The 57,671-nt window shown below is 28.8% G+C and carries 42 protein-coding genes; 31 read left to right on the top strand and 11 right to left on the bottom strand.

Features of this window, described 5'->3' with window-relative positions; all coding sequences use genetic code 11:
- Positions 1-384: 384 nt before the first annotated feature.
- The 6 genes from ACJDTP_RS01765 (at position 385) to ACJDTP_RS01740 (ending at position 5,912) form a co-directional block, all read left to right on the top strand.
- On the top strand, positions 385-1,401 hold the full coding sequence (locus tag ACJDTP_RS01765) for an ABC transporter substrate-binding protein (protein ID WP_406760298.1): 1,017 nt from the start codon (positions 385-387) through the stop codon (positions 1,399-1,401).
- Positions 1,402-1,435: 34 nt separating this feature from the next.
- Entirely contained in the window at positions 1,436-2,203 is a 768-nt protein-coding gene (locus tag ACJDTP_RS01760) for an ABC transporter ATP-binding protein (protein ID WP_406760297.1), read from the top strand.
- 31 nt (positions 2,204-2,234) lie between these two features.
- Positions 2,235-3,026, top strand: a complete 792-nt coding sequence (locus tag ACJDTP_RS01755; protein ID WP_031275933.1) for an ABC transporter permease — start codon at positions 2,235-2,237, stop codon at positions 3,024-3,026.
- A gap of 303 nt (positions 3,027-3,329) precedes the next feature.
- A complete protein-coding gene (locus tag ACJDTP_RS01750) occupies positions 3,330-3,686 on the top strand; it encodes a CidA/LrgA family protein (protein ID WP_406760296.1) in 357 nt (118 codons plus the stop codon).
- 39 nt (positions 3,687-3,725) lie between these two features.
- Positions 3,726-4,439 carry an LrgB family protein gene (locus ACJDTP_RS01745; RefSeq protein ID WP_406760295.1) on the top strand — a complete coding sequence of 238 codons (714 nt, stop codon included), beginning with the start codon at positions 3,726-3,728 and terminating at the stop codon, positions 4,437-4,439.
- Between the two features lie 336 nt (positions 4,440-4,775).
- Positions 4,776-5,912, top strand: coding sequence for a hypothetical protein (locus ACJDTP_RS01740; RefSeq protein ID WP_406760294.1), 1,137 nt, complete (start codon positions 4,776-4,778; stop codon positions 5,910-5,912).
- Between the two features lie 182 nt (positions 5,913-6,094).
- Here ACJDTP_RS01740 and ACJDTP_RS01735 read toward each other — a convergent pair whose 3' ends face one another.
- The 5 genes from ACJDTP_RS01735 to ACJDTP_RS01715 all read right to left on the bottom strand — a co-directional run bounded on the left by ACJDTP_RS01735 (position 6,095) and on the right by ACJDTP_RS01715 (position 11,682).
- A complete protein-coding gene (locus ACJDTP_RS01735; RefSeq protein ID WP_077843775.1) occupies positions 6,095-7,144 on the bottom strand; it encodes a galactose ABC transporter substrate-binding protein in 1,050 nt (349 codons plus the stop codon).
- A gap of 260 nt (positions 7,145-7,404) precedes the next feature.
- On the bottom strand, positions 7,405-7,989 hold the full coding sequence (locus ACJDTP_RS01730) for a flavin reductase family protein (RefSeq protein ID WP_171770704.1): 585 nt from the start codon (positions 7,987-7,989) through the stop codon (positions 7,405-7,407).
- 105 nt (positions 7,990-8,094) lie between these two features.
- The gene (locus ACJDTP_RS01725) at positions 8,095-9,417 is read right to left on the bottom strand and encodes a D-alanyl-D-alanine carboxypeptidase family protein (RefSeq protein WP_171770705.1); all 1,323 of its coding nucleotides are present in this window, start codon (positions 9,415-9,417) and stop codon (positions 8,095-8,097) included.
- A 165-nt stretch (positions 9,418-9,582) separates the two neighbouring features.
- Positions 9,583-10,305 (bottom strand): type 1 glutamine amidotransferase, encoded by a 723-nt coding sequence (locus ACJDTP_RS01720; protein ID WP_077838143.1) that lies wholly within the window; start codon positions 10,303-10,305, stop codon positions 9,583-9,585.
- An 18-nt stretch (positions 10,306-10,323) separates the two neighbouring features.
- Entirely contained in the window at positions 10,324-11,682 is a 1,359-nt protein-coding gene (locus tag ACJDTP_RS01715; RefSeq protein ID WP_103698161.1) for a Mur ligase family protein, read from the bottom strand.
- A 274-nt stretch (positions 11,683-11,956) separates the two neighbouring features.
- On the opposite strand from ACJDTP_RS01715, the gene zapA reads away from it, so the two are divergent.
- The 4 genes from zapA (at position 11,957) to ACJDTP_RS01695 (ending at position 19,718) form a co-directional block, all read left to right on the top strand.
- Positions 11,957-13,921, top strand: a complete 1,965-nt coding sequence (zapA, locus tag ACJDTP_RS01710; RefSeq protein WP_406760293.1) for a cell division protein ZapA — start codon at positions 11,957-11,959, stop codon at positions 13,919-13,921.
- A 16-nt stretch (positions 13,922-13,937) separates the two neighbouring features.
- Entirely contained in the window at positions 13,938-16,298 is a 2,361-nt protein-coding gene (locus ACJDTP_RS01705; RefSeq protein WP_406760292.1) for a U32 family peptidase, read from the top strand.
- Positions 16,299-16,454: 156 nt separating this feature from the next.
- The gene (locus ACJDTP_RS01700) at positions 16,455-18,815 is read left to right on the top strand and encodes an endonuclease MutS2 (protein ID WP_406760291.1); all 2,361 of its coding nucleotides are present in this window, start codon (positions 16,455-16,457) and stop codon (positions 18,813-18,815) included.
- A gap of 174 nt (positions 18,816-18,989) precedes the next feature.
- A complete protein-coding gene (locus tag ACJDTP_RS01695; RefSeq protein ID WP_077843782.1) occupies positions 18,990-19,718 on the top strand; it encodes a 2-thiouracil desulfurase family protein in 729 nt (242 codons plus the stop codon).
- Between the two features lie 287 nt (positions 19,719-20,005).
- Here the strand turns inward: ACJDTP_RS01695 and ACJDTP_RS01690 are convergent, their stop codons facing one another.
- A complete protein-coding gene (locus ACJDTP_RS01690) occupies positions 20,006-20,641 on the bottom strand; it encodes a hypothetical protein (protein WP_077843783.1) in 636 nt (211 codons plus the stop codon).
- Positions 20,642-21,100: 459 nt separating this feature from the next.
- Between ACJDTP_RS01690 and ACJDTP_RS01685 the strand changes: the two genes are divergently transcribed.
- The 6 genes from ACJDTP_RS01685 to ACJDTP_RS01660 all read left to right on the top strand — a co-directional run bounded on the left by ACJDTP_RS01685 (position 21,101) and on the right by ACJDTP_RS01660 (position 28,796).
- The gene (locus ACJDTP_RS01685) at positions 21,101-22,006 is read left to right on the top strand and encodes a chitosanase (protein WP_171770709.1); all 906 of its coding nucleotides are present in this window, start codon (positions 21,101-21,103) and stop codon (positions 22,004-22,006) included.
- 44 nt (positions 22,007-22,050) lie between these two features.
- Positions 22,051-22,851: a chitosanase gene (locus ACJDTP_RS01680; protein ID WP_077843785.1), complete on the top strand. Its 801-nt coding sequence runs from the start codon at positions 22,051-22,053 to the stop codon at positions 22,849-22,851.
- A 1,079-nt stretch (positions 22,852-23,930) separates the two neighbouring features.
- Entirely contained in the window at positions 23,931-25,187 is a 1,257-nt protein-coding gene (locus ACJDTP_RS01675; RefSeq protein ID WP_171770710.1) for a PTS sugar transporter subunit IIC, read from the top strand.
- Between the two features lie 49 nt (positions 25,188-25,236).
- On the top strand, positions 25,237-25,545 hold the full coding sequence (locus ACJDTP_RS01670; RefSeq protein WP_017209870.1) for a PTS sugar transporter subunit IIB: 309 nt from the start codon (positions 25,237-25,239) through the stop codon (positions 25,543-25,545).
- A gap of 13 nt (positions 25,546-25,558) precedes the next feature.
- Entirely contained in the window at positions 25,559-25,897 is a 339-nt protein-coding gene (locus ACJDTP_RS01665; protein ID WP_011968295.1) for a PTS lactose/cellobiose transporter subunit IIA, read from the top strand.
- A gap of 199 nt (positions 25,898-26,096) precedes the next feature.
- Positions 26,097-28,796: a sigma-54-dependent transcriptional regulator gene (locus ACJDTP_RS01660; protein ID WP_406760290.1), complete on the top strand. Its 2,700-nt coding sequence runs from the start codon at positions 26,097-26,099 to the stop codon at positions 28,794-28,796.
- 331 nt (positions 28,797-29,127) lie between these two features.
- On the opposite strand, the gene ACJDTP_RS01655 is transcribed toward ACJDTP_RS01660, so the two are convergent.
- Positions 29,128-29,997: a PHP domain-containing protein gene (locus ACJDTP_RS01655; protein ID WP_406760289.1), complete on the bottom strand. Its 870-nt coding sequence runs from the start codon at positions 29,995-29,997 to the stop codon at positions 29,128-29,130.
- A gap of 553 nt (positions 29,998-30,550) precedes the next feature.
- Here ACJDTP_RS01655 and ACJDTP_RS01650 point away from each other — a divergent pair.
- The 6 genes from ACJDTP_RS01650 (at position 30,551) to ACJDTP_RS01625 (ending at position 37,007) form a co-directional block, all read left to right on the top strand.
- Positions 30,551-33,310, top strand: a complete 2,760-nt coding sequence (locus tag ACJDTP_RS01650) for a sigma 54-interacting transcriptional regulator (protein ID WP_406760288.1) — start codon at positions 30,551-30,553, stop codon at positions 33,308-33,310.
- 112 nt (positions 33,311-33,422) lie between these two features.
- Entirely contained in the window at positions 33,423-33,863 is a 441-nt protein-coding gene (locus ACJDTP_RS01645) for a PTS sugar transporter subunit IIA (RefSeq protein WP_039769792.1), read from the top strand.
- On the top strand, positions 33,832-34,320 hold the full coding sequence (locus ACJDTP_RS01640; RefSeq protein WP_241394411.1) for a PTS sugar transporter subunit IIB: 489 nt from the start codon (positions 33,832-33,834) through the stop codon (positions 34,318-34,320). Before ACJDTP_RS01645 ends, ACJDTP_RS01640 begins: the two co-directional genes overlap by 32 nt.
- An 18-nt stretch (positions 34,321-34,338) precedes the next feature.
- The gene (locus tag ACJDTP_RS01635) at positions 34,339-35,130 is read left to right on the top strand and encodes a PTS mannose/fructose/sorbose/N-acetylgalactosamine transporter subunit IIC (protein ID WP_077842419.1); all 792 of its coding nucleotides are present in this window, start codon (positions 34,339-34,341) and stop codon (positions 35,128-35,130) included.
- Positions 35,123-35,923: a PTS system mannose/fructose/sorbose family transporter subunit IID gene (locus ACJDTP_RS01630; protein ID WP_077842420.1), complete on the top strand. Its 801-nt coding sequence runs from the start codon at positions 35,123-35,125 to the stop codon at positions 35,921-35,923. Before ACJDTP_RS01635 ends, ACJDTP_RS01630 begins: the two co-directional genes overlap by 8 nt.
- 28 nt (positions 35,924-35,951) lie before the next feature.
- A complete protein-coding gene (locus tag ACJDTP_RS01625) occupies positions 35,952-37,007 on the top strand; it encodes an SIS domain-containing protein (RefSeq protein ID WP_077853740.1) in 1,056 nt (351 codons plus the stop codon).
- A gap of 179 nt (positions 37,008-37,186) precedes the next feature.
- On the opposite strand, the gene ACJDTP_RS01620 is transcribed toward ACJDTP_RS01625, so the two are convergent.
- Entirely contained in the window at positions 37,187-38,686 is a 1,500-nt protein-coding gene (locus tag ACJDTP_RS01620) for an oligosaccharide flippase family protein (RefSeq protein WP_406760287.1), read from the bottom strand.
- Positions 38,687-38,866: 180 nt separating this feature from the next.
- Here ACJDTP_RS01620 and ACJDTP_RS01615 point away from each other — a divergent pair, with 180 nt between their 5' ends.
- Positions 38,867-39,742 carry a helix-turn-helix domain-containing protein gene (locus ACJDTP_RS01615; RefSeq protein ID WP_406760286.1) on the top strand — a complete coding sequence of 292 codons (876 nt, stop codon included), beginning with the start codon at positions 38,867-38,869 and terminating at the stop codon, positions 39,740-39,742.
- 404 nt (positions 39,743-40,146) lie between these two features.
- Positions 40,147-43,086, top strand: a complete 2,940-nt coding sequence (locus ACJDTP_RS01610; RefSeq protein ID WP_406760285.1) for a DEAD/DEAH box helicase — start codon at positions 40,147-40,149, stop codon at positions 43,084-43,086.
- A 286-nt stretch (positions 43,087-43,372) separates the two neighbouring features.
- On the opposite strand, the gene ACJDTP_RS01605 is transcribed toward ACJDTP_RS01610, so the two are convergent.
- Positions 43,373-44,239 (bottom strand): MurR/RpiR family transcriptional regulator, encoded by an 867-nt coding sequence (locus ACJDTP_RS01605; RefSeq protein WP_011968316.1) that lies wholly within the window; start codon positions 44,237-44,239, stop codon positions 43,373-43,375.
- Positions 44,240-44,810: 571 nt separating this feature from the next.
- On the opposite strand from ACJDTP_RS01605, the gene ACJDTP_RS01600 reads away from it, so the two are divergent.
- The 3 genes from ACJDTP_RS01600 to ACJDTP_RS01590 all read left to right on the top strand — a co-directional run bounded on the left by ACJDTP_RS01600 (position 44,811) and on the right by ACJDTP_RS01590 (position 47,390).
- The gene (locus ACJDTP_RS01600) at positions 44,811-45,638 is read left to right on the top strand and encodes a Cof-type HAD-IIB family hydrolase (RefSeq protein ID WP_406760284.1); all 828 of its coding nucleotides are present in this window, start codon (positions 44,811-44,813) and stop codon (positions 45,636-45,638) included.
- A gap of 213 nt (positions 45,639-45,851) precedes the next feature.
- Positions 45,852-46,637: a histidinol-phosphatase HisJ family protein gene (locus ACJDTP_RS01595; protein WP_406760283.1), complete on the top strand. Its 786-nt coding sequence runs from the start codon at positions 45,852-45,854 to the stop codon at positions 46,635-46,637.
- 240 nt (positions 46,638-46,877) lie between these two features.
- On the top strand, positions 46,878-47,390 hold the full coding sequence (locus tag ACJDTP_RS01590; protein WP_406760282.1) for a GNAT family N-acetyltransferase: 513 nt from the start codon (positions 46,878-46,880) through the stop codon (positions 47,388-47,390).
- A gap of 99 nt (positions 47,391-47,489) precedes the next feature.
- Here the strand turns inward: ACJDTP_RS01590 and ACJDTP_RS01585 are convergent, their stop codons facing one another.
- Complete coding sequence (locus tag ACJDTP_RS01585; protein WP_406760281.1) at positions 47,490-48,725, bottom strand: MFS transporter; 1,236 nt, start codon at positions 48,723-48,725, stop codon at positions 47,490-47,492.
- 170 nt (positions 48,726-48,895) lie between these two features.
- Here ACJDTP_RS01585 and ACJDTP_RS01580 point away from each other — a divergent pair, with 170 nt between their 5' ends.
- Positions 48,896-50,350, top strand: a complete 1,455-nt coding sequence (locus ACJDTP_RS01580; protein WP_078116456.1) for an MDR family MFS transporter — start codon at positions 48,896-48,898, stop codon at positions 50,348-50,350.
- 337 nt (positions 50,351-50,687) lie between these two features.
- On the opposite strand, the gene ACJDTP_RS01575 is transcribed toward ACJDTP_RS01580, so the two are convergent.
- Complete coding sequence (locus tag ACJDTP_RS01575; protein ID WP_077838175.1) at positions 50,688-51,236, bottom strand: ECF transporter S component; 549 nt, start codon at positions 51,234-51,236, stop codon at positions 50,688-50,690.
- A gap of 281 nt (positions 51,237-51,517) precedes the next feature.
- Between ACJDTP_RS01575 and ACJDTP_RS01570 the strand changes: the two genes are divergently transcribed.
- From ACJDTP_RS01570 to ACJDTP_RS01560, 3 genes are all read left to right on the top strand, one after another.
- Positions 51,518-52,747 (top strand): exonuclease SbcCD subunit D, encoded by a 1,230-nt coding sequence (locus ACJDTP_RS01570; RefSeq protein ID WP_078116455.1) that lies wholly within the window; start codon positions 51,518-51,520, stop codon positions 52,745-52,747.
- Positions 52,722-56,213 (top strand): AAA family ATPase, encoded by a 3,492-nt coding sequence (locus ACJDTP_RS01565; protein WP_406760280.1) that lies wholly within the window; start codon positions 52,722-52,724, stop codon positions 56,211-56,213. The genes ACJDTP_RS01570 and ACJDTP_RS01565 overlap by 26 nt, the downstream gene beginning before the upstream one ends.
- A 329-nt stretch (positions 56,214-56,542) precedes the next feature.
- A complete protein-coding gene (locus ACJDTP_RS01560) occupies positions 56,543-57,112 on the top strand; it encodes a 50S ribosomal protein L25 (protein WP_077843674.1) in 570 nt (189 codons plus the stop codon).
- Positions 57,113-57,671 lie beyond the last annotated feature (559 nt).

The following is a 57,671-nucleotide window of genomic DNA, read 5'->3' as shown; positions in this document are numbered from 1 at the left end:
AGTAGTGCTTTAAAAAAGTATAGAATCGTAAAAATATTTTTTTCACAATTCTAGATATGTTTAGAACTCTTATATAAATATAATTGTAGCAGTAAACTATATGTGAAAACTAATATATTATTGAAGCTGTCACAAAATAAATTCTTGATACAATATATTGATTTTATAATTATAAAATCAATATATTGTAGTGGTCTATTTATTTTGTAATAGCTTTTTTGTTATTTAATCATAATTTGAAAGATGAAAATAACTAAATAATGAAGGGTAAATAATAAAATTTTAACAGTTAATTATTCATGTGCTGCAAACAGATATTAGAACAATCTTTGATTAAATATCATATGATACATCATAAAACAGTATTAGGAGATGCTTTATTTAATGAAGAAAAAGTTAAAAGTGTTAACTGCTTTATTGATTTCGAGTGTAACTGCCATATCTATGTTTGGCTGTAGTAGTAATAATAAAACTAAGGAAGGTAAAGTAACTGTACGTTTAAATGAAGTTACACGTTCAGTTTTTTACGCTCCTATGTATGTTGCAATGAAAGAAGGATATTTTGCAGAGAATGGAATCGAAATTGATTTGCAAACAGGACAAGGTGCTGATAAAACTATGCAGGCTGTTTTAAGCAAATCGGCAGACATTGGTTTTTGTGGACCAGAACAAACTATTTACATTAATAATCAAGGAAGAGAAGATTACCCGATACTTTTTGGACAGCTTACCCAAAAAGATGGTTCCTTCGTGGTTGGACGAACTAAGGAAGACAATTTTAAGTGGCAAAATATTAAAGGGAAAAATATTATAGGAGGAAGACCGGGTGGTGTTCCTGAAATGGCTTTTGAGTATGCTATGAAACACAATAATATTAATCCTAAAACAGATGTCAATATGGTAAATAATATAGATTTTGCTGCAACTGCAGGTGCATTTAAAGGCGGTACAGGTGATTATGTGGCTCTCTTTGAACCTACAGCTTCTGCAATTCAGAAAGAAGGAACTGGATATATTCTTGCATCTGTTGGTGAAGAATCAGGATTAATTCCTTATACTTGTTATTTTACAACAAAATCTTATATGGATAAAAATCCACAAGTAATACAAGGGTTTACAAATGCTATCTATAAAGGTCAGCAGTGGTTTTTTAGTCATAGTACAGAGGAAGTTGCAGATAGCATAATTGACTATTTCCCAGGTACAGATAAAGATACAATTATGACAGTTGTAGATAACTATAAAAAGATTGATGCTATAGCTCATACACCTGAAATTAAAGAAGAAAATTTAAATAGACTTATGGATATAATTACTGATTATGATTCAAGCTTAATGCCGCAAAGACCTGAATTTAGCAAGATTGTAGATAATTCTTTTGCTGAAAAAGCAGCTAAATAAAGGTCACATAAAGATGAAAAGGTGGTGATTTTATTTGAGCTTGTTAGAAATATCAAATATATCAATGAATTATCATTCTATTAAAGGTGAAACACAAGCGTTAAATAATGTTAATTTTCAAGTAGATGATGGTAAGTTTATTTCTATTTTAGGTCCGTCAGGATGTGGAAAATCTACATTATTAAATATAATGAGCGGATTGTTAGAACCATCTAATGGTAGCGTTCTATACAAGGGTGAAGATGTAAAAAAGAACTTAGATAAAATAGGATATATGTTTCAAAAGGATCATTTATTTGAATGGAATACAGTTTGGGAAAATGTAATCTTAGGATTAAAGATAAAAAAGCAGCTAAACAATGAATCAAAGGAAAGAGTAAGTGGATTGCTAGATGCCTATGGGCTAACGAGATTTAAGAACCATCATCCTAGTGAACTTTCAGGTGGTATGAGGCAAAGAGTTGCGCTCATAAGGACTTTAGCGCTAAATCCAGAGATACTCTTTTTAGATGAACCATTTTCAGCACTAGATTATCAATCGAGACTTTTAGTATGTGACGATGTTTATAAGATAATAAAAACAGAAAAAAAGACAGCAATAATGGTGACACATGATATAGCAGAAGCGATTTCTTTGTCTGAAAAAGTAATAGTATTATCTAAGAGACCATCTAGTGTGAGGGCAGAAATTCCTATACATTTTAGCGATGAAGAATTAACTCCTTTCCAAAAGAGAAGAGCTCCAGAGTTTAGTGACTATTTTAACATGTTATGGAAGGAGTTGAATGATGGAAATGGCTAAGAAAAGTGTAAATGTTAGTGAAGCAAATAATATGTCTAAGGAACATGAAATATATTTGAATAAGGTAAAGAAAATAAAAAGAAAAATTTTAATTACTAGAATTCTTATTTTGGTTATTTTCATAGCCCTATGGCAAATAGCTGCAAATCTTAAGTGGATCGATCCGTTTCTTACTTCTAGTCCAACTAGAGTAATTGAATCATTTGTATCTTTATATGAAGGTGGAGGTTTAATTAAGCATATCGCAGTCACATGCTATGAAACTATCTTAGGATTTTCTTTAGGAACAATCCTAGGCTCACTGATTGCAGTGATCTTATGGTGGAGTCCTTTTGTATCAAAAATACTAGATCCATATTTAGTAGTTTTAAATGCACTTCCTAAAGTTGCTTTGGCTCCAATAATAATATTTTGGATTGGAAATGGTATTCCAGCAATAATAGTGATTGCTCTTTTAATATCAGTAATAACAACAATTATAAGTGTGTTGACTGGATTTAATGAAATAGATAAAGAGAAAATTATGCTTATGAATACTTTTAGAGCGACAAAAATACAGATATTAAGATATTTAATATTTCCATACTCTGTTCCTATCCTCATATCAGCTCTAAAGATAAATGTTGGTTTATCTTGGGTTGGAGTAATAATGGGAGAATTTTTAGTAGCGAAGAATGGTCTTGGATTTTTGATAGTATATGGAGGACAAGTGGCTCAGTTAGATATGGTAATGATGAGCATTGTAATATTATCAGCAATTGCATTTATCATGTATGAGGTGGTTGCAATAGTAGAAAATAAACTAGTAAAGGATAGAAGCTAAAAGTATACTATTAAACTCTACAAATACTCTCTTAAAACGACTTATTTATATAATAAATAAGTCGTTTTAATTTTTATAATGAATAAAATTAAACATATTTTTAGAAACTTATATTTAAAGTGCAATTAATATATAATACTGAAAATATAAGGATATTTAACAAAAAGGTAACCTTTACTTAAAGTGTAAAGGAATTTTACTTATCCATGTAATGATGGTAAATTAAATTGTAAAGGTCATATTAAGAATAGAGAGAAGTTGGTTTTTTAACAAATATGCTTAAATAATTGGAGTGTGATAAAATTGAAGTTATTTAGAGAAGCACTAATTATATTTGGAATTTATCTATTAGGAGAACTTATATCATCAATGTTTCATCTACCGATACCAGGAAATATATTAGGAATGATAATATTATTTATATTATTATGCACAAAGGTAATTAAAGTGGAGAGTATTTCAAATATAACAAATTTTTTACTAGACCATCTGGCGTTTTTCTTTATTCCAGCAGGAGTTGGTCTAATGACGTCGCTTGGAATAATAAAAGCGACATGGTGGCAATTATTATTAGTATGTATATTGACGACTATAATAGTAATTGGAGTGACTGGTATTGTCGTGCAGGCTGTTTCAAGAAAGCCAAGGAAAAACATTTAGTTTACGTACAGATAAAGTGATAAGAAAAGAGGAGAATATATGCAAATATTAACAAACAATGTTTTATTTGGACTAGTACTTTCACTTGCGGCTTTTGAAGTTGGTATATTCATTAACAGAAATACAAGAATACCAATTTTAAATCCACTACTAATTGCAATAGGAATTATAATATGTTTTTTGTTTGCATTTAATATTGATTTTGATACATATAATAAAGGTGGTCAATTTATAAATATGTTTCTTGGACCATCAACTGTTGTACTTGCAGTACCTTTATATAAACAGCTGGATCTTTTGAAAAAGAATGCTAAGGCTATTTTAACAGGGATATTTGTTGGTAGCGCTATGGGGATAATTTCCATAATAGGAATATCGTATCTAGTTGGACTTAATGCAAGTGTAATAAAATCATTAGTTCCAAAATCAGTAACAACCCCTATAGGAATATCAATAAGCAGTCAATTAGGAGGAGTTGTTCCAATAACAGTCCTTGCAATTATAATTACAGGTATAATTGGTGCTGTATTTGGGCCGACTATATGTAAAATTTTTAAGATAAAAGATAAGGTTGCAGTTGGTGTATCCATAGGAACTGCATCTCATGCAGTTGGCACTAGTAAGGCTTTAGAGCTTGGAGAAGTAGAAGGGGCAATGAGCAGTCTGTCAATTGGCATTGCAGGAATAATGACAGTGATAATTGCTCCGTTAGTATATAATTTAGCATTATACATATATCATATAATAAAATAAAAGCTTAAAAATACCATTAAAGGTGAACATTAAAAATAACGGGTTATTCTAAAGAAATTATTTAGAAATAATCCGTTATTTTCTTATAAGTGGCAATATATGAAGTGGAATAGGCAGATTATAAGGTAAATATAAGTATTAGAATTTACAAAAAATATATTTATACATGTATATTATAAATAATGGGACTATAAAAGAGGTTTAGTAATATTTACTTGTTGATTATAGGAAGAAAAGCAAATTATAATTATTTAAGATAGAGTAATTATGAATAATTTAAAAAAATGATAGTTTATGATATTAAAAAATTAATACTGGTGTAGGAGAAGATTAAATATGGCTCACGATGATGAAGTTCTTATAACTTATGGACTAGGGTATGCTTTTGAAAGAAGTAAATTGCTTATTATATCTGAAGTTGAGGAAAAAGTTGTATCCAAAAAAGAAGTGGATATCATGGAGGAAATAAATATAGTTAACAAATTTAAAGAAAAGTTAGATAGTAAATGTGCTTTAAAATTTCCCAAAAGCTACTTAACTAATGTGGAAGAAGTTTTAGAAGAAAAAGTATCAAAGACTATACCTATAATTACATCAATAAAAGCCAAAGATGTGGACAAGCAGGATCACCTTATGGATGAGTATGTAAAAAAGGATCTAAGCCAGATGAGGCTGAGAAAAGAAGGGTATATTCAAAAAGATTCAACTTTGATTAAAGAATATTTAGATAGTTGTAGTGAAAATACATACGCTAAGAATATTAAAGAAAAATCCTTGAAGTATAACAAAATGATTCTTAAGATAATTTTAACAAGTAGTTTTGGAGATGAATTTGGAGATTTTTTGAGTAAGCAAGGACAAGCTACTATTTTAGAAGAAATAGATAAAAATGTAGGAGAGCAGTTAGAGAATTTACTTAAGAATGACTATTTAATAAAAAAGAAGTACAGTGAATTAGATTTCTTGAACATGTTATTGTTCCTTGAGGAATGGCAAAGGAAATATTTTAAATGGGATGGGAAGTATACGGATTTAATGTTCTCAATCAACAAGGATGGAAGAAAATACAAGGGGAGAAAAGACGAAATAAAAGATTCTGTTATTTCTTTCATTAAAGAGAAGAGGTATTTGTATCTTCCATTTGGGAAATATAATGATGATAATATTTTTATAAATTTAAGTGATGAAAGATATTGTAGTATCAATGAAAATGATGAGAACAGATCACAATATGTTATTTTAGAAAAAAAGGAAAATAATTTATATCAAATAGTATCCAATGAGTATAAAAAAATAGATTTAGAAGAAAATTCAGAACTAGGATATTTACTTTCTTATGACAATGATACTGTTTATATTTCCCTAGTTGTATATGACAAGAAGCATGAAAAAGTAATTTGTAAATATAATAATAAATTTATTGATTTTAAATCTAAAATGATTGAAGAATTAGAAAAACATTTTATACTATAAGTAAAGTAAGTTCATAAAATTACATTAATTATTTACTTGGCGGGCATAGATGAGCTGGGTTATTTTAATTTGTAGATTTCGGCTTTTGGCTACATACAATAAGGCTGTTTTAAATTAATTAGGTATGTATATATCTTAATTATTTTAAAACAGCCTTATTAATTAATAGAATGTGTATAGTGTTATTTTTGAGGAGTATATTCCTGATAGGGCATTTGTATTGTAACTCCTGTTTCATCAAATTTATAATTTGTATTTTCAAGAGGATTTTTATTAGCAACTAAGTTCATTCCTATAGAGTAAAGGGCTTCAGCTGTTTGATTAGGATCTTGGAAAACAGTACCTGTCATAACACCTTTATTAATTAGGTCTTTAGCTGCTGGTATGCCATCAATTCCGAAAACAGGTATATATTTTGATTTATCTTCTTTATTGTATCCGTATTTCTGCAATGCTTCAATGGCGCCTATAGCCATGGCATCATTATTTGAAATTATTGCTTCGATTTTATCCCCATATCTTAAAAATAGTAATTCAGTAGAATCCTTAGCGCATATTTCATCCCAATAACAGAATTTAGATAAAATTTCTTGTGTTTTAATTCCAGCATCATTAATAGTTGATATAGAGTATGTGCTTCTTGCATTTGTTACAGTACTATTATTTGGGCCTTTTAACATAAAATATTGTAATACGTTATCACCATTTCTATCCATAGTTTTTTTATTAGAATTCCATTCTTTAATAATTAAATTTCCTTGCAAAATTCCCGATTGATCAGCATCTGTTGATACAACAAGAGCTCTCTTATAAGATTTAATAGGCTCAGTTTCAAAAGGTACTGTATTAAATAAAATCACAGGAATATTTTTTTGTTTCGCTTTTCTAACAACTGATTCCACAGTATTTCTATCTAAGCTAACTAAATTTATCAATAAAAGATCGTAGTCGCTTTGGAGAGCTGAATCTAATAAAGCATTTTGTATACCTTGATTTCTTCTGCCATCCAAAAAAGTAAAGCTAACAGAATCTTTGTTTTTATTTTGAATTTCCTCCAAGCTATTTCTCACTAAAGAGATATAAGGGTCATCGAAAGCAAATAATAGTGTAGCTACTTTTACTGGATTCTTTGGAAGAACTTGTGCATTTGCATATAAAGCAGTTTTAAGATTAAAAGTAGGTATAATAGCTAATATAATTATGAGCGATAGTATCTTTTTTAATATTCTCATTTCAATCCTCCATATGACAATTTAAAATTGTGATATTTATTATTAGATTGTCTTTTAATATTAAATTTATTCTATATTGAAAATATATTAAATAAATAAGAAAGCAGCTACATAGCGAAAGACAATGTAACTGCTTTAAATTTAAATATATATATTGCAAAATAAGTCTTCATTATAATTCTAAAAATATCGCAAGAATTTTAGCTGAAATTGTGCATTGTGAATTGCAACATATAAATATAAAAATAAATCGAAGATTATTATTTTTTATGTATTTTTTTCTTCTTTTTTACCGAGTATCCAAATGTGCCCAATGGTTTAGCATTTAAGCCATAATATTCACCATGGCTATAACAAATCAAGTTAGCCTTATTAAAGCATATCTTACCATTTGAATCAATTAAGTCTTCGTCGACCTTTACATTTATTACTTCAAACAGGAATAGATCATGTGTACCTAAAGGTGTAATTGATTTTAATTTACATTCTAAAGCTATCGGCGATTTTTGCAATGAAGGTGTGGATATACTTTCGCCTTTATTAAGTTGCAAACCAAAATGTTTAATTTTATCTTCTTTCTTTCCAGAGCGAACGCCACAATAATCAACAATCTTAACCATTTCCCTACTTGGCAAATTAATAACGCATTCACCACTTTCTTTTATGTAATCATAAGATAATCTCTCAGGTCTTATTCCCATAGCTATTATAGGTTCTTTAGTGCAAACAGTACTTACCCAGCCAACTGTAAAGACATTAACTTTATCATCTTTGTTTTTTGATGTGACAAGTACTACAGGTGTAGGATTAAGCATAACACTGCCTTTAAAATTCAATTTATTCATGTTAATTACTCCTTAAATAAAAGCATCTTCAAATACCTAGGAAGAATACAACCTATTTTTGAAGATGCTTAAGATATATTATAGAAATTAAGTAAGGTTATTTAATTATCTTCTTCTTCTGTTAGAACGGCTATAGTAATTTTTATTTTTGCGTCTTGAATTAGATGCAGCATTTTTAATAAGAGCAATAAGAGTTACGATAATAGCCAAACCTACTAAAGTAGAAATGTAGATGATTAAATTATCTTTAATTATTGAACCTAGCGAAATATCAACTGAACCTGTAACTTCTTCAGAATGATTTCGTGTGCTATAAGTAAGTTTAGTATTTTTATTAAATAGTAAACTCCATGCAGTAGAATCTGTTCCTTTATAAGCAATCTGAGATTCAGAATCGTTTATTGCATTTTTATAATAATTTACATCTTGAGTCAATTTAATTGGAACAGAAATGGTTTTTGTAGGCCCAAATAATATAAATGGCTTATACTTTACATCAGCAGTTCCAACACTTTCACCGTTTGATTTATAAACTTCTTTTTCAGCAGCATAGCTATAATCCATAATAGCATCCATATCATTAAATTTAGTCATATCTGCATTATCAATTTGTCTACTTTTAAGAACAATACCAATTAACTGACGCCCATCTCTTTCATAGACAGTTGCTAAACAACCGCCAGCTTCATTAGTTGTACCAGTTTTACCAGCGAGGTTACCATTTTTACCAAGTGTTAAGTTTCTATTTTCTAAAATTATTCTAGAATTTTTTAAATTTATAGGAGCTTTTTCAAGTTCCATTGTTTCTCTTTCCCAAGGATTTGCAAAAGCTGCCTTCATGATCATTGAAAGGTCATATGCTGTAGTATAATGATTTGGATCATGAAGTCCATTAGGAGTAACAAAGTTACTATTATTAGCTCCAAGTTCTTTTGCTTTTTTATTCATTAATTCAGCAAATGATTTAACATCTCCGGAAATATTGTCTGCTATTACGTATGCAGTATCATTACCGGAAAAAAGTAGTAAGCCCTTCATTATATCATCGGCAGTTACTTTGTCACCAGGCTGCATAGTATTATGCATATAATTTAAATTTAAAGAGTATTCAGGTTGTTCCTTTGCAGATTTAGTATATTCAAGCTGATCTGCTTTGTCTTTGCTTTCAGCTAATAATAAGCCAGTTAAAAGTTTTGTTGTACTAGCAGGATATCTCTTGCTGTCAGCATCCTTGCAATAAATTATCTCTCCTGTTTCTAAATCCATAGTTAAAGCAGCTTCAGCTTTAATGTTTGGTAAGTTCTCTGATGAAGTTTCAGTATTAGGTTTTGCAGAATTGCTTGCTGCATAACTTGCCATACTTAATGGACTAAATAAAGAAAGAGAAAGGGTTAATGCAAATGCTTTTAAAATTAAATTTTTTTTCAAGTCAAATCTCTCCACTTCTTTTAAACATATATAAAATAATAATCTTTTTTAACATGCCTTAAGTATAATAAAACATTTTAAGTATAACATTTATGTAATGCTATAACAATAAATGCTATGTAAAAAGTTACAAACAATATATGAGAATTTACAATTTTGTAATATTTACTTTAGTCTTTGTATTATAGAATTTTTTGCTTTTAATTCGAAATTATCATTCAAGTTTTCTAATTTTACATCTTCTCCGTATTTGTTCTTCAAAGCTAATGTTAGAAGCCTATCTGCAAATTCTGGATTTTTTGAAAGAAAAGAGCCATGAAAATACGAACCAAATGTATTTTTATAGATACATCCTTCATATCCATCTTCACCATTATTGCCATATCCGTGAATGCATTTTCCAAGGGGAGTATGGTCATTTATATATGTCCTGCCAGAATGATTTTCAAATCCAACATAAGTTTCATTAAATTCTTCGTTAAATATTTCTGTATTTCCAATAAATCTAGTATCTCCGCCTTCGGTATATAGATTTAAAATACCAAGTCCATCTATTTTTTCCCCATTTGGGGCAGTATAGTATTTACCTAATAATTGATATCCACCGCATATAGCTAGCATAACTTTGCCATCTTCAATATAACTTGTTAAAGCGTCTTTCTTTATCTCATTTAAATCATTAGAGACTATAGATTGTTCATAATCTTGGCCACCACCGAAGAAGATGATGTCCACATTTTCTTTATCTATATTTTCACCTATTGAAGTATTTATTATATCTACATCAATACCTCTAAGGGCCGCTCTATGTTTTAAAATGAGTACATTACCTACGTCACCATATACATTTAGTAAATCCGGATATAAATGACAAATAGTTAATTCCATAATATTATTCTCCTTATCTTACCAAAGTTTTTTTATATAACCTTTTGAATGAAGATATTTTCTATAATTAATCATTGCAGTATAAGTTGCTAAAATATATATTTTTTTAGAAGCAGATTGCTTAATTTTATCTGTAAGCTCTTCATAATCTTCTTTTAAAATAAATTTATCTACATTTAATCCAGCAACCTTTAATCTTACTGCCATATCATACATTCTAATTCCTGATATAAAAATATCTTCTATTTTTAAACTAGATATTTTTTCGAAGTCTACATCCCAAATCCAAGAGACATCGCGTCCGTCAGCGTAATTATCATTTAACATGAAAACTGCTGAAAATTCACTTGTATTAAGAGCAAGGGTATCTAAAGCTTGGTTATATCCAGCAGGATTTTTTACTAATATAATTTGTACATCTTTATTACCAATAGATATTTGCTCTTGTCTGCCAAAGCTTGAACTTTGATTTTGAAGAGAGGCTTTAATTACTGAGTCTTCTACTCCAAGTTCTTTTGAAATGGCAAATGCACATAAGGCGTTATAAATGTTATAAGCACCAGATTGACTTATGAAAACTTCAGTGTCATTAATTAATACAGAAGAGTTTTCAGGCGTCAAATCAAAAATTTTATTTACAGCATAATCAAGTTCGGAACGCTTGTAACCACATTCAGGACAGTAAAAATCACCTAAGTGATTATAAGTAACTAGGTTATATGAATAAGGTGCCTTACAGAACTTACAAAACTTTGCATCAGCATTTATTTCCAATGTAGTATTTTCTTTTATAGGTGTATTAAAACCATAATATACTACTGGATTTTTTACATCTAACTTTCCGAGTAAAGATTCATCCCCATTCAAAACTAGTTTTGATTCAGGAACTTTAGTCACACCTTCTAAAATTTTAACGAGAGTTGTATAAACCTCTCCATATCTATCTAGCTGATCCCTAAATAAATTAGTTACAGTTATTATTTCAGGGCTTATATGTTCTGTAATGAATTTTACATTAGCCTCATCAACTTCTATTACCGCATAAGGATTTTCTTTTTTCTTAAAAAAAGAGTAGTTGGAAATAAAACAAGCTACGATACCTGGGTATAAATTGGCTCCAGTGCTATTTGTTATAACGTGTAATTTATTTTCCTTTAGGATATTGTAAATCATGCTTGTAGTTGTTGTTTTTCCGTTAGTTCCAGTAACTAGAATTACCTTGTATCCCTTACTAACATGTTTTAAGATTGATTTATCAATTTTTAAAGCTATCTTACCAGGAAAATTACTTCCACCTTTTACAATGTGTTTTGCAGAAAATGCAGTAATTTTTGATAGTAATATGCTTAAAATAGATTTAATATTAATTTCACTCACCGCCCAATTCTAGTTATATATAAGAATGATTAACACAATAAAGTAATATTAATCATTTTTATACAATTAAACAATAAAATAATCAAAATAAGTATAGCATAAAATTTAAGAAGTACGAAAACTTTTTTAGCAATTGAACATATATAGGTTGTTTTTCGTAAATTTAGAGAAAAAGTGCAAGAATTCAAGGTTCAGTTAACCTAACATAATTGTTTTATTAGTGAATATACCATATAATTAGAAGTAATAAAGAATTTTACGAGGTGCTATTATTATGATTAGGGTAACAGTTAATATAAATGGTATGAATTATAACTTAAAAGGGGAAAAAGACGAAAAATATTTGCTTGGGGTAGCAAATTTTGTTGATACAAGAATTAAAGAAATTCTGTCTAAGAAAGCTAGCTTTAGTACAACAGATGCTTCTGTTTTGGCGGCGGTAAATATAGCAGATGAACTTTACGAGTGTGATTTAGAATTAGATAAAGCAATTAAAATAAAAGAAGCTATTAGTAGTGAAAACTCTTCGTTAAAGAAGAAAGTAGACGAGCTTAGCTCGCAGTTAGAAAATATAAGTAAAGAAAAATCAGAACTTCAAAATAATTTTCAGAAGAAAGAAGAAGAACTACATGGGAAATATAATAATGTAGAAGTAAAATATAGTTCGTTAAGTGACGAAATTAATAAACTGAAAATTGAAAATGAAAAGCTGAAAAAAGAAAATAAATTAATAATTGATGAGAATAAGAGAAATAAGAATAGTAATGAAGCCTTAACAAAAGATATTTCAGACTATAAAGAGAAGAGCAAGATTCTTTATAAGAAGATAGATGAGGCTAAAAACAAAGAGCATAGATTAAATAAGCAAGTGCAACAAGCTAATGAACAAGTAAGTAGTTTAACTAGCGAACTTACTAAAGTCAATAAAGAAAAAGATATGGTAACTGAACAATTAAATGAAATGACTGCCGTAAATTTTGAGTTAGATAAACAAATAAAAGAACTTACTCAAACTAAGTTAAATTTAGAAAATAAGATGCTTCTATTACAAGAAAAGAATATCTCGTTAGAAGCTGATTATAATAATGTTTGTGAGGAGTTAAAAAAAGCAAACGAAAATTTAAAACATGAAATTAATAATAAAGAGGTTATAAATAAAGAATATACTTTATGCAAAGGGAATTTAGAAAAACTAAATGAGGATCATCATAAATGTACTAAAGAACTTGCAGAGTATAAGGAAAAGTTAGAAAATCAAATTACGACTAATAATGCAATAACTTCTAAAGCTAGAGAAGAAAAAGAAATACTAAAAAATAAAATTACAGAATTGTTATTAAGTGAAGAAGAATTAAATAAGAAAATTAAAAAATTACTTGAGAGAGAGCAGGAATTAAATAATAGTTTAAAACTTGAAAAAGATAATGCTGTTAGATTAACAAAAGAAATTCAAGATAATAATATGGAAAAAGCTGATCTTAATAAACAGCTAAATGATTTATTTGAAGAATCGGAGAAAGAGATTACAGAATGTAAACAAAAATTAAGCAAGCTAAATAAAGAAAATGAAGCTTTAATAAGTCAAATTGATTTATTAAATGAAGAAAAGGATACTTTAGTAAGCGAAATCAATAAGTTAAATAAGGAACAAGAGATTTTAAATAATGAAATTAAAAATATAAATGATACTAACGATAAATTATCACAAGAAATAGAGAATTCTGATAGAGAAAAAGAAAGATTAGAAGAGGAATTAAAAATAACAAGAAATGATAATGAAAAGCTAAAAGGTGAGCTTAAAGAAGTTCATGAAGAAAAAGAAATAGAAGTTAATATCAAGGTAAAAGAGATTGAGGAAGTAAGTAATACATTAGAGAGTAAAGAAAATGACTTAAGAAGAATTAAAGAAGAATTAGCAAGTAGAGAGAGAGCCTTAGCTAGATTAGAAAAGGAATTAGAAGATAAAGAAGGAATTTTCCTAAAATTAAAAAAAGAAATAGAAGCTAAGGAAAAAGACTTAAATACAAGTAAGGCATCAATAGATGATTTACAAGGAAAGATGTCAATACTATCTAAAGAAAAAGAAGAATTAACTAATGAAAATGATAAACTTAATCAAGAAGCAAGAACTTTTCACAATAGGTTATTTGAACTACAGGCAGAAATAATAAACAAAGAAATAGAGATTGCAAGAGCTAAAAAAGAACAAGTAGGTCCTATTGTAAAAAAGAAAAGATAATCAATGAAGGAGAAATATGAATAAGATAGAATTACTGGCTCCAGCAGGAAGCATGGAGAGTTTAATTGCTGCTATAAATAATGGGGCAGATGCAATATATCTTGGCGGAAATAAATTTTCAGCTAGAGCTTATGCATCAAATTTTGATAATGAAACAATGATGAAGGCTGTTGATTATGCTCATAGCTACAATGTAAAAGTATATGTCACTATAAATACAATTTTAAAACAAAGTGAATTAAAGGAAGCTTTAAAATATGCAGGATACCTTTATGAAATAGGAGTAGATGCAATAATAATACAAGATTTAGGGTTAGTAAAATTAATAAGAGATGTGTATCCTGATTTTGAACTTCATGCATCTACACAAATGACAATTCATAATGCAGAAGGAGCCTTATACTTTAGAGAAAAAGGAATGCAGAGAATAGTTTTATCTAGAGAACTTACATTAGATGAAATTAAGTACATTTCAAAAGATTTAGGAATTGAGACAGAAATATTTGTGCATGGTGCTTTGTGTGTATGTTATTCAGGACAATGCTTAATGAGCTCTATGATTGGCGGAAGAAGCGGAAATAGAGGAAGATGTGCACAACCTTGTAGAATGCAGTATACTTTAAAGGGTGAAAATTTTGGAGAAAGAAAGGCTTATCTTTTAAGTCCTAAAGATACATGCTTTATTGATGATATGGACGCTATTATAAAGAGTGGAACTTCGTCATTAAAAGTTGAAGGAAGAATGAAAAAGCCAGAATATGTTGCTGGAGTTACAAGGAATTATAGAAAAGCTATTGATAAGGTATTAGTAAATACAAAGTTTGATTTACAAAGGGGAAGACAAGAATTAGCACAACTATTTAATAGAGAAGGTTTTGCTAAAGCATATCTATATAAAAATGTAGGAAAAGATATGATGAGCTATAATTACCCTAAAAATACGGGTGTATATATAGGCCAGGTATCTAACAGTGGAGAAGTTAAACTAGAAGCCAGCGTATCTTTGGGCGATGGTATAAGGTTTAATGACGATGGATTTACTTTAAGTAAAATTTTAAATAATAATAATGAAGTTAAAGAAGCTTTTAAGGGTGAAACAGTAAAATTATTTCCAACTGGGGGATACAAAAAGGGATATAAGCTATATAAGATGTCTGATAAAAAACTTTATGATGAGTTAAATGATTATTTAAAACCTTATAAAAGGAAGATAAATTTAACTGGAGAGATTGAATTTAAAGTTAATGCACCTCTTTGTATTAAAGCAAAATACAATAAAAAAGAATATAGAGTTTATGGAGAAATGGTTGAAGAAGCAACTAACAAACCATTAACAAGAGAAAGAGTTGAGGAAGCTTTAAGAAAATCAGGAGAAATTCCATATAAATTTGACAAGATATTTTTCGATATTTTTGATGATGGATTTATAAGAATTTCAGCTATAAATAATTTAAGAAGAGAATTATTTGAAAAGATTTTAAAAGAAGAAGTAAGTTCATATAGAAGGAAAAGAACAGAAGGACCTATTAAAGAATGGAATGCAAAATGTAAGGAAAACTTAGGCTATATTTATAGTTGTATTACAAAAGATCAACTAAAGGCACTACTTGAGGATAATAAAGCTCAAAATATAGCGTTAGATATATTTTTCAGCAGGCAAAAACATGCATTGAATAAAAATGACTTAAAGAATTTATATGAGACTTCAAAAGATAAAAATATATATTTAAAAGTTCCAAGTATTATTAAGCAGGAATTTAATAGTATAGTAAAGATAATAGATGAACTAAAACCTTATATAAAGGGAATAATTACATCTAATGCTGGAATAATAAAAATCTATAAAGATAAACTATTTATAATAGGAGATTATAAGTTAAATATATTTAATAAAGATGCGGCTGAATTTTATGCGCAAGACGTTGATATTCCATTCTTAAGTCTTGAACTAAATCGAAAAGAAATAAAAGAATTAATGAAGAACACTAACTGCAACCTGGGAATGAACATTTATGGGAAAACTGAGCTTATGATTAGTGAATATTGTCCTATGGGAAGTACTTTTGGTAATAAGTCATCTAAAAAAGAATGTAGTGGTGTGTGTATGAAAGATAACTTTAAGCTAATAGATAGAATGAATGAAAGTTTTACTGTTTTAGGTGATAATAGCTGTAGAAGTTATATTTTAAATTCAATAGCTACCAATTTAATTGATGAAATGGAAGAACTTAAGTCTTTTAATATTTCAAATTTTAGAGTAGACTTTAAAGATGAAAGCTATGATGAAGTAAAAGATGTTTTAAATCAAATTGCGAATAAAGCAAAAAACGAAAATAATAAGTATACTAAGGGCCACTACAAACGTGGAGTAGAATAATACCAAGAAATAGTTGACGGCTTGTAATTGATAATTAAGATGTAGAATAACATTGAAACTTGTTAGTAAGAAATTATTTTAAGTTTTATAAGTATAAAGTCTTAGTTATCTCTTATATGCTGTCAATTGTTGATTGATTGTTAGGATGTGGGATATATGAATGAAAGATCTCTAAGAATTTTAGAGTTTAATAAGATAAAAGAAAAAATTAAGAAATATGCAAGAACAAATGCTGCTAAAGCAAAAGTTGAGGCTCTTGAGCCTTATGATAATTTATATGAAATAAATAATAAGTTAGAGGAGACAAACGAGGCTCTTGAAATCTTAATATCAAAGGGGAATCCACCACTTGAAGGATTAGCTGATATACATGAAGGTATAGAAAGAGCTAAAAAGGGAGGAACCTTATCACCAGGGCAATTATTAAAAGTTGGTGGAATGCTTAAAGCTACGAGAAATATGAAGGAATTCTTTAAAAGAGAAGAAGTTGAAAAGTCATATCCAAAACTTGAAGATTTAGCTTACATATTAGCTCCAGTAAAAGCGTTAGAAGACGAAATAGAAAGAGCTATAGTATCAGAGGATGAAATTAGTGATAAAGCTAGCCAAACTCTTTATAATATCAGACGAAGCTTAAAAGAAAAGAATTCTTCAGTTAGGGAAAAAATAAGTTCTATTGTTAGAAGTAACTCAAAATATTTACAGGATGATTTATATACTATGAGAGGCGATAGATACGTGCTTCCTGTAAAATCAGAATATAAAAGTCAAGTTCCAGGGCTTGTACACGATCAAAGTTCAACTGGAGCAACGTTTTTTATCGAGCCTATGAGCTTAGTGAATTTAAACAATGAAATAAGAGAATTGTTTTTAAAAGAAAAAGCTGAAATAGAAAGAATACTTTCTGACCTTTCTCTGAAAGTTAAAATTAATGGGGACTCATGTTTGAGTAATTTAAAGGTACTTGTTGAATTTGACTTTATATTTGCGAAAGGAAAATATGCATCTGCATTAAATGCTATAAAGCCTATAGTTAGAGAAGATGGAGCATTTAGCATATTATCTGGAAGGCATCCATTAATAGAAAGTGATAAAGTTGTGCCATCAGATATATATCTAGGAGAAGAATTTCAAACATTAATGATAACAGGACCAAATACTGGAGGTAAGACTGTTACAATAAAAACCGTTGGGTTACTTCATATTATGGGACTAAGCGGATTATTAATTCCAGCTAGAGATAACTCCTCTATAGCATTCTTTAAAGAAATATTTGCAGATATAGGTGATGAACAAAGCATTGAGCAAAGCTTATCTACTTTCTCATCTCATATGACTAATATAGTTAATATAATGAAGCATGTGGATGACAAGTCATTAGCTTTATTCGATGAGCTTGGTGCAGGTACAGATCCAGCAGAAGGAGCGGCTCTTGCAGTATCAATATTAGAAACTTTAAGAAATAGAGGCGCAAAGCTAATTGCAACTACTCACTATAGTGAACTTAAGGCTTATGCATTAAAAACAGAGGGTGTAGAAAATGCTTCTGTTGAATTTGATATAGAAACCTTGAGGCCAACTTATAGATTATTAATTGGTGTTCCAGGTAAATCAAATGCCTTTGAGATTTCTAAGAGATTAGGACTTGTAGAAGGTGTCATTAAACGCGCAAAAGAATACATGTCTGAAGAAAATCTTCAATTTGAAAATCTAATCAGAGAACTTCAAGAAAAAAGTATAATAGCTAAAAAAGAAGCAAGAGAAGCTAAGATGATTAGAGATCAAGCAGAAGATCTTAAAAAGAAGTACGAGGAAAAGCTTGAAAAATTAGAAAATACCAGGGAAAAAGCTTATATGGATGCTAGGCGTGAGGCTAAAGAGATAATTGCGAATGCTAAAGATGAAGCAGATGATATTTTAAAAGCCATGAGAGAGCTTGAAAAGCTTGGAATAGCAGGCGGTGGAAGGCAAAGGCTTGAAGAAGAAAGAAAGAAACTTAAAGATAGCTTAGAAGAAAGAGAAAAAGGAATTCACAATATGAAGGAAAATGAAGGGGAGTCTATAACTAATGTGACTCTTGGTATGGAAGCTTACCTTCCTTCATTAAACCAAAAAGTAATTATTGTTTCTATGCCAGATAACAGAGGCGAAGTTCAAGTTGAAGCTGGAATAATGAAAATAAATGTTAAGCTTAAAGATTTAAGAAAAACTCAAGTTACTAAAGAAGAAAAAGTAAGAAGAAAAAGAGAAGTAAAGCTTAATCTAAGTAATGTAGAATCCAGAGTTGACTTAAGAGGATTGGATGCAGAAGAAGCATGCTATAAAGCAGATAAATATTTAGATGATGCATATATGGCTAACTTAGGAGAAGTAACAATAGTTCATGGTAAAGGAACTGGAGTACTTCGTAAAGCAATAAATGATATGCTTAAGAGACATCCTCATGTAAAATCATATAGACTAGGTGCATATGGTGAAGGTGGAGACGGAGTTACTATGGTAGAACTTAAGGGGTAGTTATTTTTTCATATACCTAATATTTTTACTTATTTAAGTTAAAAATATCATTAAAATTATTGTTAGTAAGAATATTATACAAATATTAATGTATAATTAAGTAAAGCTATAATTAAGTTTCTCTTAAGTTTTTGTTTTATAGTGTTAAGTGTACGTTAGATAAGAGGTGATAATATGTACATAATAAGTGCATGCTTGTGTGGAGTTAATTGTAAATATAGTGGTAAAAATAATCTAAATGATAGATGTTTAAAATTATTTAGAGAAGGAAGAGCGGTTCTAGTTTGTCCAGAACAATTAGGCGGATTACCAACTCCAAGAAATCCTGTTGAGCTAAATAGTGCAGCAAGTGAAGTGTTAGATGGGAATGGAAAAGCATTAAGTAATAAAGGTGAGGATGTTACTAAGCAATTTATAGATGGTGCATATGAAACATTAAAAATTGCAAAAGAACTTGGAGCCACAAAAGCTATATTGAAAGAAGGAAGTCCTTCATGTGGATCTAACTTTGTCTATGATGGAACTTTTACAGGTAATAAGATAAAAGGCAAAGGAATTACAGCTCTTTTACTAGAGAATGAAGGTATAACTGTATTTTCAGATGAAGACTTAGAAGTAAACAATAGTAAGTTAGTATATCTTAACGAGTTTGATAGAGAAAAAGCTAAGAAAAGAAGACTTTTTGAACAAGGAGAAGAAGAAGAGTCTTATGGAGAAGAATATTTTGATTTAACAGAAAATTTAACTGATATGTCTGAACTTCCTCCAAGTGTTGAAGAAAATGTGAAAAAGCTTATGATTTCATTAGCTCGTGATTTAATGGGCTTTGAAGAAATTGATGAAATTGCAGAAGCCACAGGGCTGAGTGTAGAGGAAGTAGAAGAAATCTTAGAGGAAGAATAATAAGAATCAAATATATATTAATTGATATTTGTTAATTTTGTTAATTAAGATACTACTAGTATTTGTTTAATCCCCATGATAGATTAAATTATCATGGGGATTTTTAGCGTGTGGAAGTTTTTGTAGGATTAATAAGGATTATAATTAATAATTAAGATCGTGTTTAAAAAGTACTGTAATGTCAGTTAAAAGAAAAGTTGAGCTGTTACATAAAGAATTCCTTTGTGATGTAACAGCTTTTTTTAGATCTTTTAAATGGAGTATAAAAACTAAGAAATATTTTTAATTTACCTTACATCAGTGTTATTACAAGAATATTGGAATTCAGGCTGAGTTTGAAGATAAAATCCGTTTCTTACTTGGGATATCCAATTTTGAAATATTTCTAGCCACGCATTACTTGTAAAGAAGTCTTCAAGTGGCATTGTAGGATCCCACTCCAAAATTAAAAATGGACCTATACCAAACGACCAAATCCCACTTTGTTCTACTCCAGCTTCTCGTATAAGAAGAATAGGAAGCCCGTATTGATAAGCCATAGCTGGTTCAATTTGAGCAAAAGGACTACCCTCAAGAGCAAATTGATTTTGAGGTTGACCAAGATTATTTTGAATTATATACACCTGTCGTTGATTAAGGTTAAGTGAAATAAATCCATAACTAGATAGCATCATTCTTCTGATATTTGTTAATGGAGTTTCGGGATATTGTTCAGTTACTGGTAGGGTACGTGGAAATAATAAAGCCTCTCTTATTTTAGATATTATAGCATCAACAAATTCTTGTTGAATAGAATTCAATCTACTTGGATGGCTTAGGAATACAGGAATTCTAAATAAAAGATTTGATGATTCCTGCATCAATTCAGTTGGCTTTAAGCCAGTATATTGATTTATAGTTTCTCCTTCATATATTTTAGTCATTTGTTTTCCTCCATAATATTATTTTATCTTAAGGTATATATTCTTGAACTATTACCATGAATTATTATATGTAAACAAAAGTGCTAACGTTACGATAATGTTTTAATTTTAGATAAAAAACTCTATGTTGAAGAATTCAAGTATTATAGATGATATTCTTGAAGATTAAAAAATTATATTCTCATAATAATTATGCTTTGTATTGAATTATTAATATTTCAAAGGATTAAGTAATTCAATACAAAGCTTTTACTTTTTAAGATTATATGCGATTGATATATTATGTAATTAATACATTTATGTGTATCGTACATGTATTTTTAGAATACACATTAGATAATATGTATTATTTATCTATAAAGCATCTGTTTTCAATATACATTATTTGTATTTTATAATTGGCATAATATTTGCTCTATATAAAATTGAGATAAAATAATTATTAAGGGGGATATTTTAATGAAAAGAAATAGTAGGCATCTTATCTCATTAGTTTTACTAGGAATGGTAACTCTCTCATCATTTTCGGATTATTTTAGTATGTCAACTGTTACTGCTAAGGCGGATACAGTTAATTCTACAATATTAGCTGAAAAAGGTGGAACCTACTGGTTAACAAAAGAACAAAAGCATAGAGCAGAGGAACTCACTAGTGTATTTGAAAATAGTACTACTGAGTTGGATTATGCATATGGAGAAAACCTAGGGGATGGACGTGGAATAACTTGCGGGAGAGCTGGATTTTGCACTGGCACTGGTGATGCAATTTTAGTAGTAAAAAAATATATGGATAAAAAGCCCGGCAACATACTTTCTAAATATTTACCAGCATTGACAGAGTTAGAGAACAATAGGATACAAACAAAGCATGATCAGGAAGATGTAAGTAGCTTAGATAAGATAGGTAATTTTATTTCTGATTGGGCTATAGCCGCAAAAGATCCAGATTTTAGAGCAATTCAAGATTCAGTTGTAGATGAACTATATTATATACCATCTGCTAAAAAAGCTGATTTGCTTGGACTTAAGCTTCCACTATCTAGAGCAGAATTGTATGATGCAATAATTCAACATGGTAATGAGCAAAATGATTTAGATTCTATAGATTCACTTATTGCAAGAGCTACGGAAATGTCAGGAGGGACTCCTAGATCAAATGTAGATGAAAAAGTTTGGTTAGATAATTTTTTGAACATTAGAAAAGCTTGCTTGTCATACTGCTATAAGGAGGGAAGTAGAGAAGAATGGGCTGATTCTTTTGGAAGAGTAGATGTATTTAAGAAGCTTGTCAAAGATGAAAATTATTATTTAGACAAGCCGATAACTATTGAGGGGACTAGCTGGGACGGAATGGTGGTTCCTTAGAAGATCAGATAATATAATAAATAATTTTGTAGGGGGAATTTTATATGAAAAATTTACGAAAATTAGTTACTTTAGCAGTATCATTGACTATGTGTCTCTCATTCTCTTCAGCAGCATTAGCCATTACTGCAAATTCTGAACAAAAAGCAGTGGACCTTCAGTTAACGACTGCATGTGAAAACGGTAAAACAAAGTTCGTTTATAATTATGCAGAAAAGCTTGGCTCATTTGATGGACGAGGAATTACATTTGGATGCATAGGATTTACTACTGGAACTTACGATGGAAATATATTAATACATTATTATACTAAGCTAAATCCCAATAATACTTTGGCAAAGTATATTCCAGCATTAGATAGAATAGACAAGGAAGAACATGATGAGGATGGAAAAAATGATGATATTAAAGGCTTAGATAATTTTATAAAAGATGTAAAGGCATGTAATGATCCATTATTTAAGAAAGCTCAATTATATGAACTTGATGAAATGTATTGGAAACCAGCAGTATCTTTAGCAACTTCTATTGGGGCTAAGCATCAACTAACTTTAGCATTCATATATGATATGTGTGTAAATCATGGAGAAGATGGAGCAAAAGAATATATTAATTCGGCTAAGAAAAAGCTAGGTGGATTACCTAAGGATGGTATAGATGAAAATAAATTTCTTTCTAGTGTGATGGATTATAGATATGCATTCCTTAAAGATGATGATCCAGAAGGTTCGGATAGAGTTAATGCATACAGAAAATTATTAAAAGCAGGTAATGTAGATTTGAAACCAGACTTTAATTTTACAGTTTATGGAGATACTTTCAATATAGATGGTGATGTTTATTAGTATTAATTAATGGTTTAAGAACAGGTTTTTCTTATACTAATTTGTAATAGCTACTAAAATTAATGTAAACAGGATAGTAATTAGATTTTTAGCTATGCAATAAAATTATATAAATAAAGATAAAAAACAGTATTAATATGGATAAGTGTTAATACTGTTTTTTGGTTTATATAGATTTTTACATTTGTAAACATTAATTTTGTATGCATATATGTTGTGATAACAAATTTATATTCAAAGCGTTAATAGGCTATGTAATCAATTAATGGCATAATACTGACGTTTAATTATATATGGCAGAATTTTAAGCCTTTTAGTTATAAAAACGAAATGTAGAAAAGATATAATACACATATGTGTATTATATCTATAGAAAACTGTAAAATGTGTATTGATTTTAGACTTAATCAATTAAGTCTAAGTTTTATCAGTATTTTAGAGTATTGGCATGGTAATTGCTTATATAATTCTATGTAAAAATAAATTCATTCTGTGAGTTGTTAGTAAGAAATAATCTAATACTTCATAGAAATTTTACTATTTAGCGATTATATAATTTTAGTTTAATGCTACTTAAGCATAAATTTAATAAACAAATTTAGTTATTCACCATAAACCTCAAATCTCTTGTATTTTATAAAAAATAAACTTAATCTTTGCCTATATACTGAGTGAAAATTTATATTGTGATAGTAATAATAAACAATAATTCAATTATATTTGTCTTATACATTTATAAATATTAAAATTATACTGTAACATATAAAAACGATTACTTTGGTATGCTGAAAATAATTATGGGATTTAATTATTTTCATTTTTGAGTATTAATAATATTATGCAAAAGGTATGGATTTCATTTTTCATAATACATTGTTTGAATATAATGTTTATTAAAATTAGCTTTATATAACTTATCGTAAGATAGAAAATTTTTATGTTTGTTTTATTTAGTTCTATTATTTAATACTTTAGCAGAGATATTCAATACTTAGCAAGCTTGCGATTACGACTTTAATAGAATTGAAAGATGCTTATACAGCTTAACAGAACGAAAAAATTATGGAGGAGAAGAAATTATGGAAAGATTTATGGATTTTTTTCAAGAAAAGATGATACCACCATTAGTTAAAGTTGGTAATCAAAGGCACCTAATGGCAATTCGTAATGGATTAGCTATTACAATTCCATTCATTATTGTAGGAAGTATATTTCTTATTTTAGGTAACCTTCCATTTGATTGGTGGGCAGATTATATTGGAGAGCTTGGTCCAAAGATGAATGTGGTTGTAAATTCATCATTTGGAGTTCTAGGAGTTTTAGCAGCCCTTGGAATAGGATATCACTTAGCTAAAAGCTATAAATTAGATCCAATTACAGGATCAGTAATATCTTTTGTAGCATTTTTACTTACACAAGTGACAGGGGATTTTCAATTAGATACTAGTAAATTTGGAGCAGAAGGACTTTTCACTGCTATAATAGTTTGTATTTTTGCAGTAGAAGTATTAAGATTTTTCGTAAAGAGAAATATTGTTATTAAATTACCAGAGGGAGTTCCACCAGCAGTTGGAAATTCATTTATTGCGTTAATACCAGCTCTTGTAGTTATGATTACAGTTTGGCTAATAAGAGTAGTTATAGGATTTAATATAACTGATTTTATTACTATGATATTTAGTCCAGTTGTTTTTGCCCTTAATACTCTTCCGGGAATATTAATATATAGCGCATTAGTTACATTACTTTGGTCAGCAGGTATTCATGGAGATATGACTCTTGAAGGGATAGCAGATCCAATATATATTCAATTTTTAACTGTTAATACAGCAGCTTTTATAGCACATGAGAAGATTCCATACATTACAGCATCAGGATTTTATTCATTGTTTGTTAATGTAGGGGGAACAGGTGCGACTCTTTGTTTAGTTTTATTAATGATCCGTTCAAAGAGTAAACTTTATAAATCACTTGGAAAAGTTTCATTTCCATCTGCATGTTTTGAGATAAACGAGCCAGTTATATTTGGTTTTCCAGTAGTTTTAAATCCAGTTATTCTAGTCCCATTTACAGTGGTACCTTTAGTACTTACTACTTTGTCTTATCTTATGATGTATTTTGATATAATTGGTAGACCAGTAGCTATGGTTCCGTGGACAATGCCCCCTATTATAGGACCATTTATTGCAACTGGTGGAGATTGGAGAGCAGCAGTTTGGTCTGCTGTAGAAATGGTTATAGCAGCAATAATTTACTACCCATTCTTTAAATTTGCTGAAAAACAACAATTAGAAATTGAAGGGCAAGAAGAAAATTTAAATACAGTACAAGCTTAGTGTATTAATTGGAAAATATTTATAGAATGAAATTTAGGAGGAATTTAGCATGAAGATATTATTAATGTGTGCAGCAGGTATGTCAACAAGTTTGCTAGTAACAAAAATGCAAAAATATGCAGAGGAAATAGGACGCAAGGACTTAGTTATTAATGCTGAACCAGTAGAAGATTTGGATGAAAATGTTGATGATTATGATGTATTTTTACTTGGGCCTCAAGTTAAATACAAAGAAAAATGGGTTAAAGAAATAGTTGATGAAAAAGGTAAGCCTTATGCCTGCATACCAGTACAACTTTATGGAAGAATAGATGGGAAAAGTGTTCTAGAACTTGCACTAAACTTAATGGATAAATAATGGAGGATTTAAAATGAATATGGAATTAGAAGAAATAGTTTTCACTATAATTAGTCACGCAGGTAATTCACGATCAGCTTGTTTTGAGGCTTTAAATTTAGCTAGAAACGGTGAGTTTGATAAAGCCAATCTATGTATGAAACAAGCTAAAGAAGAACTTTCATTAGTTCACAATATACAGACTGGCTTAATTCAAGAAGAGGCCGCAGGTAATAAACAAGAATTATCTTTATTACTGATGCACGCAGAAGATCATTTAATGACTGCATCTTTAGCTAAAGATCTTATCTGTGAACTTATTAAAATGTATGAAGAAAAGTTTAAAGAAAAAGAAATAGCATGCAATGTATAATAAGTAAAAATAGCAAATAGTAAAAATGGAGTGGGTTATTTAATAAAACTTGAATAATCCACTCTTTGATATGTTTATTCAAATTCTATGGCAAATCATGTATAATAAGCTTATTAGTTAAAGATATTTAAATTTAATTTACGTACCTAGAGTGTTAACGTTAAGAGAGTTATACGAATAGGATATGAGGGGAAAAGCAATGAGAAGGATTGATAATATTTATAAAGTTCTAAGGGATCTGTGTAGTAAGGAATATAATGAACGTAGATGCATCAACGGTTTTTCAGCTACAGAAATTTCATTAATAATGAATATTCAAAGGACAAACGTATCTAGTGATTTAAATAAACTTTATAGAGATGGAAAAATAGAAAAAATAGTGAAGAAGCCGGTATTATATAAAATAAAGGATGAGGATATTCAGATAGAGCAAGGTACAGAAAAAGTTTTAAAAGATGCTTTTGATAACATCATCGGAACTAGATTCAGTCTGAAAAACGCATCACAACAGGCTAGAGCTGCTATAATATATCCTCCAAATGGACTTCATACTCTTCTTTTAGGGGAAACTGGTACAGGAAAATCAATGTTTGCAGAAGTTATGTATAAGTACGCTAAAGAAATTGGCAAAATAAAAGCCAATGCACCATTTATTTCATTTAACTGTGCAGATTATGCAAATAATCCACAGCTACTAGTAAGTCACATTTTTGGTGTTAAGAAAGGGGCATATACTGGTGCTAGCAGAGATACCATAGGATTAGTTGAAAAAGCTAATGAAGGAATATTATTTTTAGATGAGGTTCATAGATTACCATCGGAAGGTCAAGAAATGCTATTTTCAATAATTGATAAGGGCATATATAGGAGACTTGGAGATTCTGAGGAAGAATATAAAGTTAAACTACTTATAATATGTGCTACTACTGAAAATGTTGAATCGACATTATTGAAAACATTTACTAGAAGAATTCCTATGATTATACGCTTACCAGCATTAAAAGATAGGACTATAGAAGAAAGATATGAACTTATTAAAAACTTTTTAAAAATAGAAGTGAGTTGTATTAAGCAGAGCATAAGTATTACAGCAAATGCGCTAAAAGCGTTCTTACTATACAACTGTTCTAACAATATTGGACAACTCAAAAGCGATATAAAACTAAGCTGTTCAAAGGCTTTTCTTGAGAATATGATGAAAAGAGATAAGAATATATGCATTCATAGTCAATACTTGCCTCAGTATGTACTTAGCGGATTATTTAAGTATAAAGAGAAAAGAAGTGAAATTGATAGGTTTGTGAATCAAGATGTTATAAAGTTTTGTTTGGATGAAAATAATGTAAGAGAAGAAGAAGATATAAAAATAGTTGATTTTTATGGAGCATTAGAAGAGAAAAGAAAACTTTTGGAGTCTAATGGAATAAGTGAAAAGGATATAAAACTTATAATGAGTCTTGATATAGATACGTATTTTAAAAAATATATACTAAATATAGATAAGGATAATTTAGAAGAATTATATAAAGTTGTTGACAGAAAAATTGTAGATCTAGTTAGTGAATTTTTAAATAAGGCTAGTGAAAAATTGTTAATGCAGTTTGATAGTAAAATTTTATATGGATTATCAATGCATGTAGCAAGTACAGTTGAAAGAATTTTAAAGGGAAAAGAAATTAAAAATCATCAGCTTGAAGATATTAAAAAGATGCATCCCAAGGAATATGAAATTTCGTATGATTTGAAAGAAAAAGTTGAAAGCACATTTCATATTAGAATTCCAGAAGATGAAGTTGGATTTATAACTATGTTTTTATGTATAGATAAAGAGGATTATGAAAATGAGAGTAGTGTTGGAATTATTGTTGCTATGCACGGAGAGTATACAGCAAGTTCAATGGCCGATGTAGCTAATAGACTTTTGGGTGAAAAATATGCTATAGGATATGATATGCCATTGGATCAGAAACCAGAGACTGCGCTAGAAAATTTAACAGAAATAGTAAAAGAAATAGATAAAGGTAGAGGAGTATTGCTGTTAGTAGATATGGGATCTCTTGTTTTATTTGGGGATATGATTTACGAAAAGACAAAGGTACCGGTAAAAACAATAGAAATGGTGTCTACACCTATTGTTCTTGAAGCTACAAGAAAAGCAACATTAAAAGCCTCATTGGAGGAAATTTATGATTGCTGCATAAATTTAAATCCACATATAGTGCGAAGTTATGCAGATAATTTTAGCATAAATTCAACACTTAAAAAGAAGGTAATTATAACAGCTTGCATTACAGGAGAAGGAACTGCTATAAAACTCAAGCCAATTGTGGAAAAGAAACTAGAAATCACTAGCAATGACATCGACATACTTAATATAGACATATTAAACAAGAAAAAATTCAATCATAATATACAAAAAATAAAGGCAGAAAAGGATATATTGGCAGTGGTAAGTGCAGTAAAGCCAGATGATGAGTCCTTGTTGTATATATCAACATCAGATATTTTTGATAAGAAAAAAGTAAAACTATTAAAATCACGATTAAATCTAATAGAAGAGATATATGATATGAGAGAAGTAATTGGAGAAAATGTAAATATAGATTCATATAAGTATATCGAGTGTTTTAGAAGATTTTATATACGTCTTGTAAATAATAAAGTTGAACTTAATAGTTCTGCATTAATAGGGTTAATATTACACATTGCGTGTGTAATAGAGCGTATGTTAAGTGGCGAAAAAATTATATATCGTAAGTATAGTGAGAAAATGTTAGATGAGAATAAGGATAAATATAATTTTGTTAGAGAAATATTAAAACCAATGGAAGAAGCATTTAATATAGAGATATCTGTAAAAGAGTACTTGATTATTCTTGAGACTATATATTTCTTGTAAGTTATAAAAAAGAAATTACAGGTCATGTAAAAATATTTAAATATAAAATTAAGAGATGGTTAAAAACTGGGTTATATATTTAATGATAGATTATAACATTAGAAAGAATATAGGTGAACTGAAAGCACAATTAAAGCCTTAAATACAGAGGATCATATGTTGTAAAATTTTATGATGAAGAGAACCCAATTAAGTAGAGAAAGCTGAAAAAGCAGGAAGAGGATTTACTTAAAAGGGTTCACTTTATCTGTATTTTTATTAAGTGAAACTCAAGGTATATAATAAAAGGGAGCTTACAATATATTATTAAAGCCAAATAAATATGAATGAATTATTGGAGCCAGTTCTTAGCTATAGGATAATTAATTGGTATTTTACCATCATTTCCAAATCCTAATGTATGAGCTGAAGTATGAAAATCACTACCTCCGCTTTTTAACAGGTTATGGCTGTCACAATAATTAATTATTTCATTAATTTGTGAGTGAGAATGCTTACGATGTATGCATTCAATACCATCTATTAAGTTTAATTTGACAATACTGTCGATATAATTATATATGTTATCTACGTCATATACATAAGGATGAGCTAAAAAACATTTACCGCCTGAACTATGAATTGTTTCTGCAGCTTCATAGATAGTTGGAAGATCTTCTGTTGGCTGTATATAAAATGGACTATTAGGATTTAAATAGTGTTTTCTATAAAAAGTTGTTCTATCAGTGATTTCTAATTTTTTTAGAATATACGAATTTTCATCATAGCTTAAAATATCATCACAAATAACATCGTTAGCAGGAGTATTTCTGCCCTTTATATGTAAATTAGAGGAATGTAGAATTTTTAGTTCATTACAAACCTCTATTAAATAATTTAATTTAGAATTTTCTTTCTCAATAACATTAATATTTTTATTAACTTGTAATATTCTTGATTTTTCTATAGAATCAATATTAATATTGTACCCTAACATATCCATGCTAATTCCATTAAATGAAAAAGCAATTTCAATTCCCTTAATTATATTACCACCGTATAAATCCTTTATATTCAGGTTGTTAATTTTTTTATATGCATCAACAGATTGATGATCTGTAAATGAAATAAATTCTAAATTCCTTTCTTCCGACATTTTTAATATGTCTATTACATCAAAATCTCCATCAGAATTATTTGTATGAATGTGTAAATCTATCATTAGGCATTTCTCCTTCATTTTAAATCATAAGGAATTGTAAACAATTTTAGATTTATTTATTTTAAGGAAACTAGTAAGTAATTTTAAAGTTATCATATCATTAAATATTTTTTTAGACAAATAGTTAATGAGCATCGTTATTCTTTGAATTAATTATAGTATAGATAGTTGTTTTATTTATAAAACTTAATATGATAGATATATTGCAAAAGTAATTCTTCATGATAATTCTAAAAATATTGCAAGAATTTTAGCGGTAATTGTGAATTGTGAAATGTGAATTGCAACAAATATATTAAATGTATAAAAGTAAAGAGGCTATTTTAATAAAAAAATAGTAAATGTATATGAAAAATAAAATATTTTAAATAATAATTGAGTTTTATTGATATTGTGATAAAATTATATAAATAATTTATTGAAACAAGATAAAAATTTTAGAGGGATATGTTTTTTATTATTTAAGCAAATGATAAATTAATGATAAGTACAATGCTTAAGGAAAAAGGTAGATTCATTTAAAATAGATTTTTATATGTATTGGAGGGAATTTATGATTACTAAAGTTTTGGAATTTATTAATTCAAAAGCTGTATTTGAGAGTCTTAAAGATTTGGAAAAGTATGGAGGAATTGAGACGGAATATATAGCTAGCAATTTTAAGATGAGCAGAACTCAAGCAAGCAGATTATTAAATGAATTGGTGAAATCTAACGATTTACTTAAGATAAATAGTCGCCCAGTTAAATTTCTTCCTAGAAAAAAAATCAATGATATTATTGGGCCAACAAAGAAAAGTATATATAAAGATATATATGAACTAGAACAGGAATGTGAGTCGTTAAAACAGGAGATTATTTTTGAAAGTATAATTGGTTATGATAACAGTTTGAAGGAAGTTATTGAGCAGATCAAAACGGCAGTTTTATATCCCAAAGGGGGATTAACTGTTATGCTTACAGGTGAAAGTGGAGTTGGTAAAAGCTTTTTAGCAGAGATAATCTACAAGTACAGTGTAAGCTGTAATGTTTTAGAAAAAGATGGACCATATAATGTTTTGAATTGTGCTCAGTATTATAATAATCCTGAACTATTATCAGGTATATTATTTGGGCATGCTAAAGGGGCATATACGGGGGCTACAGAATCAAAAGCAGGGTTAATTGAACAATCAGATGGCGGAATTTTATTTTTAGATGAAGTACATAGACTTAATAGCGAAGGACAAGAAAAATTGTTCACATTTATGGATACAGGAGTATTTTCAAGAATTGGTGAAAATGGCGTAAAGAGAAAAGCAGATGTACGATTAGTTTTTGCAACAACAGAAAATCTATCTGAATTTTTGCCAACTTTTTTAAGAAGAATACCTATTAATATATATATCCCTAATGTGGAGGAAAGAGGGCCTATTGAGAAAAGGAGAATAATAGAACATTTTATATATGAAGAAAGTAAGATTTTTGGAATACCAATTGAAATTACACAGCTTACATTAAATACAATTCTAAAAATAAAATTTAAAGGAAATATTGGAGAATGTAAAAATGTAATAAAATATGCATGTGGAAGAGCATATTCAAAGAGGCAAAGAAGAAATGGGAATATATTTGTAACATTGCAGGATATACCAAGAAACATATACATTGAGAATGCAGAAATTTTTAAGTTTCAAAACAATAATAAAAGCAAAAGTATTGTATTTTCAGACAATAACAATAGACATGTTCAAACATATGAAGAGAGTAAGCAAAGCATAATTAAGCAAAGTATATTAGAGTGTTTTAAGTTGTATAAATTAGTTGAAAGTGGAGAAGTCAGCAAAGAAGGATTTTATGAGAAGAGTTCCAATATAATGGTCAACTTGATGGATAGGCTAGTATTTGCTAATAATGACGAAACTAAAAACGTAATTATAGAATTTATAATATCAACAATGCAGGATATATTTAGAAATCTAGAAATAAATTATAATATTAAATATGATGGGAATAATGTGCTGGCTTTTTCATCATACCTGTACTCAAAAAATGATTTTTATAGCTTAGATGAAGAGGAATTAAAAATAGAGAATAAGTTATTGAGCTATTTAAAGAGAGAAAATTATAAAGAATATTCTGTAGTATATAAGATAGCAAGTTTTATAGCAAACAGGTTGGATATTTATTTAACTGATAGTGATTTAATTATTATGATTATATTCATTAAAACTACTGCAATACGTATAAATTTTAATAAGATGAATGCAATAATTATTGCTCATGGATATGCAACAGCAAGTAGTATGGCTAATGTCTGCAATCGTATTATAGGTGTAAATGTATTTGCATCTATTGACATGCCAATAGATGCAACAGCAATAGATGTGCTTAAGCAATTGAACAGGTATATTGAAGATGATAAATTAAAAAATGGCTTAATTGTTTTATTTGATATGGGATCTCTTAGCTTAATTTATGAAAATCTAAAAGATAAGATTAATATTCCCATGCTTTGTATAGATCAAGTTACAACTATGTTAGCTTTGGAAGTAGGAAATTTATTAATACAAGGAAAAACTATTGAAGAAATCTCTGAAGTAATGAATGAAGAAATTAAACCTAACATACAGTTATTTTATCCTCAGAAGAATAAAGAATATGCAATAATAGCATCTTGTTTTACAGGAATAAGTACTGCAATTAAGATACAGAATTTACTTTCAGAAAGTTTAGCAGGAATAGTTGATGTAAAGGTGGTTCCGTATAGTTATAATAATCTAGTGTCTAAAGGAAAGGATGACTCTATATTCAAGATGTATGACGTATTAGCTATTGTCGGTACGTATAATCCTGAAATTGAAACAATTAAGTTTATATCTTTAGAAGATATTATATCAGGAAAAAGAGAAGATGAGGTGTATAGAATTTTCAGTAAGGTAGCAGGGCATGATCAAATTAAATTAATAAATGATTCTATTGTGAAAAACTTCTCTTTGACAAGAGTTATAGATAGCCTAACTATTTTAGATTCTAATAAGATTATAGAGAGAATAGAGGATGGTATCAATGAGTTTGAAAACAATCAGAAAAGAAAAATACCAAATGACAAAAAAATTGCTTTATATGTTCATTTAAGCTGTATGGTAGAGAGATTAGTAAGACAGGCTGAGATAGAAGAATATACAGATTTAAATTTGCTAATTGAAGAGCATCAGAGTGAGATTAAGCTAATTAAAAATTCATTTAGTGTGATAGAAAAAAGTTATAGTGTGCAAATACCAATTGCAGAGATTGGATATATCTATAATATAATATATGGACCAATTCAATAATTCCAAGCAATTAAGAGAACAAAATAAAGTTTTATAAAAAGCATGTCACTAGTTGGCATGCTTTTTGCTTATTAATAAAGTATAAATAAAAAAATTAAAGGAGGTGATGGTAATGAAGAAATTTCTAATTGCAACTCATGGAGAATTATCAAAAGAATTTATAGAAACCAGTAAATTAATAGTAGGATCATTAAGCAATGTTGAATATTTCTGCATGACTAAAGATAAATCGGGAGATGATGCAGAAAAGGAAATGAAAAGAATTTTATCTAATAAAAGCGAAGAAGAAAAGTATATTGTTTTAACAGACATTTTTGGTGGAAGTGTAGCTAATTTATGTACCAATTTATTGTTGAATGGATATGAATTTGAATTAATAACAGGTATAAATTTGCCAATGATTTTAACAATACTTTTATCAGGCGAAGATGATATAGAAATGTTGATAAAAAATGGAATAGAAGAAGCAAGAAAAGGAATTATTCATATAAACGAATTACTAAAAAACAATAAGGAAAGGAATGAAGAAGATGATATCATTGATGAGAATTGACGACAGATTAATACATGGGCAGGTTGCATTTGGATGGTCAACATCGCTAGGGATAAATGTAATATTAGTGGTTAATGATGAAGCAAAAAATGATCAAATGAAAGCTATGGCATTAAACTTAGCTAAACCCAATAATGTAACTTTATATATTAGAGGAGTACAGGAATCGGGTGAGATAGTAGAGAAATTTGCTCAATCTAAGAAGAATAATGTACTTGTTTTAGTAAAAAATACAAAAGATGCATTGGAACTAGTAAAAAATTCAGGCGGAGTTATAAAGGAATTAAATGTAGGGGGCTTAAGATATGAAGCTGGGAAGCAGAAACTAACAGATTTAGTTGCTGTTGATGAAAATGATGTATCTAACTTAAAAGAAATAAATGATTTAGGCATAGAAATCGAATTTAGAATGCTGCCAAGGGATAAGAAAAAGACTTTATCAGATTTACTAAAATAAGTAAGGAGGTAAAAAATTATGATAGCACAAGCAATTATGCTGGGATTACTTGCAGGAATAGGTATACTGGATGGGCGGATTTTTGGGCAGATAATGCTTGAAAGACCGATAATAACAGGTGCTTTAGTAGGGCTAATTTTAGGAGATTTAAAAACAGGTATTATTATAGGAGCTCAACTTGAACTTATATGGATGGGTATTGCAGGAATAGGTGCAGCAACACCACCGGATGTTGTAACAGGTGGTGTATTAGGGACAGCTTTTGCAATATTATCTGGAAATGGTGTTGAAGTGGCGCTAGCTTTGGCTGTACCGATTGCAGTTTTAGCACAATCACTAGGGGTGCTAGTAAGAATAGTGAATTCTTATTTTGCTCAAAAGGCAAGTATATATGCTAAAAAAGCTGATTTCAGAGGTATTGCAATAATGATGTGGATTCCAGTACTATTATTTTTCCTAAGTACTTTTATTCCAACATTTTTAGCAATAATGTTAGGAGCAAATGCTGTTACAGCATTAATAAATTCTATTCCAAAGATAATTTTAGAAGGGCTTGGAATAGCAGGATCATTATTACCAGCAGTAGGATTTGCACTATTAATGGATATGTTACTTTCAAAGAAGATGGCTGTATTTTTCTTCATAGGATTTTTATTAGCATCGTACGCTAAATTAGATATAACAGCAATAGCTTTATTTGGAGCATGTGTTGCATTTATATTAAATATTTACATCAATACAAAAGAGAATAATACAGTTAAGCAGGCAGTTGCGAATAATTTAACGGAAGGGGAGATTGACTTTGAATAAGCTAGGTAAAAAGGAATTAAGAAGTGTATTTTGGCGTTCATTCGCTCTTCAAGGAGCATTTAACTATGAAAGAATGCAGAATTTAGGCTACTGTTATGCAATGTTACCAGTTATTAAGAAACTTTATTCAAAGAAAGAAGATCAAGCTAAAGCGCTGGAAAGACATCTTGAGATATTTAATACAACCCCAGTAATTGTTCCGACAATATTAGGAATTACTGCTGCAATGGAAGAGCAAAATTCAAATAATTCAGATTTTGATGAAGGCGCAATTAGTGCAATAAAGACTGCTTTAATGGGGCCTTTAGCAGGAATAGGAGATTCGCTCTTTTGGGGAACTTTTAGAATTATAGCAGCAGGAATAGGTGTTTCCTTAGCAAGTGAAGGAAATATATTTGGTCCAATACTGTTCTTGCTATTATATAATATACCAGGTTTTGCAATTAGAATACTGGGATTAAAATATGGGTACCAATTAGGAGTTAACTCATTAGAAAAGATACAAAAACAAGGATTAATGGAAAAAATAATGTCTATAGCAACAACTGTTGGATTATTTGTTGTTGGTGGAATGGTAGCTACTATGTTAAAGATAAAGACTCCGCTGGTATTCAATTTAAACGGTGCAAAAGTAGTAGTTCAAGATATATTAGATAAAATATTGCCAAACATGCTGCCACTATTATTTGCCTTCTTTATTTACTATCTATTAAAGAAGAAAGTAAGCGTTACTAAAATAACATTAGGTGTTATAGTAGGTGGAATAATATTGCATGCAATATGGCTATTATAATAAAAAATAAGAGAAAGAGGTAATAAAAATGAGAATACAAGATTATATGTTAGAAACTCCAACTAAAATGAAGGAGATAATATCAAAATCTGATGAATTATTTAAAGAAATAATAAAGCAAGACATAAACAAAATTATAATTACAGGATCAGGAACAAGTTATCATTCAGGGGTACAAGTGCAAACTTATTTGCAAGGAATATTAGATGCTGAAGTTACAGCAATGTATCCATTTATGATAACTAAAGATACATTCAAAGGTAAAAACGAAAAAACATTGATAATAGGTATATCACAAGGCGGAAGTAGTTATTCGACTTATAATGCAATGAAAGTGGCAAAAGAATGTGGTTGTATTACTGCATCTATGGCAGGATGTGAAAATGCGTTAATAGATGAGGCTGCAGATTATATTTTAACAGTATACTGTGGAGAAGAAAAAGCTGGAGCTAAAACTAAAGGTTTTTATTGCACAAAGTTAAACTTAATGCTTCTTGGACTTAAATTAGGAAAAGAAAATGGACAAATATCTGAAGAAAAATACAAAGAAGAAATAGATAAAATATTAGATGCTAGCGATAGATTTGAAGAAGTATATAAAAAGTCAGAACAATGGATTGAGAAAAATAAAAGCAGATTAGTAGAAGCTAAAGAAATAAGAATAATAGGTCCAGCAGAATTATATGGCGATACTTTAGAAAGTGCATTGAAGTTATTAGAAACTATGAGAGTGCCTGTTACAGGATATGAATTTGAAGAATTTATACATGGTATATATAATGCAATAAATAGTGATTCAACAATATTTATATTAGATACAGGGAAAGAACCAAGAGTAGCAAAAATGATTGAAGTTCTATCTGAGTGGACAAGCAATATTTACGTAATAGGAAGAAATGTTGCTTCAGATGATAGAAATCTACAAATAAATGTTAGTGAAGATGAGCATCATCAAACATTTAATTTCATAGTGCCAATGCAATTAATATGTGGAGAGATACCTAATTTGAGAGGTGTTAATCCGAGTATACCAAAAGATCCTCAATTTCATATGAAGCTTGGAAGTAAGAGATTTAATAAATAATCTATAGTAAAAATAATTGTTAATAAGTTAGTTGCGTAAAAATTCTATAATAATTATTTAAACGTATTGATGAAAAAAATGTTATTAGGCTAATAATTTATTTTGAGTTTTAATTTAAATTAAATATATTAAGTTTTTTGTAAAATTTAGAACAGTAAATAGTTTTTAATAAAAATAAACTATTTACTGTTTCTTCTATTTGAAAAGAAAGTACAATTAACTAACACTTTTAATTTTTTAAAGACTATGCTTAATAATCCAAAGAATACGCTATCTCTTGTTGCTATAAGAATTATAAAGTAAATACTGCAGCAAGCAAGTATATCAAGGATACAGGATAATATAGTTCCAGATATAAAATTATTTATAACAAAGGTTATTGGGATAAATATTAAAGAGTAATATAAATACTTAAAATTCTCAAAAGCAAATAATCTTATATTTATGTTAAGTTCATTTTTTACTAATCTATATTCTAAAGCCATAACTACTAAATTTGAAACCAAAGTTGTTGCGATTACTTTTGTTGGTGTGAACATATTGTTAAATATTAAAAGAGCATTCAAGATCAAATTTAATATCCCTCCAATGAAAACTAACTTAGCATCTGTTTTTTCTCTCCCGAAAATATAAATTATCTGATCTGAAATAATTCTATCAATTCCAATAGTCAGCATATATATTGAAAACACCATTAGTAGTGGCACAGCTGGAAGATATATATCAGTACCTTTGCCCATAATTATGATAACTTGTTTAGAAACTCCAAGTAATCCTATTGAGGCTGGAAATAAGAACAAGAAATATATTTTAATTACCTTATTTAATAAAGTCAAATAGACTTCTTTTGAATGATTTTCTAAATAGTTAGAAAGTCTAGCCATAGAGACTTGAACTATTGTAAACATTAAGATATCTATCATTGACATTATCTTTTGGGCCACTCCATAATATCCTGCTTCTGTTGATCCTAAATTACTGTTTAGCATGTTTTTATCAAGCCAAGTATATAAAATATATGTATTGGCAAGTATTACAACTGAAAACATAGGCTTTATATGTTTTTTTATTTGTAAATCTGAGAAGTTAAAGTGTATAGTCTTTTTTATATATATAAAACTGGATATGTTATTAATAAAATTTATACCACAAGTAAGATATATGTAAAATAAAAAATCAGCTTGGGTTTTTACAAAACATATTGTTAATAAATTATATATTATTTTAATTATCATAGTTTTTAATGCTATAAAATCATAATTTTCAAGAGCTTCATTAATCCATTCAACATTGAACATATTAAAGACTATGTTTAATCCCATAACCATACAAGTATAAAAATATGCATCATTTCTATGGAATATAGTTAAAAAGATAGCATAAAAAATAGAAGTTACAGCTGTTGTTGTGGTGGTAATTACAAATAGGCTAGTAATTGTTTTTGTTAGTTTATCTTTATCATCTCTTACTTTGCTTACTTCTCTTAAACCATATTGATAGACCCCAAAGCTTGCAAAAATCATAAAAACTGCAGTCCAGGTTTCCCCCATTGTCATATACCCGTTTAATTTATCTTGAATTGCGCTAAGAACTATTGGCATAACTATTATAGGCAAAATTATATTTGAAACATTTAATACTGCTTTAAAAAAAGCATTTTTAGATATTGATCTAGACATAAGTATCTCCTTAAAATATATTGTATTTTGAAGTTTGCAATATTATGGTAATATAGTAATTGAATTGTTTCAATTACTATATATAAATGTCTAAGATAATTGAAAAATATAAAATATTGAGTTGAATATAATTCAACTTATTTGATTATCATTATATGATAACAATATGGAGTGAGGAATTTGAATAAAGATTTATATGAATTTAAAGAAATAGATGAAAAGATAAAGAACAAATTAAATTATATTAAAGCTGATTCAGATATTATGTATAACAATATTAATGAAGTAAAAGCATTAAAAAATGATATATATGAAAAGACATCTAAGGTTTTTACGTATAATCTAAGAAAATTAATTCAATTGGAGTCAACACAAAAAAAGTTAGCTGGTAAAATTGGTATATCTGAGGATTTATTATCTAAATATAAATCAGGAGATGCTTTTCCATCTATAGAAACATTACTATATATTTCTGAGGTATATAATATAGCAATTGAAAAGCTTATTTCTATACCGCTAACAGCAGAAGATATTGAGAACTTAGAAAATAATAATGAAATTGGATCAGATATTTTTGAAGAGAAATATTACGTTTATTTTTTTGTTACTAACATAGCTAAAGAAGGATCTTTGCATGAAGGGATCGTAGAAATTAAGAATGAAAATGTAAATTTTAAGATTTGTTCAGATGAAAAGGTGATTAAATATTTTACTGGGAAGTATATTGTATCCGATAAAATGATATTTTTTAATTTAAGCAGCTCAAATGATGGGGTTACATATATAAATATGATCAAACCAAACCTGAATAAAAATAAGTACACCGGTGGAGTTGCTATGATGATGCTTCCATCAGATGCGAATAGTAAACCATGTGTTCAAAAGATTTTATTTAGCAAAATCAAATTAGATAGGGAATTATATTACAATAACCTAAAGGAGATTTTAAATTTTAAAATTGATGGAGTTAATTTAGGTCATGTTAAGCTATCTCAGTGGGAAGATGAGGCGGCGTATAATTTTATATTAAAACTAAAGAGTTCTAGGAGAGCTTAGTGTTCCATCACTATGCTTTTTTTTATTCTCTACATTTATTTCAATTATTTCAATAAAAGATTATTTGTAGTATTTTAAACAAGTATAAAAAATTCTAACTTAGTATTTGATATAAAATTTTAAAATTTCATGTAACCTTAAATTAGCATTGGATGTATTTATACAGCTGGAAATGGTAGAAGTTACTGAAGGAAGAGTTTTAAGCGATGGTTGTAGCATAGTTTCTGATTGGACTTTTTGATCAAAGATAAAAAATTTAAACTACTATGTTATAATATATTTTATGTAAAAATAGCATTATTGAAATGCAACTATTAGAGGTAAAAGTGATATTTAATTTATAATTTATAGATTAAATAAATGGCTAGAATCTTATTTGTGCTTGTCATGAAAGAGGTGGTTATTTGAAACTAGAAGAATTAAAGTCAATATTATTTAAATCAGCTTCATCTACTATGAAAAGAGAGGGAGAGGTTAAATTTAATAATGGTTTAGTCACTTATTTTAAGGGGAAAAAGATAGATAATATATATCATATTTATGGAAAAGTTACGGACAAAAATAGAATTAACGAATTTAGTACACATATCAAAATCAATCTCCAGAGGAAAAAACTAGAGAGTGCTAACTGTTCTTGTGATGAGTTTAAAGAATTTACTTCAAGTGGATACACATTAATTTGTAGTCATATAACTGCGACTGAATATAAATTCATTAGCCTACTTGAAGATGACAACAATAAAGATGAAAATTCTGAAAAGAAAACTACAGAAAAATATAAAATATGGGGAAATAATCATAGCACAAGGCTTATTCGTAAAATAGAAAAGGATTCTCTATATTATGAGGTACAAACACCTTCGAGAAGCGGAAAGCTTATACTAAAGCCAGAGGAACTTAGAAAATTTTTAAAAGGTATAGAGGCTAGAAAAATAAAATTTAAGTTTGATTATATTGAAATTACAGCACCAATATTGCATAAAGATCTACCTATAACCTTTAATGTTAAAGAAGATAATGGAATGATAGTCTTGACTACTCATAAGCAGCTTCCCATTTCACTAAATTCAAACAATGATGTTTATTATTTTAGGAATGAACTCTATTTACCTTCAAGAAATCAAATTGATAATTACATTAGCCTGCATGAAAAATTATTGGCTCATGGTAGAATCACCTATAGAAAAGATATAGATACTTATACTAAACTAATGTCCATTTTAAGTAGAATTTCGAGTAACATAAATATTGCGGAAAACTTAAGAAATTATGCATCTAATTTATCAAGACCTGAATTTTTTCTATATGAAGGGGACGGAAAGATTTATTGTGATATATTTCTTAGTTATGGCAATACAAAAATCAATATACTAGATGAGAAAAATGTTTCGTATACATTCATAAGAGATTATAAAAAAGAAGAAAAGCTTCTTATGGAAGTTGAAAAGCTAAGTTTTGCAAAAATGGATAACAGACTTGTATTTATAGGTAAAGATGAGGAGTTGTTTAATATACTGAGCGAAAAAGGAGAGACAATTCACTCTTTGGGAAATGTTATGTTAGGAAATGGCCTTAGCAATAAAAAAATATATAATTCGGATTCAATTAGAGTTGATTTAGATGAAGTGGAGGGAAGTTATAGTTTCTCTTATAATATAGGGGAATTAGGAATAAAAGAATTAAATAGTGCATTAGAAGCACATAAAGGTAAAAGTAAATTTTACAAAACAAGAAATAATGATTTTTTAGATTTTGAAGATAATGGTGTGAGAAGTTTTTTTAATCTTATGGAAGTATTGAATATAAATGTAGATTCAAATAATGAAAAATTTAAAATGGAAAAGAATAAAGCCTTATGTCTATATGAAAATATAAAGAATATAGGTTTAGGAATTATAGAGAATTCCAGTGAATTAGAAGAGGTAGGGAATAAGTTAGCCAGTATAAAGAATAAAAATATACCTATACCCAATGATTTTAAAGGAATTCTCAGAGAATATCAAATTAATGGATTTAAGTGGCTCAAGACCTTAAGTGAAGTGGGATTTGGAGGAATATTAGCAGATGAGATGGGATTAGGTAAGACAATACAAGTTATAGCATTCTTATTATCAGAGAAGAACAAAAAGACTTGCATAGTTTGTCCGACATCATTGCTTTATAACTGGAAAGATGAAATTTTAAGATTTGCGCCAAGTTTAAGGGTTGTGATGATTCATGGAACTCAGAGAGATAAATTGATTGAAGATATATGTGAATATGATGTAGTGCTAACTACCTATGGAACATTGAGATTAGATATAGATAATTATAGAGATATTGTGTTTGATTATTGCATAATTGATGAGGGGCAGAGTATTAAGAATTCGGAAGCTCAGAATTCAAGAACTGTAAAAGAAATTCAGGCAAAAATTAGATTTGCTTTAACTGGAACACCTATTGAAAATAATTTAACAGAGCTTTGGTCTATATTTGACTTTATAATGCCAGGGTATCTCTACACTAAAGAAAAGTTTGAGGAAAAATTTATTTCAAGAAGGGAAGATAATTTAGAGAATCTTAAGACTATGATAAAGCCTTTTATTTTAAGGAGAACTAAGAAAGAAGTAATGAATGAATTACCAGATAAAATAGAAAAAACTTTATTAGTTGAAATGACATCTGCTCAAAAAGCTGTGTATAGTAATTATGTAAAAAGAGTAAAAGCTGCAATGAAGAATAACAAAGATGGTAGAATCGAGATATTCTCATACTTAACTAAGCTAAGGGAGATATGTTTAGATCCTTCACTTATACTTGAAGACTATAATGGAGGAAGTGGGAAAATAGAAAAAGTAGTAGAAATCATTAAGAATCATATTGATTCTGGTGGGAAGATACTTCTATTTTCACAATTTACTTCTGCATTAGATAGGATTGGTGATCGCTTAAATAAGGAGAAAGTAGAATTTTTCCATTTGAGCGGAAAAACAAGTCCTAAAAATAGAATAAAAATGGTTAAAGATTTTAATACTAATGAGTTTGTGAATGTCTTTTTGATTTCCTTAAAGGCTGGAGGGACTGGACTTAACTTAACATCAGCTAATTTGGTTATTCATTTTGATCCCTGGTGGAATCCAGCAGTTGAGGCTCAGGCGACTGATAGAGCTCATAGAATTGGTCAAAGAGATGTAGTAGAGGTGATTAAGTTAGTATCTAAAGGAACTATAGAGGAGAAAATCATTTTGCTTCAAGAAGATAAAAAACAACTTATTGACAGTATTCTAACGGGAGAACTTAAAAATAGCGGTTTATTAGGCAGTTTATCAAAGGAAGATTTGCAACAATTGTTTGAGAGAGATTAAATAATTGTTTTATAAATATAAAAAGATATTAGTAAGAAATAATTATGTTGAATGAAGAAAAGCTGACTAGGTTTTTAATGTTAATTGAAATCTATAAAAATTATATATTTCTATGAGTATAAAATTATCTGAAAAATATTTTCAGATAATTTTATTATTTAAAGGAATATTTGAAAATAAGTACCTGTTTTGAGTGCATGTATATAATTATCAATAGTTATCTACTATAATGTAAATGAACAAAATGTAAATGCCAAGTACGAAGCATAAGCGTTTAAAGATTAGGTCATTCTTCTACTTGTCGATGATCTAACTTGTTAAATTCGTTTAAGCGATACTCCATATTTTTTTCATAATCTTTGTTAAAGATACAAGAGAATATGACATCTAAAACATATTGTGTAGCAATATGAGAAGAATAGTGAGAAATTTTCTTTTTTAAATTTTCTTTACTAGAAACAAATATATGATATTTAAATAACTTAGTTAAATAGTTTTCTTGAGCTGAACAGATAACTAAGGTTTCTATTTCCTTACGTTTTAGAACTAAAGCAATTTCTTTAATTTCAGGTGTCTTACCAGAATAAGAAAGGATAATTGCAACTTGCTTATTTTTATTATTGGAAGCGGCAGCACGGTATACTTGGTTCATTGGAATTAGTGAAACATTAACGTATCTACCGATGCTTTGCATTTTATCTTGAAAGTTCAATGCCGTTTGTATATTATTTGTAACGGCATAAACATCGACTATCTCGGCATTATAAATTAAATCAACAGCATCTTCTAGCTGTTCGGAATTAAAGAAGGAAAAAGTGTTGGTTAAGGTATCAATATAAAGTTGCTTAATGTTACTTGCAATTTGAAATTGTGTATCGTCTTTCTTGAAAGGAAAATTTATATCAATATTTTCTGGTTTATTCATTTTGGAGTATAGTTCTTCAACAAACTTGATTTTAAATTCTTTGAAGCCAGTTAATCCGATTTTTTTACATAGTCTGTGTATAGTTGAGATTGATGAAAAAGATACTTTGGCTAATTCATCTAGTGACATACCAGCAACTTGCTCTTGATTTTCCAATATGTAATTTGCAAGTAATTTTTCTGTTTCAGTTAAATTATTCGCATATAAAAGTAAATTATAAATTGTCATGATAATTATCTCCTTGGTGAAGTTTACATTTTTAGATGAATTATTTTATTAATGAATGTCGTCAATAAATAATTAAATTTGTCATTAATACTTTTTAAGGAAAAGTACTATATATGTTGCTAAAATAATTCTTCATCATAATTCTAAAAATATTTGAAGAATTTTAGCCGTAATTATGAAATATGAATTGTGAAGTGCAACATATATATTTATTTTAGCATTAATAAAAATTATTATCATTAAATTAAACTGATGAATTATAAACTTAAAATATCAATGGAGTTAGCATATAAATTATATTGTAGAAATTATAATAGGATTTGAGTAGCTATTATAAAGATGATTTTTAAAGAGTACAAGCAGTTTATTTTTTATAAAGAAAATAATTAAGTAGAGTATATATTCACAGCACAAGATTCATACATTGTTTCATTCTTTGGAGAGTTACAATAAAATCAAACCTGCAAGTGACTTTAGAAAGTAGTAGAAATACACAGTCCTAGAAACAGATTTCGTTTTAAATATTTTAGAAAAGTATATAAAAATGAGCAATATAGGAGGAGGCAAAATTATGGCATATAAACTAATAGCTTGTGATATGGATGAGACATTATTAAATGATAATCATATAATTTGTCAAAGAAATATTGATTTAATAAAAAGAGCCAAGAAAGAGTATGGAGTAAAATTTGTACCAGCTACAGGAAGAGGTTATTCTTCTATTCAGAAGGACTTGAAAATTTTAGACTTATATGATCAGGCTGGTGAATATATTATTTCCTTTAATGGAGGCGCTTTAACAGAAAATAAGGATAACAGGCTACTGCAATTTAAAGGATTAAGATTCGATAAGATGAAAGAAATTTTTGAATATGGATTAAATAAGGATGTTTGTATACATGTTTATACAAAAGATAAATTGTATATTTATAATTTATCACAAAGTGAAAAAGAAAGAATTAAAAATCAAAAATTAGAGTGTACTATTATGAAAGAAAACACAGTGGATTTTCTTGAAAAGGAACCAATTGCAAAGATTATATATCAAAATATAGATGTTCAATATCTTATGGGTATTGAGCCAGATATGAGAAGTATTACAGAGGGGTATTGTGCTGTAAGTTATTCGTCAAATCGATATATGGAATTTAATTCATTAGGGGTAGATAAAGGAAGTGGTCTAATTAACCTGGCAAAAATTTTGGATATAGATATTAAACAAACAATTGCTGTAGGAGATAACTACAACGATATGTCTATGTTAAAAGTAGCAGGCCTATCAGTAGCTGCGGGAAATGCAGTTGAAGATGTAAAAAGCGCTTGTGATTATACAACAGAAGCAGATAATAATGAAGGTGTTGTTGCTGAATTAATTGAGAAGTTTATATTTAAGAAATAGTAATAATAGTTGTAATAATATTTTGTTGTTAGGCACATGGAAATAGATAACGAGTCCAAAGTTGCTATGGATATTTTCCGTCAGGTAAGGAGACGGATTGCCCTCATAGCGGGCCTATTAGGTCAATTTGTCGACGTGGGATGATGGGAAATAGGCTGGTAAATGGACTTTTTATTTATTTGATTGCGCCTTAATAGAGGAGGAAATTTAATTATGTTAGCTGATTATCATATGCATACAAGTTTTAGTGATGATTCCACTTATCCTATGGAAGATGAGATCAAAAAAGCGATATCTTTAGGAATTGATGAAATATGCTTTACAGAGCATGTTGATTATGGAGTGAAAGTAGATATAAATTGCGATTATATAGCTTATATAAATGAATTTAATAGATGCAGAGAGAAATATAAAGATAAAATTACTATGAAACTTGGAATCGAATTTGGGATGCAAGAACATACTATTGATGAATTCCAAAAGGATTTTAATGAATATGGCTTTGATTTTGTTATACTCTCTTGTCATCAGGTAGATAATAAGGCATTTTGGACACAGGATTTTCAAAAAGGAAAGACACAAAAGGAATATAATGAGAAATATTATGAGGAAATATTAAAAGTAATAAAGAAATATGATGACTATAGTGTTTTAGGACATTTAGATATGATTAATAGATATGATAAGATGGGAAAATATCCTTTCGAAAAGGTAAGCGATATTGTAAAAGAAATCTTAGCTCACGTAATTTCTAATGGAAAAGGAATTGAAATTAATACATCTTGTTTTAGATATGGGTTAGATGATTTGACACCTTCTAGAGAAATATTAAAGTTATACAGAGAATTAGGAGGAACTATTATTACAATAGGGTCTGATTCGCATAAGGAAGATGATGTAGGATGCAAGATTTCTTATGTAAAAAATGAACTTAAGGAACTCGGATATAAAGAATTTTGTACATATAAGAAAATGGAACCAATCTTTCATTGCTTATGATAATAAATGAACAATTAAAGATATTAGTAAAGTTCATCGTACACGGACTATAGGTAAATAAGTTCATGTATGCTGTATTTTTACTTAGTTCAATTTATTATTATTTAATTACCAGTAATTGAAAACTGTTTTATCGCTATGAAAATTAATAAAATGGAGTTGTTAAAAAAATAATTTTACATATTGCACATAGGTGTTAAAATATAGGAAGATTAGTTTATTTTGAAAGGGATATGAAAAATGATAAGAGAAGCAACGGAAAAGGATTTAGCAGATATTTTAGAGATTTATAATGATGCTATATTAAATACAACAGCGATTTATGATTATACTGCTCATAATCTTGAGGAAAGAAAACAGTGGTTTGATGAAAAGAAAAAAGATGGATGCCCACTATTGGTGTTTGAAAAAGATGACAAAGTTGTAGGATTTGCTACATACGGATCGTTTAGAACTTATCCAGCCTTTAAGTACACAATAGAACATTCTGTATATGTTCATAAAGACTGTAGAAATTTAGGGATTGGAAAAATATTGTTAAAGGAATTAATTGATTCTGCTAATAGAGATGAGTACGCAACTATGGTTGCTTGTATTGATAGTTTAAATGAAGGTAGTATCAAAATTCATGAGAAATTCGGGTTTAAATACTCTGGCACAGTAACTAAAGCAGGTTATAAATTTGGTAAATGGTTGGACTTAGTTTTTTATCAACTAGATTTAACAGGTCCTAAGAATCCAATAGAAAAGTAAGGATTTTTATATTCTTGAAATAAATATATGTATTTTAAGAATAACAAAGCACCACCAGATGTCATAATTTATAACATCTAGTGGTGCTTTTTCACTTTTCTATTCTGCTGAATCCATTTCACTACGCATTGAAGTATTAAATATCAATGAAGTAAGCATTGCACCTATTAGAAAAAGTATGCCTGCTGAGATGTAGAGAATAGTAAGGGAAAATTGGCTTTTAAGCCAGCCTGTAATTGACATTGTAATAACCATGAATCCCATAAACATTGGATTTAATACTCCGTTTACCCTTCCAACAAACTCAGATTTCGTTAATTGAAGAATTAGTGTGTTAATACCAATTTGAATACAAGGCATAAAAAATCCGTTAAGGAATTGGAACAATAGAATTATAATCCAGCTTGAAGATAATCCCATGCCAACCATTGAAATGGTGTTAACTATAAGTCCTATTGCAAGAAGCTTTTGAGGCATAACTTTCTTTGATATTGTCATAACTAATCCGCCACCAATAAACATTGCTGCCCCATTTACCATAAGTAATAATTGAAGATTTTCTTTAGGAAGACCGAGTCTTTCAACAATTAAGAAAACCCCAAGTGGTTGTATGATACCAACAGCAAGGCCTGATACCGCAAAAACAGATCCAAGTATAGTTAGCTCTCTTTGCTGCCAAACATAGACGAAACCTTCTTTTAATTCTTCTAAGAAATGATTTCTAGTTTCATTCTTCTCAATTATTTCATCAGCGGGTAATAAGGTTAATACTGAAGCTGATAGTAAGAAAGCTACACCCATTATAGATATAGAGATATCTATTCCAAACTTTTGAAAAACAATAGTACCTAATGCTGGTCCTATAATCATAAAAATAGACATAAGAGTTTGGAAAATAGCCATTCCAGTTTGCATAAACTCTTCAGGAACATGGACTTTAAATAATTTCATTGCAGAAGGCTGAGAAAACTGAGACAAAATAGATGAAATAAATGTTACAAAAAATACAGCTTCCCAAGTTGCAAAGATTATTGTAAGCAGAACGGCAAAAACAGAAATAGCACTTAGTAAATCACACCAAACCATAGTACGCTTCGGTCGCCATCTATCTGCAAAGGTTCCCCCAATAAATGAAAATATAAATATTGGAGCAAATTCTGCAACTGAAATTAAAGAAACTGCAATGGGATTGTTATTAGTCTTCTCCATTACAAATAATAATATGGCGAAATTACGAACCCATATTCCTATTTGTAGAAAAATAGAAGAAGCTATAATTACTCGAACAAATCTATTGCGAAAAAATGAAGACATTGACATTGTCGATTTTGTCATATAATTACCCCTCTTAAATTATTGAATATTTTATTATATACTATATCATAAATCAGTAGCACATCAAGTTAAAATATTATTATAATGTTGTATAAGTAGCTAAGTATATATATAATTATAAAGTTGACCTTAAAATAAACAAAGGAAATTTATAAGGAAGTGATTTAAAGATGAATTCAAGAAAAAGAAGCATTGCAGCAGCATTAATGGTGGCAATGTTTTTAGGAGCGGTCGAAGGAACTGTTGTAACGACAGCTATACCAACAATAGTGAAGGATTTACAAGGATTTGAAATTATTAGTTCAGTTTTTTCAGTATATTTACTAACTTCTGCTATTACTACTCCTATATATGGGAAACTATCAGATCTATATGGAAGAAAAAATATGCTTTCAATTGGAATAATAATATTTTTAATTGGAAGCTTTTTATGTGGATTATCGCAAACTATGTACATGCTGATAGGAGCTAGAGCTATACAAGGAATAGGTGCTGGAGCAATATTTACAGTTACATATACAATTATTGGAGATGTATTTACATTAGAGGAAAGACCAAAGATCCAAGGAATAATAAGTTCTGTTTGGGGAATTGCAAGTTTAGTAGGGCCATTTTTGGGAGGAATTTTAATAGATTTATTATCTTGGCATTGGATATTTTTTATAAACCTTCCCTTTGGAATAATATCAGTTGTACTTATTCAAAGAAATTTAGATGAGGTATTCGAAAAGAAAAAACATAGCATAGATTTTGCAGGAATTATAACTTTATCACTGGCGATGGTTATATTTTTAAATATTTTCTTATCAAATGAAGATATGAGTTCCAGCAATAACCTATTTATTTTATTATCCGTCATTGCAACGGTTATATTACTGGTTGCATTCTGTATAATTGAAAGAAAAGCAAAAGAGCCAATTATTCCTTTTGATATATTTACAAAGACAAGTTCAATTGTGAATTTAATAAGCTTCTTGGCTTCAGCTATATTAATGGGTTCGGATGTTTATCTCCCAATATACATACAAAATGTACTTGGATATAGTGCTAAGATATCAGGCTTGTCACTAGCTCCCATGTCATTTGCTTGGCTTATAGCTGCAGTAATTTTAGGAAAGTGCATAGTAAAGTTTGGTGGGAAAATAGTAATACTTATATCTAATGTTATCTTACTAATTAGTACAGCGTTATTGCCTACATTGAATGCAGAATCTTCTATATTATTAGTAATAATATATGCTTTCATAATGGGATTTGGATTTGGTGGAGCATTTACAACTTTAACAATAATAATTCAAGAGTCAGTAGAATATAACAAGAGAGGTGCTGCGACTGCAGCTAATTCATTGCTTAAAACAATAGGTCAAACTATAGGAGTAAGCATATTTGGTAGTATATTTAATATATATATAATTAAGTATTTTACTCAATTAGGAATAAATGGAGTTGATCCAAGTAATTTGTATAATTCAGCTGTAACTGATCAACAGATAAAACTTTCATTAAACAGTTCGTTACATTTTTTATTTATAATACTTATAGGAATAGCTGTTATATCGTTATTTTCATCAATGATAATGCCTAAAATAATGGAAAGTTCTAAGACAGAGGAGAACAGAGCATAAAATAGAGGTTGAAAATTTATGAATTACCGTGACTGTATCATATTAAGTTTTTTAATTATTATGATATAGTCACTTTTTATTATATAAGATTGCATTGGAGTGAAATAGGAGGAATCTAGCCCACCCTGAAGCATAAATTATTAATAAAGTTAATTCAGAGGGGGACATTTTAAAAGAGAACAAAAAGGAAAATATATTCATCGCCTAGATATCTCTTAGTTGAATTTGAAAATGCAGATAAAAAAATCTCAGGATACGGAATCTCTTGAGACTTTTAGTGATAGAAAATTTTAAAATTTTCTGTTATAAAAATTTAAATGATTTATAGAAGCGAAGTCTAATGAGCGAATACAGTTTGTTTCGCTTTTGATACAACTGCACTTAATGGCAATGCAATTACTATGCCAGTAGATACTTGGATTATGTTCCCTAATATATCCTTAGCTGAATATGCTATTCCTTGTATTAGCCCAATTTTTTCTGTTAAAAAACCTGATATTATTATTCCAGCAAAAAAATATGCAATCACCATAAATATACCACTGGATACAAATGCAATTGTATACCTTACAGTAACTTTGTTTTCTGACATTTTTTCCAATATGAATCCTGCAATATAAGCCATTCCCCATTTAATAACTAGTGTAAATGGTGCCCAAAAATAATATCCACCTAATGCGTCAACAAGAAACATGCCAAGAGCACTTGAAATTGCTCCTTTTTTCTTACCTAGAACTATTACAGATAAGAATACCATGCAGTCGCCTATTTGGACGAAGCCTCCAACTGATGGAATTTTAATTATGCTTCCTGCGATATAGGTTAAAGCAATCATTAGCCCCATTAATACTAGTTCGCTAGTATTTAAAGATTTACTTCTTTCCATAAATATTACCTACCTTTTTATAAATTAATTACTGTATATGAATACAGGTTTTTATAGTCTTTGTTTTTTATATCTAGCATGCTTTATACAATAAAACTCAATACAAATAATAAAATCATTATATTAATATATCTAAAATTTATCAAATGTATGGGTACACATGGAAATGATTAGAATAATTCAATCTGGACATATATATCCACAAAATAGTATTGGAAAAAATCTATTTAAGTAGGCTATAATGTAAATATAAATTGGTCCTAACGGGGAGGAGATATGATTTGAGAATATTGCATACAGCTGATTGGCATTTGGGCAAGAATTTAGAAGGACAAAGCCGAATGGATGAGCAAGAAGAGTTTTTAAATGATTTTGTTAAGATTGTAGAAGAGAATAATATAGATTTAATAATGATTGCGGGAGACGTTTATGATAATCCAAACCCTCCGGCAAGGGCAGAAAAAATGTTTTATGATACTTTAAAGAGATTATCGAAAAATGGAGAGAGACTTACTTTGGTTATATCAGGAAATCATGATAATCCAGAGAGATTGGTTGCGGCAGGTCCACTTGCTCGTGATCATGGAATTATTATGGTTGGGACACCAAAAACTATAGTTCCTTGTGGTGAGTATGGGAAACATAAAGTTTTGTCATCAGGAGAAGGGTATGTGGAAGTTGAAATTAATAATGAAAAAGCAGTTATTTTAACTGTGCCTTATCCAAGTGAGAAAAGATTGAATGAAGTTATTTATAACTATATGGAAGATGAAGAGGAAAAAGCTAAATCCTATAGTGATAAGATATTTTCTTTATTCAATTCGCTAAAAAGTCATTTTAGAGAAGATACAATTAATCTTATAATATCGCATCTATTTGCAATGGGAAGTGAGGAAGGTGGTTCTGAAAGAAGCATCCAATTAGGAGGTGCTTATATAGTAGATGGAAGTTGTTTTCCTAAGGAAGCACAGTATATAGCATTAGGGCATGTGCATAAACCACAAATAGTTCCAGGAACGGATAAAAGAGCAAGGTATTGTGGGTCACCAATTCACTATAACAAAAAAGAGATTAGCTTTGAAAAGAGATGTTATATAGTCGATGCAAAAGCTAATGAAGAATGTGACATACAAGAAATAAACTTAAGGGTATATAAACCAATAGAAATTTGGAAATGCTCAAGTATTGAAGATGCAATATTACGATGTGCTGAAAATAAAGATAAAGATTGCTGGGTGTATTTAGAAATAAGCACAGATAGATACATAAGAGAAGATGAAATAAAGCAAATGAAAGAATTAAAAGCAGATATATTAGAAATAATGCCCAAGGTTAAAGGACTGGAAGAAGAGAGTGAATTAAACTTAAGTGAAAAATCGTTTGAGGAAATATTTAAGGAGTTTTATCTTAAAGAAAGGGGGACTCCTCCAGAAGGTGAAGTTATGGAATTGCTTTTATCAATTATAAATGAAGAGGGTGAAACAGATGAGACCAATCAAATTGAGGATTAAGGGCTTAAATAGCTTCATGGATGAACAAATTATAGATTTTGATAAATTAACAGACAGAGGATTTTTTGGAATCTTTGGACCTACTGGAAGTGGGAAATCAACTATATTAGATGGAATAACTTTAGCATTATATGGAAATGTATCAAGAAAAAGCTCCAATTTTATAAATACTAATTGTGACAGATTAAATGTAAATTTTGAGTTTCAAATATCAGGTAGTGAAATAAGAAAATATATCATTGATAGGGAGTTTAAAAGAAAAAAAGATGGAGGAATAAGCTCTGGAAAGTGTAAAATCGTTGAAGTAACAAATTCAGAAGAAGAAATTTTAGCAGATGGAGTTAAAACTATAAATAAGAAAGTTGAGGAGATAGTAGGTCTTAATTTAGAAGATTTCTCAAGAACTGTTGTTTTACCTCAGGGGAAGTTTAGTGAATTCTTAAAGCTTGAAGGCAAAGATAGGCGTGATATGCTTGAAAGGTTGTTTAACCTTCAACAGTTTGGAGACAATTTATCCAGAAAACTTAGTGCAAAGATAAGCAAAGAGCGAACTGATAGCAATATTTTGGCTGGACAATTAAGTGGATACAACGATGTAAGTCCAGAAAAATTAAAAGAAAAGGAAGATTCTTTTAATGAATTAAAAAATAAGCTGGAAGCTTTGAAAAAGGAATTAGATATAATAGAAAAGAAGCATAAAGAAAATGAAGAAATATGGAAGCTACAGCTTGATTTATTAGAGTATAAAAATAAAGAACAAAAATTAAAGGAAAAAGAGGAAAAGATAAATTCATATCTAGAAAAGATAAAGCTAGGTGAAGCAGGCGCAAAGGTGCTACCTTATTTAAATGCATTTGAAAGCACTAGAAAAGCCTTTGATAAAAATGAGATTGAGTTAGAAGAATTAAAATTAAAGATAGATAATATAAAAGAAGAAAAAGAAAAAATCGAGCAACTTTGGTGTATGGCAAAAGATAAAAAAGAGAATAAACTTCCTCAATTAATGATGCAGGAACAAAAAGTTAAAGATGCTATTGAAGAAAAGAATTTGATACGTGAGATAGAAAATAAAATAGATTTATTAAAGGCAGAAATTAAAGAATGTGATGCTAAAAATAATAGTATACAGAGTGAGCTCATTAAAATAGAAGAAGAAATAAGTAATAAAAATAAATTAATAAAAGAAGACGAAAAAACATATGATAATTTGAAAATTGAAGAAAGCTTAAAAGAGGCAGTTCAAGAAGGAATAATTGTAGAAGAAAAGTTAGGAAAAATAAATGGAATTCTAGTTAAGGATAAGCAAAAGAAAGCAGCTATTGAAAAAGAAAATAGTGAAACTATACTTAAAGGAAAAGCTTTAAGAGAAGTTTTAGATAAAGAAAAAAAGAGTTTAGAAGATAAAGAGAAACAATATGAGTTTTTACTTAAAAATTCGCCAGGTGAACAAAAAGATTTGGTTAATTTAAAGCAGTTGATAGTGGAAAATGAGCAAAAATGGAGCAGTTATGTAAAGCTGAACAAAGAAATAGATTTCTCTAGAGAAGAGATAAAAAACTTACAAATAGATATATTAAGTAGAAGAGAAGAAGAAAAGCAACTTGAAAAAGAACTAGAGGAAATAAAGAATACTCAAAAGGAGATTATGAGAGAAAATTTAGCACATACTCTTAGACAGGAACTTAAAGATGGAGATACATGTCCTGTATGTGGTTCAACTCATCATATGAAAGAAAATATTAGGATCCTTGAAGTTCAAGATGTGGAGAATATAGAGGAAAAAATAAGACTAAAAGAAAATTCAATAAAGATTATTAGTAGTAAAATAACTCAAGGTGAAACTAAGGTAAATAGTTTTAACGAAAAAATTAAAGTTAATCTTGAAGAAATTGAAAAGCTCGGAACTGCGTTTAAGGAAAAAACTTTGGAAGAGTTAAAGCAGGGATTTATAGATTTAGAAAAAGCTTTAGAAAGTTATTTTAAAGATAAAGAAGAACTTGAAAAAGGTGCTAATAAGCTAAGGAATGAAATTAATATTAAAACTGGAGAAATAAATGAATTACGAGCAGTAGTTAGAACTAACCAAAGACAGCTTGAAGATTTGGAAAAAAGTATTACAGAAAATACAGAAGAATTGAATATTCTAAAAAATAGATTGGATTGCCTAAGAGCAAAGACATTAGTAAGTGATTTTAATAAAAAAAGCGAAGAAATTAAAGCCGTTGAAAAAGAGCGGGAAAGATTATCAAAGGTTATTAAAGCTAATAGGGAGCTAATAGAAAAGTTAGAAAAGAATAAAGAAAATTTAAGTAATGAAGTAATCTTAGTAAAAGAAAACTTAACTAAATATAATACAGAATTGAGTAGTTACGAAAAAAGTAAAGAAGAAAAAATACAAGCGATAAAGAATAAGGTTGATAATGCAGATGATCTTGTTTCACTATTACATAAAATTCAGGAGAATATTGAAAATATTAATAGTGAGTTTAAGGAAAGTGAAAACAATAAAAATAAAATAGAAAAAGAATTTAATGAAAACAATGAGCGATTAATTTCTGCAATCAGTAAATATAAGGAATTAATTAAACGAAAAAAGGATGAAGAAGCTCAGTTAGAAGTTGCAATAGACAGTGAAGGTTTTAAGTCACTTGACGATGTTAAAAAAAATATAATTGGAAAAGAAGAAATTAATGATTATAAATTAAAAGTAGAAAGTTATAAAAGTGAAGTATCAAAAGTAAATGGAGCAATTGAAAGTTTACTTAATAAAATAGATGGTAAAGAGTTAAGTGAAGAAGAATATACAGAAATAAAACTCTTAAAAGATATTAAAGAAAAAGAGTTCAATGAAATTAATGAAGAGAAAATTAAGTTAGATGAAGAATTAAAAAACATAAAAAATAAGCTGGAAGAACAGAAAGACCTCTTAGATAAAAAGATGAAACTAGAACATAAATTGGCTCTTCTTGGTGATTTAGAAAAGTTATTTAAGGGAAAGAAATTTGTTGAGTTTGTAGCAGCAAGTAAGCTTAAGTATGTTTCAGTTGAAGCATCTAAGAGATTAAAAGAGATAACTCATGGAAATTATGGACTAGAGGTTGATGATAATAGCAGATTTATAATTAGAGATTATAAAAATGGTGGAGCCAAGAGAGATTCTACTACTTTATCAGGAGGGGAAACATTTTTAGCATCTTTATCATTAGCTTTGGCATTATCAGCACAGATTCAGCTTAAGGGGACAGCACCATTAGAATTATTTTTCCTTGATGAAGGATTTGGTACCTTAGATGACGATCTGCTTGAAGTTGTCATGAATTCATTAGAAAGGATTCATAATGAAAAATTAAAGGTCGGCATAATAAGTCACGTTGAAGCAATAAAGAATAGAGTACCAGTGAAACTTATGATTACTCCTGCAGAATCAGGTATGGGCGGAAGTAAAGTTAGAATTGAGAGAAACTAAATTTATAAAAATAACAAGTTATTATATTAATATATAGCTTGTTATTTTTTGTGTAAATTGGTAATTAAGTGCTATAATATACATTGTAATTAGATTACGAAAATAAAAAATTCAATAAATATTAGAGGCGATTTTAAATGTTTAATTGTAAGTCTAACTTGATTTTATCTTTTCATAATTCTTCAGATAAAATTAATATTAGAAAAACTATTAGACCTTGTAAATGCAATAGGCCTATTTATTTTATTCCAACGTGAATGTACATTCTTAAAATGTGAATTAAATACATTGTAAGAAAATGAAAAATAAATTTTTAGGAGGTACTTATAATGGAGGAATTAAATTTAACTAAAAGAATAAAAACAGCTAGCCATGGTGCTAGAAAGGTAAGAAGAGAAGGCAAGATTCCAGGCGTGATTTATGGAAAAGAAATAGGAAATGAAATATTTACTGTAGATGAATCATCATTATTAAAAGAAATCTCAGCTAGTGGAGAGCATGGAATAGTAAAATTTAATCTTGATGGAAGGAAAGGAAACGCTGTAATTAAGGAAATTCAAAGAAATGCCTTGGGAAATAAAGCAATTCATGTTGATTTTGAAGAAGTAGCAGCAAATGATACAATGCATACTGAAGTCTTAATTAAGATTATTGGTAAAGGTATTTTAGAAAGCAAAGGATTAATATTACAAACTCAAAGAGATTTAGTAAAGGTATCTTGTAAAGCAAAAGATTTACCAAAGGATGTTGAATTAGATGTTTCTGGCGGACAAGCAGGAACAGTTTATACTTTTAAGAACCTAAAATTTGCTGAAGGCATTGAAGTTTTAGATGATTTATCAACTGTTATAGGATCAATAAGTGAAGAAGAAAAAGCTAAGGAAGAAGAAGCAGAATAGAATTACAGATAAACAGAGTTGAATTTTAAATATTATAATCAACCATTTTAATATAGTATATATAGATAAATAATTTGTAATATAGATTAGTGCAATATTATAAAAAAAGCAGAAACGTTATTATTTCGCAAGACTATGAAAATTTCGTTGAAAGTACTAAATTGCAGGTTGCATTACTAATGCTTGTTCCCAATTTCGTTGTGACAAGCATTAGTCGAACAACCTACAATTAAGCACTTTTAACAACTCGTTTTCAAATGCTTGCTGCATAAAAATGTTCCTGCTTTTTATTTTGGTGTTTATTGTAAGATGCGAATCGGATTTTTAAATTATTTATCTATATAGTAAATTTATGATTATTATGAAAAGTGACCTTGTTTCAAAGATATATTTTAGGATAATTTTAATTATTGCAGTTAATATTATAGATTAGAAGGGAAAAGTGCTTGGCAAAGTATCCAGGTTTTTATATATGATGCAAAATATATAAAAGTGTTTTTATATTATGGATAAATATTGTATAATGTATAGGAGAAAAAACACAGAGAGGGGATCAGAA

This window comes from Candidatus Clostridium helianthi (genome assembly GCF_045310795.1).
Lineage (GTDB): Bacteria > Bacillota > Clostridia > Clostridiales > Clostridiaceae > Clostridium > Clostridium helianthi.
The sequence above is the reverse complement of the archived record's forward strand: the minus strand, read 5'-3'. Positions and strand labels throughout refer to the sequence as shown.

Coding starts and splice junctions, on each gene's coding strand:
- ACJDTP_RS01560 (WP_077843674.1), top strand. CDS start 56,543: ATGGAGGAATTAAATTTAACTAAAAGAATAAAAACAGCTAGCCATGGT.
- ACJDTP_RS01655 (WP_406760289.1), bottom strand. CDS start 29,997: ATGATAGATTTACACATTCATACAAATAATTCTGATGGAGATTTTGAT.
- ACJDTP_RS01700 (WP_406760291.1), top strand. CDS start 16,455: ATGAATGAAAGATCTCTAAGAATTTTAGAGTTTAATAAGATAAAAGAA.
- ACJDTP_RS01685 (WP_171770709.1), top strand. CDS start 21,101: ATGAAAAGAAATAGTAGGCATCTTATCTCATTAGTTTTACTAGGAATG.
- ACJDTP_RS01740 (WP_406760294.1), top strand. CDS start 4,776: ATGGCTCACGATGATGAAGTTCTTATAACTTATGGACTAGGGTATGCT.
- ACJDTP_RS01590 (WP_406760282.1), top strand. CDS start 46,878: ATGATAAGAGAAGCAACGGAAAAGGATTTAGCAGATATTTTAGAGATT.
- ACJDTP_RS01745 (WP_406760295.1), top strand. CDS start 3,726: ATGCAAATATTAACAAACAATGTTTTATTTGGACTAGTACTTTCACTT.
- ACJDTP_RS01620 (WP_406760287.1), bottom strand. CDS start 38,686: ATGTCTAGATCAATATCTAAAAATGCTTTTTTTAAAGCAGTATTAAAT.
- zapA (WP_406760293.1), top strand. CDS start 11,957: ATGATTAGGGTAACAGTTAATATAAATGGTATGAATTATAACTTAAAA.
- ACJDTP_RS01755 (WP_031275933.1), top strand. CDS start 2,235: ATGTCTAAGGAACATGAAATATATTTGAATAAGGTAAAGAAAATAAAA.
- ACJDTP_RS01625 (WP_077853740.1), top strand. CDS start 35,952: ATGAGAATACAAGATTATATGTTAGAAACTCCAACTAAAATGAAGGAG.
- ACJDTP_RS01585 (WP_406760281.1), bottom strand. CDS start 48,725: ATGACAAAATCGACAATGTCAATGTCTTCATTTTTTCGCAATAGATTT.
- ACJDTP_RS01765 (WP_406760298.1), top strand. CDS start 385: ATGAAGAAAAAGTTAAAAGTGTTAACTGCTTTATTGATTTCGAGTGTA.
- ACJDTP_RS01645 (WP_039769792.1), top strand. CDS start 33,423: ATGAAGAAATTTCTAATTGCAACTCATGGAGAATTATCAAAAGAATTT.
- ACJDTP_RS01680 (WP_077843785.1), top strand. CDS start 22,051: ATGAAAAATTTACGAAAATTAGTTACTTTAGCAGTATCATTGACTATG.
- ACJDTP_RS01640 (WP_241394411.1), top strand. CDS start 33,832: ATGAAGAAGATGATATCATTGATGAGAATTGACGACAGATTAATACAT.
- ACJDTP_RS01605 (WP_011968316.1), bottom strand. CDS start 44,239: ATGACAATTTATAATTTACTTTTATATGCGAATAATTTAACTGAAACA.
- ACJDTP_RS01600 (WP_406760284.1), top strand. CDS start 44,811: ATGGCATATAAACTAATAGCTTGTGATATGGATGAGACATTATTAAAT.
- ACJDTP_RS01580 (WP_078116456.1), top strand. CDS start 48,896: ATGAATTCAAGAAAAAGAAGCATTGCAGCAGCATTAATGGTGGCAATG.
- ACJDTP_RS01735 (WP_077843775.1), bottom strand. CDS start 7,144: ATGAGAATATTAAAAAAGATACTATCGCTCATAATTATATTAGCTATT.
- ACJDTP_RS01595 (WP_406760283.1), top strand. CDS start 45,852: ATGTTAGCTGATTATCATATGCATACAAGTTTTAGTGATGATTCCACT.
- ACJDTP_RS01635 (WP_077842419.1), top strand. CDS start 34,339: ATGATAGCACAAGCAATTATGCTGGGATTACTTGCAGGAATAGGTATA.
- ACJDTP_RS01650 (WP_406760288.1), top strand. CDS start 30,551: ATGATTACTAAAGTTTTGGAATTTATTAATTCAAAAGCTGTATTTGAG.
- ACJDTP_RS01665 (WP_011968295.1), top strand. CDS start 25,559: ATGAATATGGAATTAGAAGAAATAGTTTTCACTATAATTAGTCACGCA.
- ACJDTP_RS01565 (WP_406760280.1), top strand. CDS start 52,722: ATGAGACCAATCAAATTGAGGATTAAGGGCTTAAATAGCTTCATGGAT.
- ACJDTP_RS01690 (WP_077843783.1), bottom strand. CDS start 20,641: ATGACTAAAATATATGAAGGAGAAACTATAAATCAATATACTGGCTTA.
- ACJDTP_RS01695 (WP_077843782.1), top strand. CDS start 18,990: ATGTACATAATAAGTGCATGCTTGTGTGGAGTTAATTGTAAATATAGT.
- ACJDTP_RS01730 (WP_171770704.1), bottom strand. CDS start 7,989: ATGAATAAATTGAATTTTAAAGGCAGTGTTATGCTTAATCCTACACCT.
- ACJDTP_RS01705 (WP_406760292.1), top strand. CDS start 13,938: ATGAATAAGATAGAATTACTGGCTCCAGCAGGAAGCATGGAGAGTTTA.
- ACJDTP_RS01575 (WP_077838175.1), bottom strand. CDS start 51,236: ATGGAAAGAAGTAAATCTTTAAATACTAGCGAACTAGTATTAATGGGG.
- ACJDTP_RS01670 (WP_017209870.1), top strand. CDS start 25,237: ATGAAGATATTATTAATGTGTGCAGCAGGTATGTCAACAAGTTTGCTA.
- ACJDTP_RS01720 (WP_077838143.1), bottom strand. CDS start 10,305: ATGGAATTAACTATTTGTCATTTATATCCGGATTTACTAAATGTATAT.
- ACJDTP_RS01660 (WP_406760290.1), top strand. CDS start 26,097: ATGAGAAGGATTGATAATATTTATAAAGTTCTAAGGGATCTGTGTAGT.
- ACJDTP_RS01675 (WP_171770710.1), top strand. CDS start 23,931: ATGGAAAGATTTATGGATTTTTTTCAAGAAAAGATGATACCACCATTA.